This is a genomic window from Cyanobium sp. LEGE 06113, from assembly GCF_015207615.1.
This window is the reverse complement of record NZ_JADEWM010000002.1, coordinates 326705-378056: the sequence shown is the minus strand read 5'-3', so window position 1 is coordinate 378056 and position 51352 is coordinate 326705. Positions and strand designations below refer to the sequence as shown.

General features: G+C 68.8%; 57 protein-coding genes, 5 pseudogenes and 1 riboswitch (1 of these 63 only partly in view). Of the genes and pseudogenes, 31 read left to right on the top strand and 31 right to left on the bottom strand.

The window, feature by feature from the left end:
* Positions 1–468 precede the first annotated feature (468 nt).
* Positions 469–627 carry a hypothetical protein gene (locus tag IQ220_RS06030; RefSeq protein WP_186700906.1) on the bottom strand — a complete coding sequence of 53 codons (159 nt, stop codon included), beginning with the start codon at positions 625–627 and terminating at the stop codon, positions 469–471.
* A gap of 147 nt (positions 628–774) precedes the next feature.
* On the opposite strand from IQ220_RS06030, the gene IQ220_RS06025 reads away from it, so the two are divergent.
* From IQ220_RS06025 to IQ220_RS06015, 3 genes are all read left to right on the top strand, one after another.
* Entirely contained in the window at positions 775–2910 is a 2136-nt protein-coding gene (locus IQ220_RS06025; RefSeq protein WP_193913601.1) for a cation-translocating P-type ATPase, read from the top strand.
* Between the two features lie 396 nt (positions 2911–3306).
* Entirely contained in the window at positions 3307–3864 is a 558-nt protein-coding gene (locus IQ220_RS06020; RefSeq protein ID WP_193913599.1) for a hypothetical protein, read from the top strand.
* Positions 3865–3871: 7 nt separating this feature from the next.
* The gene (locus IQ220_RS06015; protein ID WP_193913597.1) at positions 3872–4801 is read left to right on the top strand and encodes a hypothetical protein; all 930 of its coding nucleotides are present in this window, start codon (positions 3872–3874) and stop codon (positions 4799–4801) included.
* A gap of 443 nt (positions 4802–5244) precedes the next feature.
* Here the strand turns inward: IQ220_RS06015 and IQ220_RS06010 are convergent, their stop codons facing one another.
* Positions 5245–5643 carry a rhodanese-like domain-containing protein gene (locus tag IQ220_RS06010; protein WP_228008889.1) on the bottom strand — a complete coding sequence of 133 codons (399 nt, stop codon included), beginning with the start codon at positions 5641–5643 and terminating at the stop codon, positions 5245–5247.
* A 523-nt stretch (positions 5644–6166) separates the two neighbouring features.
* On the opposite strand from IQ220_RS06010, the gene IQ220_RS06005 reads away from it, so the two are divergent.
* Both IQ220_RS06005 and IQ220_RS06000 read left to right on the top strand, forming a co-directional pair.
* Complete coding sequence (locus IQ220_RS06005) at positions 6167–6595, top strand: DUF3122 domain-containing protein (RefSeq protein WP_228008888.1); 429 nt, start codon at positions 6167–6169, stop codon at positions 6593–6595.
* 56 nt (positions 6596–6651) lie between these two features.
* A complete protein-coding gene (locus IQ220_RS06000; protein ID WP_193913592.1) occupies positions 6652–7188 on the top strand; it encodes an isoprenylcysteine carboxylmethyltransferase family protein in 537 nt (178 codons plus the stop codon).
* A gap of 68 nt (positions 7189–7256) precedes the next feature.
* On the opposite strand, the gene IQ220_RS05995 is transcribed toward IQ220_RS06000, so the two are convergent.
* Both IQ220_RS05995 and IQ220_RS16470 read right to left on the bottom strand, forming a co-directional pair.
* On the bottom strand, positions 7257–8321 hold the full coding sequence (locus IQ220_RS05995; protein ID WP_193913590.1) for an IS3 family transposase: 1065 nt from the start codon (positions 8319–8321) through the stop codon (positions 7257–7259).
* Positions 8278–8478 (bottom strand): annotated as a pseudogene (locus tag IQ220_RS16470) (transposase); the annotation flags it as partial. The pseudogene IQ220_RS16470 and the gene IQ220_RS05995, both read right to left, overlap by 44 nt.
* A gap of 170 nt (positions 8479–8648) precedes the next feature.
* Between IQ220_RS16470 and IQ220_RS05990 the strand changes: the two are divergent.
* Positions 8649–10057, top strand: a pseudogene (locus tag IQ220_RS05990) (cytochrome ubiquinol oxidase subunit I).
* Between the two features lie 2 nt (positions 10058–10059).
* Positions 10060–11061, top strand: a pseudogene (gene cydB, locus IQ220_RS05985) (cytochrome d ubiquinol oxidase subunit II).
* A 178-nt stretch (positions 11062–11239) separates the two neighbouring features.
* On the opposite strand, the gene pstS reads toward cydB, so the two are convergent.
* From pstS to IQ220_RS05960, 5 genes are read right to left on the bottom strand one after another with little or no spacing between them, the layout of a single operon-like run.
* Positions 11240–12235: a phosphate ABC transporter substrate-binding protein PstS gene (gene pstS / locus IQ220_RS05980; protein WP_193913588.1), complete on the bottom strand. Its 996-nt coding sequence runs from the start codon at positions 12233–12235 to the stop codon at positions 11240–11242.
* A gap of 58 nt (positions 12236–12293) precedes the next feature.
* Positions 12294–13091, bottom strand: coding sequence for an energy-coupling factor ABC transporter ATP-binding protein (locus IQ220_RS05975; protein ID WP_193913586.1), 798 nt, complete (start codon positions 13089–13091; stop codon positions 12294–12296).
* On the bottom strand, positions 13088–13894 hold the full coding sequence (gene cbiQ, locus IQ220_RS05970) for a cobalt ECF transporter T component CbiQ (RefSeq protein WP_193814420.1): 807 nt from the start codon (positions 13892–13894) through the stop codon (positions 13088–13090). The genes IQ220_RS05975 and cbiQ overlap by 4 nt, the downstream gene beginning before the upstream one ends.
* Positions 13878–14189, bottom strand: coding sequence for an energy-coupling factor ABC transporter substrate-binding protein (locus IQ220_RS05965; protein ID WP_186699868.1), 312 nt, complete (start codon positions 14187–14189; stop codon positions 13878–13880). Before IQ220_RS05965 ends, cbiQ begins: the two co-directional genes overlap by 17 nt.
* A gap of 4 nt (positions 14190–14193) precedes the next feature.
* Complete coding sequence (locus IQ220_RS05960; protein ID WP_193913584.1) at positions 14194–14913, bottom strand: energy-coupling factor ABC transporter permease; 720 nt, start codon at positions 14911–14913, stop codon at positions 14194–14196.
* 60 nt (positions 14914–14973) lie between these two features.
* Positions 14974–15123, bottom strand: a riboswitch (cobalamin riboswitch).
* Between the two features lie 107 nt (positions 15124–15230).
* Here IQ220_RS05960 and IQ220_RS05955 point away from each other — a divergent pair.
* Positions 15231–15482, top strand: coding sequence for a hypothetical protein (locus IQ220_RS05955; protein WP_186699864.1), 252 nt, complete (start codon positions 15231–15233; stop codon positions 15480–15482).
* A gap of 44 nt (positions 15483–15526) precedes the next feature.
* On the opposite strand, the gene IQ220_RS05950 is transcribed toward IQ220_RS05955, so the two are convergent.
* Complete coding sequence (locus IQ220_RS05950; protein WP_193913582.1) at positions 15527–16813, bottom strand: Y-family DNA polymerase; 1287 nt, start codon at positions 16811–16813, stop codon at positions 15527–15529.
* A 21-nt stretch (positions 16814–16834) separates the two neighbouring features.
* Complete coding sequence (locus IQ220_RS05945) at positions 16835–17218, bottom strand: LexA family protein (protein WP_370566345.1); 384 nt, start codon at positions 17216–17218, stop codon at positions 16835–16837.
* 118 nt (positions 17219–17336) lie between these two features.
* Between IQ220_RS05945 and IQ220_RS05940 the strand changes: the two genes are divergently transcribed.
* The 3 genes from IQ220_RS05940 to IQ220_RS05930 are packed head-to-tail and all read left to right on the top strand — an operon-like array spanning position 17337 to position 20653.
* Positions 17337–17978 (top strand): succinate dehydrogenase, encoded by a 642-nt coding sequence (locus IQ220_RS05940; protein ID WP_193913580.1) that lies wholly within the window; start codon positions 17337–17339, stop codon positions 17976–17978.
* Positions 17975–19891 carry a fumarate reductase/succinate dehydrogenase flavoprotein subunit gene (locus tag IQ220_RS05935; RefSeq protein ID WP_193913578.1) on the top strand — a complete coding sequence of 639 codons (1917 nt, stop codon included), beginning with the start codon at positions 17975–17977 and terminating at the stop codon, positions 19889–19891. The genes IQ220_RS05940 and IQ220_RS05935 overlap by 4 nt, the downstream gene beginning before the upstream one ends.
* A gap of 9 nt (positions 19892–19900) precedes the next feature.
* The gene (locus IQ220_RS05930; RefSeq protein WP_193913576.1) at positions 19901–20653 is read left to right on the top strand and encodes a succinate dehydrogenase/fumarate reductase iron-sulfur subunit; all 753 of its coding nucleotides are present in this window, start codon (positions 19901–19903) and stop codon (positions 20651–20653) included.
* On the opposite strand, the gene IQ220_RS05925 is transcribed toward IQ220_RS05930, so the two are convergent.
* From IQ220_RS05925 to IQ220_RS05900, 6 genes are all read right to left on the bottom strand, one after another.
* A complete protein-coding gene (locus IQ220_RS05925) occupies positions 20613–20963 on the bottom strand; it encodes a hypothetical protein (RefSeq protein WP_193913574.1) in 351 nt (116 codons plus the stop codon). The two genes, IQ220_RS05930 and IQ220_RS05925, sit on opposite strands and share 41 nt — an antisense overlap.
* A gap of 168 nt (positions 20964–21131) precedes the next feature.
* Positions 21132–21437: a DUF805 domain-containing protein gene (locus IQ220_RS05920; protein ID WP_193814427.1), complete on the bottom strand. Its 306-nt coding sequence runs from the start codon at positions 21435–21437 to the stop codon at positions 21132–21134.
* A 25-nt stretch (positions 21438–21462) separates the two neighbouring features.
* Positions 21463–22473 carry a type I glyceraldehyde-3-phosphate dehydrogenase gene (gap, locus tag IQ220_RS05915; protein ID WP_193913572.1) on the bottom strand — a complete coding sequence of 337 codons (1011 nt, stop codon included), beginning with the start codon at positions 22471–22473 and terminating at the stop codon, positions 21463–21465.
* A gap of 39 nt (positions 22474–22512) precedes the next feature.
* The gene (locus tag IQ220_RS05910; protein ID WP_193913564.1) at positions 22513–22743 is read right to left on the bottom strand and encodes a hypothetical protein; all 231 of its coding nucleotides are present in this window, start codon (positions 22741–22743) and stop codon (positions 22513–22515) included.
* A gap of 151 nt (positions 22744–22894) precedes the next feature.
* The gene (locus IQ220_RS05905) at positions 22895–23338 is read right to left on the bottom strand and encodes a hypothetical protein (RefSeq protein ID WP_193913562.1); all 444 of its coding nucleotides are present in this window, start codon (positions 23336–23338) and stop codon (positions 22895–22897) included.
* Between the two features lie 30 nt (positions 23339–23368).
* A complete protein-coding gene (locus IQ220_RS05900; protein WP_370566344.1) occupies positions 23369–23962 on the bottom strand; it encodes a pentapeptide repeat-containing protein in 594 nt (197 codons plus the stop codon).
* Positions 23963–24059: 97 nt separating this feature from the next.
* Between IQ220_RS05900 and IQ220_RS05895 the strand changes: the two genes are divergently transcribed.
* Positions 24060–24428 (top strand): YraN family protein, encoded by a 369-nt coding sequence (locus IQ220_RS05895; RefSeq protein WP_193913560.1) that lies wholly within the window; start codon positions 24060–24062, stop codon positions 24426–24428.
* Between the two features lie 27 nt (positions 24429–24455).
* On the opposite strand, the gene IQ220_RS05890 is transcribed toward IQ220_RS05895, so the two are convergent.
* On the bottom strand, positions 24456–24764 hold the full coding sequence (locus IQ220_RS05890) for a hypothetical protein (protein WP_193913558.1): 309 nt from the start codon (positions 24762–24764) through the stop codon (positions 24456–24458).
* Between the two features lie 81 nt (positions 24765–24845).
* On the opposite strand from IQ220_RS05890, the gene rsmA reads away from it, so the two are divergent.
* From rsmA to IQ220_RS05855, 7 genes are all read left to right on the top strand, one after another.
* Positions 24846–25655 carry a 16S rRNA (adenine(1518)-N(6)/adenine(1519)-N(6))-dimethyltransferase RsmA gene (rsmA, locus tag IQ220_RS05885; protein WP_193913556.1) on the top strand — a complete coding sequence of 270 codons (810 nt, stop codon included), beginning with the start codon at positions 24846–24848 and terminating at the stop codon, positions 25653–25655.
* Between the two features lie 27 nt (positions 25656–25682).
* Complete coding sequence (gene ispE / locus IQ220_RS05880) at positions 25683–26618, top strand: 4-(cytidine 5'-diphospho)-2-C-methyl-D-erythritol kinase (protein ID WP_193913554.1); 936 nt, start codon at positions 25683–25685, stop codon at positions 26616–26618.
* Complete coding sequence (locus IQ220_RS05875; protein WP_193913552.1) at positions 26615–26986, top strand: DUF3082 domain-containing protein; 372 nt, start codon at positions 26615–26617, stop codon at positions 26984–26986. The genes ispE and IQ220_RS05875 overlap by 4 nt, the downstream gene beginning before the upstream one ends.
* 170 nt (positions 26987–27156) lie before the next feature.
* The gene (locus IQ220_RS05870) at positions 27157–28140 is read left to right on the top strand and encodes a pyruvate dehydrogenase complex E1 component subunit beta (protein WP_193815463.1); all 984 of its coding nucleotides are present in this window, start codon (positions 27157–27159) and stop codon (positions 28138–28140) included.
* A 1-nt stretch (position 28141) separates the two neighbouring features.
* Positions 28142–29662: a protein translocase subunit SecD gene (secD, locus tag IQ220_RS05865; RefSeq protein WP_193913550.1), complete on the top strand. Its 1521-nt coding sequence runs from the start codon at positions 28142–28144 to the stop codon at positions 29660–29662.
* Between the two features lie 37 nt (positions 29663–29699).
* Positions 29700–30662: a protein translocase subunit SecF gene (secF, locus tag IQ220_RS05860; RefSeq protein WP_193913548.1), complete on the top strand. Its 963-nt coding sequence runs from the start codon at positions 29700–29702 to the stop codon at positions 30660–30662.
* 28 nt (positions 30663–30690) lie between these two features.
* Positions 30691–30876 carry a hypothetical protein gene (locus IQ220_RS05855; RefSeq protein ID WP_186699827.1) on the top strand — a complete coding sequence of 62 codons (186 nt, stop codon included), beginning with the start codon at positions 30691–30693 and terminating at the stop codon, positions 30874–30876.
* 7 nt (positions 30877–30883) lie between these two features.
* On the opposite strand, the gene IQ220_RS05850 is transcribed toward IQ220_RS05855, so the two are convergent.
* The 3 genes and pseudogenes from IQ220_RS05850 to psb28 form a co-directional block, all read right to left on the bottom strand.
* The gene (locus IQ220_RS05850) at positions 30884–31888 is read right to left on the bottom strand and encodes an AI-2E family transporter (protein WP_193913738.1); all 1005 of its coding nucleotides are present in this window, start codon (positions 31886–31888) and stop codon (positions 30884–30886) included.
* A gap of 59 nt (positions 31889–31947) precedes the next feature.
* A pseudogene (locus IQ220_RS05845) lies at positions 31948–33005 on the bottom strand (AI-2E family transporter).
* Positions 33006–33009: 4 nt separating this feature from the next.
* Positions 33010–33408, bottom strand: coding sequence for a photosystem II reaction center protein Psb28 (psb28, locus tag IQ220_RS05840; protein WP_193913546.1), 399 nt, complete (start codon positions 33406–33408; stop codon positions 33010–33012).
* A gap of 130 nt (positions 33409–33538) precedes the next feature.
* Between psb28 and IQ220_RS05835 the strand changes: the two genes are divergently transcribed.
* Both IQ220_RS05835 and IQ220_RS05830 read left to right on the top strand, forming a co-directional pair.
* Positions 33539–34261, top strand: a complete 723-nt coding sequence (locus IQ220_RS05835) for a GUN4 domain-containing protein (RefSeq protein ID WP_193913544.1) — start codon at positions 33539–33541, stop codon at positions 34259–34261.
* Between the two features lie 66 nt (positions 34262–34327).
* The gene (locus tag IQ220_RS05830) at positions 34328–34765 is read left to right on the top strand and encodes an ATP-binding protein (protein ID WP_193913542.1); all 438 of its coding nucleotides are present in this window, start codon (positions 34328–34330) and stop codon (positions 34763–34765) included.
* Here the strand turns inward: IQ220_RS05830 and IQ220_RS05825 are convergent.
* On the bottom strand, positions 34731–35069 hold the full coding sequence (locus IQ220_RS05825) for a DUF6439 family protein (protein ID WP_228008886.1): 339 nt from the start codon (positions 35067–35069) through the stop codon (positions 34731–34733). The two genes, IQ220_RS05830 and IQ220_RS05825, sit on opposite strands and share 35 nt — an antisense overlap.
* A 50-nt stretch (positions 35070–35119) precedes the next feature.
* Here IQ220_RS05825 and IQ220_RS05820 point away from each other — a divergent pair, with 50 nt between their 5' ends.
* From IQ220_RS05820 to IQ220_RS05805, 4 genes are all read left to right on the top strand, one after another.
* Positions 35120–35404, top strand: coding sequence for a hypothetical protein (locus IQ220_RS05820; protein ID WP_193815119.1), 285 nt, complete (start codon positions 35120–35122; stop codon positions 35402–35404).
* Between the two features lie 53 nt (positions 35405–35457).
* On the top strand, positions 35458–36243 hold the full coding sequence (locus IQ220_RS05815; protein WP_193913540.1) for an FkbM family methyltransferase: 786 nt from the start codon (positions 35458–35460) through the stop codon (positions 36241–36243).
* Positions 36198–36485 carry a tetratricopeptide repeat protein gene (locus IQ220_RS05810; RefSeq protein ID WP_193913538.1) on the top strand — a complete coding sequence of 96 codons (288 nt, stop codon included), beginning with the start codon at positions 36198–36200 and terminating at the stop codon, positions 36483–36485. The genes IQ220_RS05815 and IQ220_RS05810 overlap by 46 nt, the downstream gene beginning before the upstream one ends.
* Positions 36486–36560: 75 nt before the next feature.
* Positions 36561–36824: a hypothetical protein gene (locus IQ220_RS05805; protein WP_228008885.1), complete on the top strand. Its 264-nt coding sequence runs from the start codon at positions 36561–36563 to the stop codon at positions 36822–36824.
* Here IQ220_RS05805 and glnA read toward each other — a convergent pair.
* Positions 36812–38229, bottom strand: a pseudogene (gene glnA, locus IQ220_RS05800) (type I glutamate--ammonia ligase). The gene IQ220_RS05805 and the pseudogene glnA sit on opposite strands and share 13 nt — an antisense overlap.
* Before the next feature lie 208 nt (positions 38230–38437).
* On the opposite strand from glnA, the gene IQ220_RS05795 reads away from it, so the two are divergent.
* Positions 38438–38968, top strand: coding sequence for an allophycocyanin subunit beta (locus tag IQ220_RS05795; protein WP_193913536.1), 531 nt, complete (start codon positions 38438–38440; stop codon positions 38966–38968).
* Between the two features lie 100 nt (positions 38969–39068).
* Entirely contained in the window at positions 39069–40262 is a 1194-nt protein-coding gene (locus IQ220_RS05790) for an alanine--glyoxylate aminotransferase family protein (RefSeq protein ID WP_193913534.1), read from the top strand.
* Here the strand turns inward: IQ220_RS05790 and IQ220_RS05785 are convergent.
* Positions 40153–40737 (bottom strand): nucleoside deaminase, encoded by a 585-nt coding sequence (locus IQ220_RS05785; protein WP_228008884.1) that lies wholly within the window; start codon positions 40735–40737, stop codon positions 40153–40155. The genes IQ220_RS05790 and IQ220_RS05785 overlap by 110 nt on opposite strands.
* Before the next feature lie 77 nt (positions 40738–40814).
* On the opposite strand from IQ220_RS05785, the gene IQ220_RS05780 reads away from it, so the two are divergent.
* Positions 40815–42254, top strand: coding sequence for a pyridoxal-dependent decarboxylase (locus IQ220_RS05780; protein ID WP_228008883.1), 1440 nt, complete (start codon positions 40815–40817; stop codon positions 42252–42254).
* Complete coding sequence (locus IQ220_RS05775; protein WP_193913530.1) at positions 42251–42499, top strand: hypothetical protein; 249 nt, start codon at positions 42251–42253, stop codon at positions 42497–42499. Before IQ220_RS05780 ends, IQ220_RS05775 begins: the two co-directional genes overlap by 4 nt.
* On the opposite strand, the gene IQ220_RS05770 is transcribed toward IQ220_RS05775, so the two are convergent.
* From IQ220_RS05770 to IQ220_RS05755, 4 genes are read right to left on the bottom strand one after another with little or no spacing between them, the layout of a single operon-like run.
* Entirely contained in the window at positions 42435–43997 is a 1563-nt protein-coding gene (locus tag IQ220_RS05770; protein WP_193913528.1) for a GTP-binding protein, read from the bottom strand. The two genes, IQ220_RS05775 and IQ220_RS05770, sit on opposite strands and share 65 nt — an antisense overlap.
* A 3-nt stretch (positions 43998–44000) precedes the next feature.
* Positions 44001–46157, bottom strand: coding sequence for a transglycosylase domain-containing protein (locus tag IQ220_RS05765; RefSeq protein ID WP_193913526.1), 2157 nt, complete (start codon positions 46155–46157; stop codon positions 44001–44003).
* A complete protein-coding gene (lspA, locus tag IQ220_RS05760; protein WP_193913524.1) occupies positions 46150–46617 on the bottom strand; it encodes a signal peptidase II in 468 nt (155 codons plus the stop codon). Before lspA ends, IQ220_RS05765 begins: the two co-directional genes overlap by 8 nt.
* Entirely contained in the window at positions 46614–47189 is a 576-nt protein-coding gene (locus tag IQ220_RS05755) for a biotin transporter BioY (RefSeq protein WP_193814602.1), read from the bottom strand. The genes lspA and IQ220_RS05755 overlap by 4 nt, the downstream gene beginning before the upstream one ends.
* 101 nt (positions 47190–47290) lie before the next feature.
* Here IQ220_RS05755 and IQ220_RS05750 point away from each other — a divergent pair, with 101 nt between their 5' ends.
* Positions 47291–47593, top strand: coding sequence for an NAD(P)H dehydrogenase assembly family protein (locus tag IQ220_RS05750; RefSeq protein ID WP_186699801.1), 303 nt, complete (start codon positions 47291–47293; stop codon positions 47591–47593).
* A 30-nt stretch (positions 47594–47623) separates the two neighbouring features.
* On the opposite strand, the gene IQ220_RS05745 is transcribed toward IQ220_RS05750, so the two are convergent.
* The 3 genes from IQ220_RS05745 to IQ220_RS05735 are packed head-to-tail and all read right to left on the bottom strand — an operon-like array spanning position 47624 to position 51148.
* Positions 47624–48514, bottom strand: a complete 891-nt coding sequence (locus tag IQ220_RS05745) for a ferritin-like domain-containing protein (protein WP_186699799.1) — start codon at positions 48512–48514, stop codon at positions 47624–47626.
* 25 nt (positions 48515–48539) lie between these two features.
* On the bottom strand, positions 48540–49850 hold the full coding sequence (locus IQ220_RS05740) for a pitrilysin family protein (protein WP_193913522.1): 1311 nt from the start codon (positions 49848–49850) through the stop codon (positions 48540–48542).
* Positions 49847–51148, bottom strand: coding sequence for a pitrilysin family protein (locus IQ220_RS05735; RefSeq protein ID WP_193913520.1), 1302 nt, complete (start codon positions 51146–51148; stop codon positions 49847–49849). The genes IQ220_RS05740 and IQ220_RS05735 overlap by 4 nt, the downstream gene beginning before the upstream one ends.
* 22 nt (positions 51149–51170) lie before the next feature.
* On the opposite strand from IQ220_RS05735, the gene IQ220_RS05730 reads away from it, so the two are divergent.
* Positions 51171–51352: the start of a phycocyanobilin:ferredoxin oxidoreductase gene (locus IQ220_RS05730; protein ID WP_370566343.1), read on the top strand. It continues 577 nt past the right edge of the window; the window shows 182 of its 759 coding nt (coding positions 1–182); it begins with the start codon at positions 51171–51173; the stop codon falls past the right edge of the window.

Here is a 51352-nt window from a genome sequence, read left to right as displayed (position 1 = left end):
GCCCGTCAGGCCATCGCCATTGATGGAATCCCTTCTGGCGTGGGAGTGCTGCGGCTGAAGCCAACACGGCTCCGGGGGGTGGTGTGCCGCCCCAGTCCCTTTGCCCAGTCAGGGGCGGCATCCCGCTCACCGCCGCAAGACTGGTGCCATTGGAGGGCGCTATGCAGGAAATCCTTTTCATTGTTGAGGAAGCGGAGGATGGCTCCTACCGGGCCAGCGCAGCTGCCGCCGCGAATGATCCGCGACGCGGTCGTCTGACACTTCGATCCCGGCGAGGCGTCACCCTTGATGCGACTCCACGTTGATACCGGCCTGCCGCAGAATCGCCCCGAAGGTGTCTTCCGGCCTGACACCAGGAAGGCCAGATCCAGCAAGATGATCACCCCGATGCTGATCAAGACACCGCAAGGGACGCTCCCTTCTTGCGCGTCTCGTCTTGCTCGTCTCGCAGTCGTGGACCCTCAGCGCCTATCCCACGCCACCGGGGCCGAGCGAGCGCAGCATGGCCCAGAGGCTGCCGCCGGCTTCGGGGCGCTCCACGCCACGGTTCAGAAACCACATGGCGCCTGCCATGGCGTTGAGCCCCAGCACGGCCAGCCACACCGTCCATCCTTCCGGCAGCTTCATGGCCTTCACTTCTGGCAACGGCACCCATCATCTCCGCTGGGGCTGACATGCCCCCCTTGGCTGGTCCAGCTCCGCGATGCGCGGCTGCCATCCAGCCAGGCTGAAGTTCCACCAGGCTGGCTACGGACCCCAGCCCCGCCCGATCCGATGGTCAGCCCGCCTACCCCCTCCGGCCTGGGACCTGACGGCGAGGTGTGGTGGATCCCTGCCCTCGATTGCGCCACGGAGGAACTGGAGATTCGCCAGGCCCTCAGCGATGTGGCCGGCATTGCTGAGCTGCGCTTCCAGCTGGCCAGCCACAGCCTGCTGATCCGCGCCGATGCGGCCGCCCTGGCCCAGGCGGAGCTGCTCCTGCAGCGTCTCGGCTACCCGCCCCAGCGGCTGGAGGGCACTGCGGCATCCACGCCCCGGGTCGCTCCGGTGCCCTGGGCCAGGATGCTTCTGGCCCTGCTGCTCGCTGCCGCCGCCGAGGCCGTGAATGTGCTGGTGCCGGGCTCCGCGGCGCAGCAGGCCCTGGTGCTGGGGCTGTCGGCGAGCGCCATTGGCCTGGCAGGACTGGCGGTGTACCTCAAGGGACTGGCTGCCCTGCGCCAGGGGCGGCTCAACATCAACGCCCTGATGGCTGTGGCGGTGAGCGGGGCCTTCCTGATCGGTCACTGGCCGGAAGCCGGCATGGTGATGGCCCTCTACGCCCTGGCCGAGGCGCTGGAGGCCCAGGCGGCAGACCGGGCCCGCCAGGCCATCGGCAACCTGATGCAGCTGGCCCCCGAGCTGGCCACGGTGGAGTTACGGCCTGGGGAGTGGGCCCGCACCGAAGTGGGCCACGTGGTGGTGGGGCAACGGCTGCGGGTGGAGCCCGGCGAGCGGATTCCCCTCGACGGGGTGGTGCTCAGCGGCCGCAGCGCCGTCAACCAGGCCCCGGTGACCGGCGAGAGCCTGCCGGTGGACAAGGCCAGCGGTGATGCGGTGTTTGCCGGCACTCTGAACACCGACGGCGCCCTGGAGATCCGCTCCACCTGCACGGCGGCCACCAGCACCCTGGCCCGGATCATTCACGCGGTGGAGGAGGCCCAGGCCTCACGGGCGCCCATCCAGCGCTTTGTGGATCGCTTCGCGGCGCGCTACACGCCTGTGGTGTTTCTGCTGGCGCTCTTGGTGGCCCTGCTGAGCCCGGTGCTGCTGGGGCTCACACCGCTCGAGGCGGTGTACCGGGCCCTGGTGCTGCTGGTGATCGCCTGCCCCTGTGCCCTGGTGATCGCCACCCCGGTCACCCTGGTGAGTGGACTCACCGCCGCCGCCCGGCGCGGCATCGTGATCAAGGGCGGCCTCCACCTGGAGCAGGCCCGCAATCTGCGCCTGCTGGCCTTCGACAAGACCGGCACCCTCACCACCGGCCGCCCCAGGCTGGAGGCCTTCGAGGTGATCGACAGCCGCATCCCCGCCGGCCAGCTGCGCCGGTGGGCCGCCTCCCTCGCCTGCCGTTCGGACCACCCCATCTCCCGCGCCATCGCGGCGGGGCTGGATGCTGAGCGGCTGCCGGTGGAGGAGCTGAGCGCCAGCGGCGGCCGTGGTCTGAGCGGCCTGGTGGAGGGTCGGCCCCTGTGGCTCGCCAGCCACCGCTGGATTCAGGAGCTGGGTCTGGACACCCTGGAGCTCAGCGACAGGATCAGGCAGCAGCAGCAGCGGGCCCGCAGCGTCAGCCTGTTGGCCGACGCCCAGGGCGTGCTGGCTCTCTGCGGCTCGGCCGATCCGCTTCGCCCCAGCGCCGCCAGGGCCGTGGAGCGCCTGAAGCACCTCGGCCTCAAGCTGGTGATGCTCAGTGGCGACAACGCCCTCACGGCTGAGCTGGTCGGCCGGCAGGCTGGCATCGAGCGGGTTCACAGCGGCCTGCTGCCGGAGCAGAAGCTGGAGCTGGTGCTCGCTCTGCAACAGGAGGGACCCACCGGCATGGTGGGCGATGGCATCAATGACGCGCCCGCCCTGGCCGGGGCGACGGTGGGCTTTGCCATGGGCGCCGCCGGCAGTGACACCGCCATGGACACCGCCGATGTGGTGGTGATGGACGACGACCCGAACCGTCTGGCCGACACCATCCTTCTGTCGCGGCAGACCTGGCGGGTGCTCTGGCAGAACATCGGCCTTGCCCTCGGCATCAAGGCGGCCTTTCTGCTGCTCACCCTCACGGGCAGCGCCACCATGTGGCAGGCCGTTGTTGCCGACATGGGCACCAGCCTGCTGGTGATCGCCAACGGCCTGCGCCTGCTGCGTCAGCGCTGGGCCTGAGCCTTGGACGCTGGCCGAGGTGTGAACCTTCGATCCTGGAGCTCGCTGGCTTCATCAAAGCCGAACATCTCGAGCCAGGTCTCCGCTGCGCGCCGCAGGGTGAATCCCTGGGTGGTCATCAGCCGTTGGATCTGATCCTGAGCCCAGGAACCGCGGCCCAGAGCAGGAACCTGCCCTGTGAGCTCATCGCAGACAGCATGGTTGTGACCGATCCAGTCACTGGTCAGGGCGCAGATGGGACATCCCGATAGCCGGACGGTTGGCTTGCTCCCACCAGTCCATTGCTGCGCCAGTGTCATGGCCATGCTGATCTCGCGCTCGACGGGGAAAGAATGTGTTGAAAAAGGGGGTGGGGTTCTGCTCTCTTGGATCCCCTAACGGTTATCGTTCCCCGTCATGGATGAAGGCACCATGGAACCCAATCCGTCAACGGATCCATCCCTCTGCCTGCCGCCCGGTCTGGTCTCGGGATTTCGCCGCGCTGGATCGGTTCTGGCGGGTCTCGCCACCAGCGCCCTGGCCCTGGCCCTCCCGGCTGCGGCGAACGGCGGCACGCTCTACAGCCTCACCACCCGCTGCCTCGTCGGGGATGAGGAGCAGCCTTGCCGCATTGAGGCCATCGGTGGCCAGGGCGTCACGGTCTACCGCCACATCATTGACAGCACAGTCACCTCAATCCGTCTGATCGACTCCCCTGAGGGGGCACAGATCTGGGATCACACCGCCAAGGCCTGGACGGGTCTGAGCGCGCTGAGCATGGATTTCGGCAACAACGAACTCTGTTTCCAGTCCAAGGACGCCGCCTCGATCTGCACCCTGAATCCCAATTACTTCGCCAGCCTTCGTGCCCAGTTTCCAGACCTCCAACGCGATGTGATCAAGGCCACCTTTGATGCCGACGGACGCATCGCGGCCATTTGCTACACGAGGGAAGCCTGCGATCAGGGGTTCTGAGATCTCCATGAACACCTTGATCAGCACCACCTCCGCCAGCCTGGCCCTGATCGCCGCTCTCCAGCCTGGAGCCCTCTCCGCCGGCCTCAGCCCCCGCCCTGAGCCTCAGGCTGAGCTGCGCGCCCAGTCCCAACGCCTCCGACGTCCCGATGGCGATGGTCGCGACCGGCGCGGAAGTGGCGAGCGGAGTTCGCCGAATCGTCCAGCCGACCCCCCCCGTCGGCCTTCTCAAGGCCGCAGCAATGAGCGCGGCGGTGGGCCCAGCTCTGGCCGGGCCAGCGGGCGCAGCAGTGGCCGAGGCAACGACCTGGTGCTGCGACCACCGAGGGGTCTGGGCTCCGGCAGCCAGAGACCAGCCGGCGGCTGGGTCGACCGCAACCCCGGCTCCGGCAACTTCCGCTCGTCCCGCAACAACGCCGTTTCGCTGCCGGCCCGCACCGGCCGCTCTGTGGCCACGGGATCCTCCCGCTGGCGCCGGCCGATCTATTCGCGGCCGGTGATTGCCGGCAACACCGTCAACGTCTCGCGCTCCACCTGGGTGGGACCGTCCTGGTCCAGCCGGCGGCCCTGGTCTCATGGCTGGTATGGCAGCGGCTGGTCGGACAGCCGCCCCAGCTGGTGGTGGTGGAACGGCTCCTCGGTGATCTGGGGGATCAGCCAGGTGGCTTCGGCGGCGATCATCGCCAACGCCGTGAACAATGCCGTGAGCACCAACAGTGATTCGATCCCTGTTTCGAACAGTGCCTACCGGTTGCGCTTCGGTTCGGTGCAACCCATCGGCAGCAAGGGCGTGGAGTTCCTGTTTGATTACGACGGACGCATCTTCTCAGCCACGGCCGACTGCCAGCGAGGGGAACTCAATGGGGAGCGCCCCTATACCCCGGCTGAAGCCGAACTGCTCAATGCGGCCTGTGCCGTGGCTTTTGCGTCGTTCTGAACAAGCCCCAAACTCTCAGGATGTTCACCGATGAAACTTCTATCAAGTCTGATGGCTTGCTTCTTCCGCTTCTGTGGCGAACACTGATTCGCTCAACCAAGCGCGCTAAGCGTGATGCGCTCCTGCATGTAGGCGATGGCTTCCGCCTCCACTCGCTGCAGCGGAATGCCCTTGAGATCAGAGACAGGCCGAAACCCGGCAACTCTGAGCTACTCCATTGCAGGCTGAATCGAAACCTGCGTTCGCCCATGGCGGCTGGAACGGGATGACGGTGAAGGGATGAGACTGCTGGCCCTGAATGACAGCGAGCTGACGGGGGGTGGGCAGATTGAGGGCGCTGATCAGGAGGCGGCCGCTGCTGGTGATCATGACGCTCAAAGCTTTCAAAGCTGAGCCGCATGGGGTGCATCTTTGGCCATGGGATCTGGGCGACGGCGCAGCAGTCAGGCCTGAGCCACGCCAGCCTGAATCTCGCCAGAGGGATCCAATCGGGATATGGGCTCACCGGCTGACTGCCAGCCGGCAAAGCTGGGCGGGAATCCCCTGACCTGATCAAATCCCTGCAACTGGAGTGCCATCACTCCCATCGCTGATCGGTAGCCCGTCGAGCAATACAACACCACGGCTTGATCCGTGGGGATGAGGTCGAGGCGGTGCTCGAGATCCTTGAGAGGAATGTTGATGGCTCCTGGGATATGTCCTGCCTGGTATTCAGAGGGCTGGCGCACATCAACCAGCAAGGCCTCGTCACTTCCGATCAGGCGCTTTAAGGCTGGAACTGTGCGAACAGCGTAATAGTCTCCCGGCATGGAAACGAGATAACGATCAACGGCGCTCTCCAATGTGGGCTCAGGTGGCGTGGAAGCAGCATGGCAATCGGCTGAGCTCCCACGCCAAGCAGAACGCAGGCCATCAGGATCAGGCCAACAACCGCCGTTCCAAGTGATATCCAGATGCGCTGGTGCCAGATGGGACGGTCTTGATCATGATCGTCTTGAAACGGTTTCATTGCTCTTGCCTGGCTCGGCCACGCCGGCCCCTGGAGTTGCAGGGTGAAACTCCTGTGCACATTGCACTCGTGCATCGCCATCCGTGAGGGAGGCAGGGAGGTTGTCGTCATCGTCAGACATGAGAACGGGATGGGCTGGAGCCGCAGGAGGCGCTGATGGACCCGCACCAGCGGGGGCTCGACCTGGCACCCGATCCTCCTGTTAACACAGTAGCGTTGAACGACGTTATGTTGCGATAGGCGTTATGGGCATTCCTGTTGCCGTGGATCGAGGGGCTGGCCGCCCGGGTCACTGCTGCTCGCCTTGGCCCTTGCTGAGGTCAGTGGCTGCAGCTGTTCTGCTTGCTCTGGTGTTGATGCTGCTGCCACTCCAGGCCACGGCAGCGGACGATCCGCTGCGCTGGAGCCTCACCGACTCCTCGGGCCATCTCTGGGGCCTGACCCTGTTTGAGCAGCCCGATCCCGCCTACCCAGCCGGCTGGCGCCTGCGCCTGAACGCCCGCTCACCCGGGCAGGCGGTGGATCACCAGCGGCCGCTGCTGCTGAGCGATGCACTCGGCGGCGACTGGCTGCTGCCGAACCGCAGTGGGGAATTGGTGGCCCTCGGAGCGGCGGATCTCCCTGAGACCTCGGCCCAGTTCGACGCCGACGCCATGGAACCGAGGCCGAGTGAGGTGCTGCCGCTGCGGCTGCAGGTGCCGACCGATGACCGGGAGGGCGCCGTGAAGGTGATGCTGCCACCCGACGTGGTGCAGGTCCTGCATGGCCTGCCTCCGCACCGCTGACATCACTGGGCTGAAGCCATGAGCTCCCCCCCCCCCCTGTTTCAACCAACCTCACGATGCCGAGCCACCTCAACGAACGACTGCAGAAATGGGGCTTCTCCTGGGAAGGTCTGCGGAACAACCGCCATGGCGAGTGGTGGGTGCTGGCCCAGATGATCCTGATCTCCGCCCACTGGCTGCCACCAACGCCTGCCCCGGCGGCACTGGGGATTCACTGGCCGCTGGCGATGCGACTGATCGCTGGGTTCACGATCCTGACCGGCCTGTTCATCGGCGGCCAGGGAGCTCTGAACCTGGGGGACAGTCTCAGTCCGCTGCCCGAACCGATCGCCGGAGCGCCCCTGGTCACCGAAGGCGCCTACGCCCGCTGCCGCCATCCCCTGTATCAGTCGCTGCTGCTCTGTTCCCTGGGGGTGACGCTGGCTCTCGGCAGCCTGCTGCATCTGGGCCTGCTGCTGGCCTTGGCGACCGTGCTCAGCCTGAAGGCCCGTCGCGAAGAACAGCGGCTGTGCTCCATGCACGCCACCTATGCCGCCTTCATGGCATCCACCCCGGCGATCATTCCCTTTGTTCCAGGTCTCGACTGGCGCTAGCCCCTGCCTGCAGCAGCCTCCGGTAGGCCAGCAACAACGTGGGGTTCCCCCGATTCCGTGGACACTGATCAGGGGTTCACAGGAGTGAGTGTACGGGCAGTGATGAACTGCTGCTCGTAGTCGATCGGACTTAGGTAACCGATCGTTGAATGGCGCCGTTCCCGGTTGTAGTAGCCCTCGATCCAGAAGGCCAGATCCCGCTGCAGCTGCTGGGGTGAGATCAAGGTGTCTCGATTGTCATCGAGACCGAGCTCCAGTTTCATGGTGGAGAAGAAGCTCTCCACCACAGCGTTGTCCCAGCAGCAGCCCTTGGCGGACATGCTGCGGACGATCTTGCGCTCCCTCAGCAGGTCGCCGTAGTCGGTGGCCCGGTACTGGCTGCCCTGATCCGTGTGCAGCAGCAGCTGCTCCGGTTCCACCTGCCGGTGGCCGAGAGCCCGGTTGAGGGCCTCAACCACCAGGGCGGCATCCATTCGCTGATCGAGCGCCCAGCCGACCACCCGGCGGCTGAACAGATCGATCCAGACGGCGAGGTAGCGCCAGCCGGCGGTGGTGCGGATGTAGGTGATGTCGCCCGCCCAGCAGCGATTTGGAGCCGGGGGCTGAAAGTCCTGCTGGAGCAGGTTCTCCACCACCCCAACGGCTCCTCTGCTGGCCCTGGAGCAGGGCCTGAACGGCTTGCGGGTCCTGGCCCTCAGCTCGGCCCGCTGCATGAGCCGGGCAACGCGGTGGCGCCCGATCCGCCGGCCTGAGGCCCGCAGCTCCTGGTGGATCCGGGGCGAGCCGTAGAAGCCCCGGTGCTCGCCGAACACCGCCTTGATCTCAGCGGTGATCAAAGCGTTCTCGGCCGCCCGCTTTCCCGGCGCCTCCTGCCGCTGCCGCCAGGCGTAGAAGCCGCTGCGGGCCACACCCAGCTGCCGGCACAACCAGGCCACCGAGTGCTGAGCGGCCAGCTGATCGATCAGGCGAAACCTCTCGGCGGCAGCTGCTCTTTCGCAAAGTGCGCTGCCGCCAGCCTGAAAAATCCTTCTCTCTCCTGAGCTCTCGAACCTCCTTGCGGAGCCGGCTGAGTTCAGCGCGCTCCTCGCTGGTGAGGAGGCCCTGGTCGCGGGGACCGGCCTGGCCTCGATCAATGCGGGCCTGCCGCACCCAGCGGGCCAGGCTGCTGGAGGGAAGACCAAGCCGCTCAGCGACGGCATTGCAGGAGAGGCCCTCCTGCAGGCAGAGCTCCACGGCCTCCGCTTTCTGCTGCGCCGTGAACCGACGCCTGGTTCTGGTGGGGTTGGTCATCGATGGACAGTCTGGTGGTCATGACGTGACCCTTACCGACCTGTCCTCAAAACCGGGGGAACCCCAACGCGACACAGGCAAGGCCATGGCAAGATTATGAGCTTAGGATCATAGGCACATGCTGGCGGGGTTTCTTCGCCTGAGCAAGTTTCCGTCGTTTCCCCTCGCCGATGCTCGCCACCTTTGATGTCGTGACCCTGTCGCGACTGCAGTTCGCCCTGACGGCGATCTTTCACATGCTCTGGCCCGTGCTGTCCACCGGCATGGCCATCTTTCTGGTGGTGCTCGAAGCCATCTGGCTGCGCACCGGCAATCCCCTCTATTACCGCCAGGCCCGTTTCTGGGCCAAGCTCTACGTGCTCAATTTCGGCATCGGCGTGGCCTCCGGGCTGCCGATGGAGTTCCAGTTCGGCACCAACTGGGCACCGCTTTCGGAGTTTGCCGGCGATTTCTTCGGTGCGGTGCTCGGCTTTGAGGGGGCGATGGCCTTCATGCTTGAGGCCGGGTTCCTCGGGATCATGTTATTCGGCTGGCACAAGGTGCCGCCGGTGATCCACTTCCTCTCCACTGTGATGGTGGCCTTCGGTGCCAACCTCTCGGTGTTCTGGATCCTCAGCGCCAACTCCTGGCTGCAGACCCCCGCCGGTGGCACGTTTACGGATGGACACTTCCACGTGCAGAACTATTTCGCCGCCATCAACAACCCCTTCATGGTCAAGAGTGTGATCCACATGGCCCTGGCCACAGTTGAAACCTCGATGCTGGTGGTGGCGGCGATCAGTGCCTGGTCGCTGCTGCGCAGGAAGGCGCCGGAGTTCTTCCTGTTCTCCTTCAAGCTGGCGCTGGTGATTCTGCTGGTGGTGGCGCCGATGCAGATCCTGGCCGGCCATGAGAGCGCCGTGCAGGTGGCCGAGCATCAACCCACCAAGCTGGCGGCGATCGAAGCCCTCTGGGACGACCAGGCCGCCGGCAGCTCCCCCGCCTGGAGCGTGCTGGCCGCTCCCGATGAGGCCAGCGGCGGTAACCGCTGGAGCCTGGAAGTGCCGGGAGCCTTCAGTTGGATCCTGGAGACGCGACCACGGCTCAGCCAGCCCGTGCGCGGGCTCAACAGCTGGCCCGCCGACCAGCGCCCCCGCATGGTGGGCCTGCTCTTCTATGCCTTCCGGCTGATGGTGGCGATCGGCCTGGCGGCGGCAGCCTGATGGCCCTCAGTCTGCTGCTGTGGTGGCGCGGTGGGCTCAACGCCGGCAGCTTTGAGCGCTGGCGGTGGTTCAGCTGGGCCTGGATCCTCTCGGCTCCCGCCGGCTATCTGGCCATCGAAGCGGGCTGGGTGGTGCGCTGCGTCGGCCGTCAGCCCTGGACCGTCTACGGGCAGCTGCGCACCGCCGATGCCGCTTCCGTGCTGCCGGTGGGCGAGGTGATCACCAGCCTGAGCACCTTCGCGGTGCTCTACAGCGTGCTGCTGGTGCTTGCGCTCTATTTCGGCTCCCGGATCATCGCCAAGGGGCCGGATCTCACGCTGGAGCCGCCCCATGGCCCCGGGGCCGACGCGGCCAGCCTCCCCACCCCGAGCGCCTGAGCATGGACTTTCTCGATGTGTTCATGCCCACGGTCTGGTTCGTGATCCTGGCGCTGTTCCTGCTGCTCTATGTGATTCTCGATGGCTTTGATCTGGGGGTTGGCATCCTCTCGCTCACCTCCCCGGGAGAAGAGCAGCGCACGATCCTGATGACCAGCCTCGGAAATGTGTGGGACGCCAACGAAACCTGGCTGGTGCTGATGGGCGGCGCCCTGTTCGGTGCCTTTCCACTGGCCTACGGCACCATCCTCTAGGCGCTCTACGCACCCATCTATCTCATGATCCTGGGGTTGATCCTGCGGGCGGTGGCCTTCGAATTCCGTGAGAACGCCGTCAACAAACGCCCCTGGAACCTGATGTTCGGGATCGGCAGTGTGCTGGCCGCCGCCTCCCAGGGCGTCTGCCTGGGCACGGTGCTGTCCGGCATCCCCACCGATGCCGCCGGCCACTTCACGGGCTCCGTGTGGATCTGGGTGAACCCCAGCAGCCTGCTGGTGGCGCTCACGCTCATCCAGGGCTATGTGCTGATCGGCTCCACCTACCTGATCATCAAAACCAGTGGCGAGCTGCAACGGTTGCACGTGCGCACCGCTCGCCTGGCGGCTGCAACCACGCTGCTGGGGGCTCTGGCGATCACATTCACGGCTCCGTTCGCCTCGGAAACCCTGCGTCAGCGTCTGTTTGATCCGGCCTTCCTGCCGTTCTTCGTGGTGCTGCCACTGCTGGGCGTGGCCCTGATCGTGCAGCTGTTCCGCAGCCTGGATTTGCAGCAGGAGGTGTGGCCATTTGTTTATACCGTGCTGCTCTTCATCCTGAGCTTCGCGGGGCTGGGGGTGATGGTGTTTCCGGCGGTTATTCCTCCATCGGTCACGATCTTTCAAGCCTCAGCATCGGTAACATCGCAGGTGTTCATGCTCACCTTTATCGGTGTACTGATACCCATCATGCTCTTCTACAACATCTACAACTACATCGCCTTCCGCGGCAAGGTTTCCACTGAATGAGCATCACCCTTCCCCGAGAGGGAAGCTGGCTGGCCCCCTGCGGGCGCTCTGACCTCCGGTTGGTATCGCCACGCCGCCTTCCGGTACCCAGCTGGCTGATCAACAGCCCGACCACCTCTGAACCATGGTGGGTGCAACATTGTGGGTGCCGGAAAGCGTTGCGCTGATCCCGCCTGTGTCAGGGACTGATGCGACCCACCGCCCTCCTGGCCTGGTTGAGGATGTTGCCCTCCAGGGGTACATAGCCGAGGCTGGCAGCCTGGTTCTGAGCCGCCGGGCTGAGCAGGTGGTTCATCGCCGTGCGGATCGAGTTGGTTTTGGCGCCGTTACCGCGCTGGTAGGCCAGGATCCAGGTGAGAGTGGAGATGGGGTAGCTGTTGGCGCCGGCGGGGTTGGGATTCTCGCCGGCGAGGTTGCCATCCAGCTTGATGTTGTTCAGCGCCGCTGCGCCGCTGGCACGGGTGGGCATCACGAACCTGCCGGCCCTGTTCTGCAGTGCCGCTGATTTCAGCTTGCCCCTCACGAAGGCCTGGTTCACGTAGCCGATGCCGCCTGGGGTGTTGGTCAGCACGCCGGCGACGCCCTCATTGCCCTTGCCGCCCAGGCCCACAGGCCACTTCACCGCCTTGCCCTCTCCCACCTTGCTCTTCCATTCAGGCGAGAAGGCGCTCAGGGAATTGGTGAAGGCGAACGTGGTGCCGGAGCCGTCGGAGCGATGCACCACGGTGATCTTGCCGCGACCACACCTGAGCTGCTCCCAGCTGGTGATCCTGCCCAGGAAGATATCCACCAGCTGCTTCTGGGTGAGATTCAGCTTGGCGCAGTCGGCTTTGTTGAACGCCACAGCGATGGTGCCGCCCACGGCGGGGAACTGCACCACACCTCGCTTCACCTTGGCCGATTCTGCAGACCTGATCGGCTCATCGGTGGCGCCGAAATCCACACTGCCGGCCACGAACTGACGCACCCCGGCACCTGAGCCCACCGACTGATAGTTGACGCGAACCCTGTTGGCCACACCGGCGAAGGCTCGCTGGTAGAAGGGCGCCGGGAAACTGGCGCCGGCACCGCTGATCGTGGCCTGGGCCAGGGAGGGATGGATCACGGCGGTGACTGCCGTCAGACCGGCAGCCGTGGCGCCGATGGCGATGCAGGCTTGCTTGGCGAACGTCATGGGTTGGGAGTGGACGGGGAAGTCACTCCCTTGTTAGCCGCATGAAATGGTCAGATCCCTATCGCCTGATTAACGAATGGTCAAGGCTTGGTGGCACGCCCAGATTCAGGTCTTCGAGCTGATCGCGGCGGGCGAAGATATCGGCGGGTGTGCCCTCCAGCACCAGCCGCCCGCCCTCGATCACGAACAGCCAGTCGGCCCAGCTGTTCAGGAACTCCATGTCATGGCTGGCCACCAGGATGGTGGTGCCGCTGGCATGAATCCGCTGCAACTGCTGCAGCAACGCCCGGCCATGGCCCGGGCTCAGATAGGCGGTGGGCTCATCGAGCAGCAGCAGCTCGGGCTCGAGCACCATCACATCGGCCAGGGAGAGGCTTTTTTTCTGGCCCATGCTGAGCATGTGGGTGGGGCGCTCCAGCAAGGCCTCCAGCCCGAAGGTCTCCGCCGCCTGTTGCATCCGGCGGCGGATTTCAGCCTCCTCCAGGCCCAGATTCACCAGACCGAAGGAGAGGTCCTCCTCCACCGTGGTGGCCACCAGCTGATGTTCCGGGTTCTGAAACACCAGCCCCACCTGCTGGCGCAGGCGGCGCAGGGATCCGCGCGCGTAGCGGATTGGTGCCTCTCGCCAGCGGAGTTGGCCCTGCTGAGGGCGCAGCAGGCCATTGGCCAGCAGGAACAGGGTGGTTTTGCCGCAGCCGTTGTCGCCGATCAGGCCGCAGCGCCACCCCTCGGGCACGTCCAGGCTGAGGCCGCTGATGCACGCTTCGAGGGCGCAGGGGTAGCGGAAGCCCACCGCCTCGAAGCGCAGCAGGGTTGTTGCCGGCTTGCCGCCATCGGGGGGCTGCGCTGGAGTCATCGCCCCAGCCCCAAGGACAGGGCACCGAGCAGGGCACAGCCGGCGATGGCCTCTCGCTGATGGCGCGGCGAGCCCCGGTGTCGCTCTGCAGCCAGCACCCGCAGCTCGCCGTCAAACCCCCGGGCCGCCAGGCCCATGGCGAGGCCCCGGTAGCTCGCCAGGGAGCGATGCAATAACTGGGCCACCAGCACCCCCAGACTCTTCAGTCGCTGCCTCCAGCCGCGCCTCCCGGCCCTGGCCTGCTGCGCCACCCACAGCTCGCTGGCGATGCCCATCAGGGTGAAGATGAAGCCATAGGTGAGCACCAGCAGCTCCAGCAGCAGGGGCGGCAGTCGCAGGCGCCGCAGCACAGCGATCAGCTCACTGAAGGGCGTGGTGAGCAGCACGAACATCAGACAGCTGCTGGCGGCCAGCGAGCGGCTGATCAGCAGCGCGGCCTGCCCCACCCCCTGCTGGCTCACATACAGCATCCAGCCGCCGGCCAGGGGCCGGGCCAGCTGCTGCCACACGTCCCCGCGAGCGGTGGCGGTGAAGGCGTCGAGCGGCACCGCCTGCAGCAGCAGGGCCGGCAGGCTGGCGATGGCGAACCCCAGCGGCAACAGCAGCAGCGGCAGGTAGAGCCGCGCCGGGATCGCGGCGTACACCACGATCCAGAGCGCCAGCCAGAGGCTGATCAGGCCCTGGACCAGCGGAGGTGCCACCAGCCCCAGCAGCAGCAGCACCGCCGCAAAGGCCAGCTTCTGGCCCGGGGGCAACCAGCGCAGCCGGTTGCCGTAGGCCAGGGCGTCAATCCGGTGACTCATCGCCCCTGTTCAGAGCGCGTCCTTTGTAGAGCCCGATCACGTAGCCGATCACACCGGCGCCAAGGGCCGCCTGGCTGGCGAACAGCAGGCTTTCCACCTCGCCGCTGGGCAACGCCACCACGGCGTTGAACCAGGGCCTGTAGCTGGGCTGGATCTCGCTGATGGCGTCCATGCCCTGGCCGTCGGCACCGGAGAATTCGCCGCGCACGACCAGCACGGGCAGGGCGCTCAGGGCCACCACGGCGAGCACCAGCAGCCAGTTGCCCTGGGGGCGTTGCTTTCCAGAATCGGTCATGGGGTCAGCTCTCCTGGTGGAGCAGGCGGAGGGTCTTGAGCTCGGGCTGGCCATAGGACTGCAACCAGTTCCACACCAGCACGGTGAGCAGGCCTTCGGTGATCGCCAGGGGAATCTGGGTGATCGCGAAGATGCTGCCGAATTTCAGGAATGAGGCCATCACCCCACCGCTGGCGGCGGGGAAGGCGATCGCCAGCTGGCCAGCGGTGACCACGTAGGTGGCCAGGTCGGCGAGGGCGGCGGCGGCGAACACCGCCAGGCGCCTGTGGCCGCTGCTGCTGAAGAGCTGAAAGGCGCCCCAGGCCACGAATGGCCCCACGATCGCCATCGAGAAGATGTTGGCGCCCAGGGTGGTGAGCCCGCCGTGGGCCAGCAGCAGCGCCTGGAACAGCAGCACGATGCTGCCGATCACGGTCATCACCGTGGGGCCGAACAGAATCGCGCCCAGGCCGGTGCCGGTGGGGTGGGAGCAGCTGCCGGTGACGGAGGGAATCTTCAGGGCCGAGAGCACGAAGGTGAAGGCGCCGGCCAGGGCCAGCAGCAGCTTCAGCTCCGGGTGGCTGCGGCTGATGCGCGTCAGCGACCGCAGCCCCACCGCCAGGAAGGGCAGCGAGATCAGCCACCAGGCCACGGCCCACTGCAGCGGCAGGAAGCCCTCGGCGATGTGCATCGCCTGCGCCGGGGCAGGCGTTAATAGAACAAGGCAGAAACTGAGCGCAGCCATCAACGACAGGCTGGCCAGCTTTGCTGGCATGGTCTTCACTCTGTACCTCGCAGGTAAGACAGTTGAGTTGTGAAGAACGGCAGGTGTTCTGACTGATCAGGGTCCTGGGACCCTGAAACACAGTTGCGGGACAGCGGCCGATTTCAACGGCACTTTCCCTGTTGCCTCCGGCGGCTGAACCCCGCCGGAACCGTTCTGAATCTGAGCATACCCACGGCGGCTCAGCTCTTTCTCGCCCCGCTTCAGGTTTCGTGTCCGATTTCAGGGCGGCCGGCGTGCTCAGTAACCTGGGTGTGCTCCGTGTTCCCCCCGCGTCCATGGACTTTTTCGAAGTGCTCTGGCACGGCGAGGGCATCGGTGATGGCGGCGATCTGGAGGAGGCCCTGATGGCCTATGCCCTGGTGAAGCCCGACGACGGCGACTGGGCTGCCGCCTGCAGCGCCCCCGGCGCCGCTCCCTGCATCCGTCGCTACGCCTCCTTTGACGCCTTCCTCGACAACGCCGATGAGCTGGAGACGATTCCGGTCACGGCGGCGATGATCGAGGCCTGCCTGGCGCAGCTGCCCTGAGTTCCGCCCCACGACGAGCCCGGCCGCAGCGCTGATCCCGCCTTTCACTGCGCCAGCACCCGTGGGATCGCCTCCAGCCGCGTGGTGGCGGCCCGGGAGAGCCTGTCGCGCCGCATCGCCCAGGGCGGTTGCAGTCCGCAGGCGGCCCACTGCACGGTGCCGCGCCCGTAGCGGCGGTTGAGCCGGTCCACGGCGGCCATCAGGGCAGCGCGGCGCTGCTGCTGCTCCGGCGGCAGCGGTTGCAGCAGGTGGTGTTGCAGCAGCTCCTCGCCCTGCAGCTGCAGCAGCAGCACGCCGGCCTTCTGCAGCGGGTGCTGGGGACGGAACAGGGCCTCGGCCAGGGGCAGGGCCGCCGCCAGCAGCACGGCGGTGTCATGGCTGGGCAGCGCCAGGGTGAGGGTGGCGCTGTTGCTGTAGAAGCTGGTGCCGTTGAACGGGTTGCTGCGCACGAACACGCTCAGGGCCCCGGCCCGCTGCCGTTGGCGGCGCAGCTTCTCGGCCGCCCGCACCGTGTAGGTGGCCACCGCCTGGCGCAGCTCCGCGGCCGTGCGCACCGGCTGGCTGAAGCTGCGGCTCACGCAGGTTTCCTGCTTCGGCGCTGGCACCAGGGTGAGCGGCAGGCAGCGGTGGCCCCGCAGTTCCTGCTGCAGCCGCAGGCCCACCACGCCGCACTTCTGGCGCAGCTCACCGCTCGGCATGTCGCGCAGGGCGAGGGCATGGGCGACGCCCCGCAGCCGGCACCAGCGGGCCAGGCGCCGGCCGATGCCCCACACGTCTTCGATCGCCACCTGCTGCAGCCAGGCGGAGGGGTCGCTGCAGGCCCCCAGGTCGAACACATGGCCATGGGCCGGTTGCCCCTTGGCGAGGCGGTTGGCCAGCTTGGCCAGCACCTTGGTGGGGGCGAGGCCCACCGCCACCGGCAGCCCCAGCTCCCGCTGCACCGCCCGCCGCAGCTCCAGCCCCCAGGCGGTGAGATCGCTGCCCGGCGGCCGGGGCAGCAGGCCGAAGGCCTCGTCGATCGAGTAGATCTCCAGCTCTTCCACCCAGCGCTCCAGGGTGGCCATCAGCCGCTGGCTCATGTCGGCGTAGAGGGCGTAGTTGGAGCTGCGCACCACCACGCCGAGGCGCTCCAGCTGGCGCTGCACCTGGAAGTAGGGCTGGCCCATGGCGATGCCGAGCCGCCTGGCCTCGGCACTGCGCGACACGATGCAGCCGTCGTTGTTGGAGAGCACCACCAGCGGCCGGCCCAGCAGGGCGGGCTCCAGCACCGCCTCGCAGGAGGCATAGAAGTTGTTGCCATCGATCAGGGCGATGGCCGTGCTGGTCGGCATGGCCCCCTCAGCAGCGGCGGATCACATGGGTGGCCACCCCCCAGATGCGGGCGCGGGATGCGGGTGCAGCGGCAGGGCCGGGTAGGCGGGATGGGCCGCCTCCAGCCACTGCCGGGTTCCGCGGCCGGCCAGGCGTTTCACGGTGAAGCCGCCATCGAGCAGGGCCACCACCACCAGGCCCGCCCGCGGTTCGAGCTGCCGGTCCACCACCAGCAGGTCGCCGTGCCGGATGCCGGCATCGCGCATCGAGTCGCCGGCCACCCGCAGCAGCAGGGTGGCGCCGGGGTGGGGCACCAGCAGCCGCTGCAGGTTGAGGCCTGGCTGGGCGGTGGCCTGGCCTCTGGCCTGGGCGCTGGCGTGTGAGCTGGCCTGGCTGTTGGGGCGGCGCCTGGAGATGTCGGCCACGCCGTGGGGATCGTCAATCCACAGACTAGTACAAATGTACTGAGTGGATGCGGTGTCAGGGGCGCTGTTCTTCATACCATGGGCTCAACACCGCAGCCGATCAACGGTGGCCACGGGGATGGGCGCAACCACGCTGAGGCTGGGCACGGCGGGGGCGGGGCTGCTGCTGGTGCTGTTCCTGCTGGTGCATCTGGCCGGCGTGCTGCCGGCGGTGCTGGCCCCCGAGCGCTTTGAGGCCTATGCGGCCGGTCTGCATCGCGCCGCCTGGCTGCCCCTGGTGGAGCTGGCCCTGCTGGCTGCGGCGCTGCTGCATCTGGGCCTGGGGCTGGCCAAGGTGATCGCCAACCGCCGAGCCGGCAACAGCGCCAGCCTCAGCAGCCGTCGCGGCCAGCCGCTGGCGGCCCTGGCGGCCCGAAGCCAGGCGATCGGCGGCGTGGGGCTGCTGCTCTTTCTGGCGGTGCATCTGGGCCAGCTGCGCTGGCCGCGCCCTCCGCAGGGGGCCGAACGGGCTGTCCTGGAGGCGGTGCTGCGCCAGCCGGCCATGCTGGCCCTCTACCTCGCCGCCGCCGCCGCCGTGGGACTGCATCTGCTGCATGGCTCGGAGGCCGCCCACCGCAGCTTGGGCCTGCTCGATGCCGGCAACGGCCCCCGCATCCGCCTGGCGGGGCGCCTGCTGGCCCTGGTGGTGGCCATCGGCTTCGCGGCGGTATCCGTGGCGCTGGCCCTCGGCCTGGGGCTGCCTCTGCAGCCGGGGCCATGAGCGGACTGCCCGATGCCCAGCTGCCCGGTGGTCCGCTGCCGCAAGCCTGGCAGCACTGCAAGGAGGGGCTGCCCCTGGTGAGCCCGCAGCGCAAGCGGCAGCTGCGGCTGCTGGTGGTGGGCAGCGGCCTGGCCGGCGCCTCGGCGGCGGCCACCCTGGCCGAACAGGGCTACCAGGTGCGGCTGCTCAGCTTCCATGACAGCCCGCGCCGGGCCCATTCAGTGGCGGCCCAGGGGGGCATCAATGCCGCCCGTCCCCGGGCCGCCGATGGCGACAGCATCAGCCGCCTGTTCGCCGACACCGTGCGCGGCGGCGACTTCCGCGCCCGCGAGGCGGGCTGCTGGCGGCTGGCGGAGATCAGCAGCGGCATCATTGATCAGTGCGTGGCCCAGGGCGTGCCCTTCGCCCGGGAGTACGGCGGCAGCCTGGCCACCCGCAACTTCGGCGGGGCCCTGGTGAGCCGCACCTTCTACGCCCGCGGCCAGACGGGCCAGCAGCTGCTCTACGGCGCCTACCAGGCCCTCATGCGCCAGGTGGCCGCCGGCCGGGTGGAGCTGCTCTGCCGCCGCGATGTGCTGGAGATCATCACCGTGGAGGGGGTGGCCCGCGGCGTGGTGGCCCGCCATCTGATCAGCGGTGAGCTGGAGGTGCACACCGCCCAGGCCGTGCTGCTGGCCAGCGGCGGCTACAGCAACGTGTATTTCCTCTCCACCAACGCGCTCAAGTCCAACGCCAGCGCCATCTGGCGGGCACATCGCCAGGGGGCCCTGCTCGCCAACCCCTGCTTCACCCAGATCCACCCCACCTGCATCCCCAGCGGCGACGCCTACCAGAGCAAGCTCACCCTGATGAGCGAGAGCCTGCGCAATGACGGCCGCGTGTGGCTGCCGCTCCAGCCGGCCGATCCGCGCCCGCCGGCCGAGATTCCCGAGCAGGAGCGCGACTACTTCCTGGAGCGTCTCTATCCCGCCTACGGCAACATGGTGCCCCGCGATCTGGCCTCCCGGCGGGCCCGGGAGCTGTGCCAGGCCGGCCATGGCGTGGGGCCCGGCGGCCGCTCGGTGTACCTCGATCTGCGCGATGCGATCAGCAGCCAGGGCGCCAGCACGATCGAGAGCCGCTACGGCAATCTGCTGCAGATGTATGAGCGGATCACTGGCGAGGATCCCTACACCACGCCGCTGCGCATCTACCCGGCGCCCCACTACACGATGGGCGGCCTGTGGGTGGACTACCGGCTGATGAGTTCGATTCCGGGGCTGTTCGTGCTGGGTGAGGCCAACTTCTCCGAGCACGGCGCCAACCGGCTCGGGGCCAGCGCCCTGATGCAGGGCCTGGCCGATGGCTACTTCATCGCGCCGCTCACGGTGACGGCCTGGCTGGCGGGCCATGCCACCCCTGCCATCGCGGCAGACCACCCGGCCTGCCGCGAGGCCCGCGCCCGGGCCGCTGGCCGCATCGCCGCCTTGCTGCAGGTGGCGGGCCCACGGCCCGTGGATGCCTTCCACCGGGAGCTGGGGGCGGTGATGATCGAGCGCTGCGGCATCAGCCGCGACGCCGCCGGCCTCAGGGCCGGGCTGGCGGAGGTGGCGGCGCTGGAGCAGCGCTTCCACGCCGAGGTGCGGCTGCCGGGCACGGCGGCGGGGCCCAATCCGGAGCTGGAGAAGGCGCTGCGGCTGGAGGATTTCTTCGGCCTGGCCCAGTTGATGCTGCGTGATGCCCTGGCCCGCGAGGAGTCGTGCGGGGCCCACTTCCGCGAGGAGCACCAGACCGCCGACGGCGAGGCCAGGCGGGATGACAGCCGCTTCGCCCACATCGCCGCCTGGGAGCACCGGGGCGGCGCCGACCCCGTTCGCCATGCTGAACCCCTGCCCTTCACCAGCCTCGAGCCCAGTGCCCGCAGCTACCGCTGAGCCCCACCCATGAGCAGTCGCACCCTCTGCCTGCATCTGCGCATCTGGCGCCAGGAATCAGCCCAGGCTCCTGGCGGTTTCTGCGACTACACCCTGGAGTCGGTGTCGGCCGATCTGTCGCTGCTGGAGGCGCTGGATCAGCTCAATGAGCAGCTGATCACAGCGGGCGAGCGGCCGGTGTCGATGGAGCACGACTGCCGCGAGGGCATCTGCGGCAGCTGCGGCTTCCTGGTGAACGGCCAGGCCCATGGCCCCCGCGCCGCCACCAGCGTCTGCCAGCTCTACCTGCGCCAGTTCAGCAGTGGTGAGCGGCTCACCCTCGAGCCCTGGCGTGCGGCGGCCTTCCCACTGCTGCAGGACCTGGCCGTGGATCGCTCCGCCCTCGACCGCCTGATCGCCGCCGGTGGCTACTGCTCGGTGAACACCGGCCAGGCGGCGGATGGCAACGCCATGCTGGTGGGGGCCGAACAGGCCCGATCCGCCTTCGACACCGCCACCTGCATCGGCTGTGGCGCCTGCGTGGCCAGCTGCCGCAATGCCTCCGCCAGCCTGTTCGTGGCCGCCAAGCTGGCGCACCTGGGCCAGCTGCCCCAGGGCCAGCCGGAGCGCGCCCAGCGGGCGCGGGCGATGCAGCAGCAGATGGATCAGGAGGGTTTCGGCAGCTGCAGCAGCCATCTGGAATGCGAGGCCGTGTGCCCCCAGGAGATCTCCGCCGACTGGATCAGCTGGATGCACCGCGAGGCGCGCCGAAGCGCCGGATGAAGGCAGCCAGGGCCATCGGCCCGCAGCGCCGCTGCCAGCCGACCTCACCGGGATACTGCCGCCAGCAGGAGAGGTGCACCCCGCTGGGACGCAGGCAGAGGAGGTAGCGGTAACCCGCCTGACGGCAGGCGGGATGGGCCTCCGCGGCAGCGATTGCCGGCAGGGGAGCAAAGATCTCGGCCAGTTCCGCCGCGCTGGCCGCCGGCTGGCCCGTGGCCTGCAGCGGCGCCGCCAGCAGGCCGGCGATCCGCTGGGGGAAGCCATCCCCGGCCAGCCACCAGTGGTGCTGGGCGGCACTGCGCAGATCCACCAGGGAGATCAGCGCTCCGCCGGACCCTCGGGGGTAAGAACCGGGGGCAGACGGAAGGGCGCTGGGCGGAGCAGCAGGTGAAGGGGCTGTCGGTGCGACGGCCTGGCGAAGGGGCACGGCGGAGCAGAAGCGATCTCCTGTTCAGTGCCCCGGGCGTCTCAACCGGGTTCAGAGCGCCACGGAGGGCTGGCAGAACAGCACGATCAGCCAGATGGCCCCCACGATGGGGATCAGGCTGAGCAACAGCCAGGGCCAGGGCTTGCCGATGTCCCGCAGGCGCCGCACACAGATCGGAATCCCCGGCACCAGGCTGGCGATGGCATAGACCCAGTAGAGCTTCTCGGAGACAACCTGGAGGACGATGCCCACAATCAGGTTGGCCAGCACAAACCACCAGTAGTCACCCCGATTGGAGCGACCGCTGTAGTCGAAGGAGCGACTCCAGGCTGAGGTGAAAGCTTCGATCAGGCGCATGGTGACAGCGGAACGCCGCCACTACTTACACGGAACAGTCCACAGTGGCCATGTGCTGCATCAGATCGATGCACTTGCAGCTGTAGCCCCACTCGTTGTCGTACCAGGCCACCAGCTTCACGAAGGTGTCGGTGAGGGCGATGCCGGCGCCGGCATCAAACACCGAGGTGCAGCTCTCACCGAGGAAGTCCGTGGACACCACGGCGTCTTCCGTGTAGCCGAGGATGCCGGCCATCGGCCCTTCGCTGGCGGCCTTCATCGCCGCCTTGATCTGGTCGTAGCTGGCCGGACGGGCCAGGTTCACGGTGAGGTCCACCACCGACACATCGGGGGTGGGCACGCGGAAGGCCATGCCCGTGAGCTTGCCATTGAGCGCCGGGATCACCCGGCCCACGGCCTTGGCCGCACCGGTGGAGCTGGGGATGATGTTCTGACCCGCGCCACGGCCACCGCGCCAGTCCTTGGCCGAGGGGCCGTCCACGGTCTTCTGGGTGGCGGTGGTGGCATGCACGGTGGTCATCAGCCCGCTCTCGATGCCGAAGCTGTCGTGCAGCACCTTGGCCATCGGTGCCAGGCAGTTGGTGGTGCAGCTGGCGTTGGACACGATCGCCTCGCCGGCGTAGCTGCTGTGGTTCACGCCCATCACGAACATCGGCGTGGCGTCCTTGGAGGGGGCGCTCATCACCACGCGCTGGGCGCCGGCCTCCAGGTGGGCCCGGGCGCTGGCCTCGGTGAGGAAGAAGCCGGTGCTCTCGAGCACGTAGTCGGCCCCGATCTCGCCCCAGCGCAGCTTGGCGGGATCCCGCTCGGAGCTCACCCGGATCGCCTGGCCATTCACGATCAGTTTGTCCCCCTCGACACTCACCTCGCCGGCAAAGCGGCCATGGGTGGAGTCGTGGCGGAGCATGTAAACCAGGTAGTCGAGGTCGATCAGATCGTTGATGCCCACCACTTCCACGCTGCCGAGACTCACGGCGCGGCGGAAGGCCAGGCGTCCGATGCGGCCGAAGCCGTTGATGCCGATGCGGAGGGTCATGGGTGACGGCGCAGCAGAAGGGAGCTCAGGATTCTGAGCCTACGGACTGAGCGGGCCGGGGCTGAACACCGCGCTCGGGCAGAGGCTGCTGCGGCCATCGGCGAAGGCCATGCCGATGCGCACGTTGCGATGGGCAGTGGCGCCGTCAGCTGGCTCGGTGAGCACGCCCATCAGCTGTTCGCTGTAGCGCTGCCGCTGCGTCGCGGTGATCAGGCCATCGCGTTCGAGGGCGCAGAGGGTGCGCATCGCCCCGTTGCCCTTGCCGAACATCAGCATGAACGACTCCTTCTGCGTGGCTCCGGTGCCTCGGGGGGCGCCTGGGCAGCGGCTGGAGTGCCAGCGAGCACAGCGATCGCCACGGCCATGAGCCTCACCAAGGCGGGAGCATCTGCTCTGGCAGGGGCCTGGAGGCGCTTGTGAATCAAGGCAGGGCTTCGTCGTCTTCCAGCAGCAGTTGCTGGAAGGCCGTGTAGAGCTCCTGATGTTCGCCGATCAGCCGGGGGTCGGGGCGGCCCAGACCCTTGCCGTTGCTGCTGCCGTTGCCTTTGCCGGGGCGCGACGGACCCCGATTCGGCGCCGCCATGGCCGTTGAGCCAGGCGATGCCGCTGGTGCCGGCTGACGCTTCAGGCGTGCGGCCTCCAGCGTCCGCAGCCGATCCAGCAGGTGCGGCGGCACGGTGCCATCGGCGCTGGCCTGCATCAGCTCAGCGAAGAGCGTCTCCGGATTGGTCTCCGTTTCCAGCTTGTGGCGGGGCTGGTCGGCCCTGGGTCTGCGGGCCGCGGGGGGCTCGGGGGCGGGCAGGGGCTTGGGCAGCGAACGGCCCAGCTGACGCAGGCGCTCCAGGCTTTGGGCGTCGAAACTCATGGCAGAGGTGAGGCGGATCGGGGTCGGCGCTCAGCCGCAGTTGAGGCTGTCGCGGGTGTCGCGCCCGGTGATCGGATTGGTGCCCCGGGCCGCCGCGCAGAGCACCTTGAGGGCATCACCGCGCAGGGGCACATTGGTGAAGTCGGCGCCGTCAATGATCACGTCCGTGAACTTGGCGTTGAAGGCGAAGGCATCCTCCAGCACGGCGTTGGTGAGATCGGTGCCGTTGAACACCGCTGAATCGAGGGTGGCCTCGCGCAGGTTGGTGTTGCTCATGTCGGCATCCTGCAATTTGGCGCCGTAGAGGCTCGCCCCCTGCAGATCGGAGCCCGAGAGGTCGGCGTCGCGCAGGTTGGTGAGGTTGAAGGTGCCGCCGCGCAGGTCCTGGCCGTGATAGTCGGCACCGATCAACACCTGCTTGGCCACATCCACGGCGGCGAAGGCCGATGCCGGACTCCACAGGATCAGAGCCAGCACCAGGCTGAGCCACACCCCGCCACGCCGGGGCCACCAGCCGGCCCGGCCGGGTGCGACGGCAGAGAGCGGGCTCTCAGGAGTGGGGGGCACGGCCATCGGGCTGATGCGGCCGCTGGCCGCTGGATCGGACAGCTCATGCTGATGCACGGCATCGGCTCCTGTGGCACCGGCTTGGCCAGCGGCTGTGGCAATGCTGCCGGGCAGGATCGGGCGCCGGCGGCCGGCGCCCCCAGCGGAGAGGGGAATGGCGGCGCGATCGACCCTGCAGCGGCGGGGAGACTGGGCCGAACAGCGGGCCCTGCGCCTGCTGGGCTCCCGTGGCTGGACCCTGCACTCGCGGCAGTGGCGCTGCCGCTGGGGCGAGCTCGACCTGGTGCTCAGCAAGCCGCAGCGGCTGCTGCTGGTGGAGGTGAAGGCCCGCTCCCGCTGCGGCCCCGACGGCTGGGGCCAGGCGTCCCTGGGGCCCCGCAAGCGGCTCAGGCTGCAGCGGGCCTGGAGCTGCTGGCTGGAGGCCCACCCCGCCTGGGCCGACTGCCCCGTGGAACTGGTCTATGCCCTGGTGGCGCTGCCCCCCTCGCGCCGGGCGGTGCGCTGGATTCACGTGAGCTTCTGAACGGGCGCCGCAGGCCAGGCCCCCTGTTCAGGGTGTGGCCTCCTGGGCGCCATCGCCGCTCGGCGAGGGGGCCGCGCGGTCGAACCACACGGTGCAGCGATAGCGGATGTTGCCGATTCCCACCTCAATCTCCTCACAGCGCTCCCGGGTCTCGGTGGCTCCGGCCGGCATCTGTTCGCGGGCCCGCTGCAGCGCATTCTCCCGGTTCCAGATCGACGAGGCGGTGGCACTGCCGGCCAGGGCTGGCGCGGCCCCTGCCAGAGCGGTGGCCACCGCAGCGGCCAGGGCAGCGGCCAGGGCGCAGACCGGAGCCAGGGGGGGAGAAGTGTGAGCCATGGCGCCAGCAGAAGGGCTACACCCTTACTAGCGGCGCTGGCGCCGGCGGACAGGCAGGCTGAGGTCCGTGCCCGCCCCACCATGACCTTCGCCGCCCATCGCGCCCGCAAGCGCTTCGGCCAGCACTGGCTGATGGACGGGGCCGTGCTGGATCGGATCGTGGCGGCCGCCGAGCTGGAGGCGGGGGAGGTGGTGCTGGAAATCGGTCCTGGCCGGGGCGCCCTCAGCGAGCGCCTGCTGGCCAGCCCGGCCGCCCGGGTGGCCGCCATCGAGCTCGACCGCGACCTGGTGGCCGGCCTGCAGCAGCGCTTCGGCGCCGATCAGCGCTTCCAGCTTCTGGAAGGCGATGCCCTGGCCGTGCCCCTGCCCGAGGCCCACAAGGTGGTGGCCAACATCCCCTACAACATCACCGGTCCACTGCTGGAGCGGCTCGTGGGCCGGCTCGATCAGCCCGTGACCCCGCCCTACCGGCGGCTGGTGCTGCTGCTGCAGCAGGAGGTGGGCGAGCGGATCCGCTGCCGGCCGGGCAGCTCCGCCTATTCCGCCCTCAGCGTGCGCATGCAGCTGCTGGGCGAGTGCCGCAGCGTCTGCGCCGTGCCCCCCCGTTGCTTCCAGCCCCCGCCGAAGGTGCATTCGGAGGTGATCGTGATTGATCCCCACCCTCCGCAGCAGCGGCCGGAGCCCGCCCTGGCCCGGGCCACCGAACAGCTGCTGCGCCGCTGCTTCGCCGCCCGCCGCAAGATGCTACGCAACAGCCTGGCGGGCCTGGCCGCGCCGCCGCAGCTGGATGCCGTGGCCGAGAGCGCCGGTGTGAGCCTGCAGCAGCGGCCCCAGGAGCTCGCGCCGGCGGCCTGGCTGGCCCTGGCGGCGGGCTTGAATCGGCCCAGTTGAATTGGGTGCCGTTGCCCGGGCGCAGCCATGGCTGAACTGATCGTGTGGTCCCCGGCCAAGATCAACCTGCATCTGGAGGTGCTCGGCCTGCGCGGCGACGGCTTCCACGAGCTGGCCATGGTGATGCAGACCATCGCGCTGCTCGACCGGCTGCGGCTCAGGCCCAGCGCCGATGGCCGGATCCAGCTGAGCTGCGACAACCCCAGCCTGCCCACGGACGGCGCCAACCTGATCGTGAGGGCGGCGGAGCTGCTCAAGGCCCGGGCTGGACTGCCCGAGCTCGGCGCTCACCTGCACCTCGACAAGCGCATCCCCGTGGGAGCCGGCCTGGCGGGGGGCTCCAGCAATGGTGCCGCCGCCCTGGTGGGGTTGAACCATCTCTGGGGGCTGGGCTACAGCGAGGCCGAGCTGGCGCTGATGGCGGCCGAGCTGGGCTCCGACATGCCCTTCTGCATCGGCGGCGGCACCCAGCTCTGCTTCGGGCGGGGGGAGCGGCTCGAAGCCCAGCCGGCGCCCCGGGGTGGCGGTTGGGCCGTGCTGCTGCTCAAGCATCCGGCCGCCAGCGTCAGCACCCCCTGGGCCTACCGGCAGAGCCGCCAGCAGCGGCAGGCGAGCTACCTGGAGGGCGAAGCGGCCTTCGAGCAGCGGCGCCAGGTGCTGCGGCAGGGGCCATTGCTGCGGGCGCTGCAGGGTCTGGAGGCGCTGCCGCCCCTGCGCAACGATCTGCAGGCGGTGGTGGAACCTGCCGAAGCCACGGTGCGCCAGGGGCTGGCCCTGCTTCGCCGCGCCGACGCGGCCCTGGCCGTGGCGATGAGCGGCTCCGGGCCCAGCCTGTTCGCCCTGTTCGCCGATCTGGAGGCGGCCCGCCGCAGCCAGGCCAGCCTTGCCTCCGATCTCGCCGCCGCTGGATTCGACAGCTGGACCTGCCCCCTGCGGCCGCAAGGTGTCAGCCTGGAGGCGTGACTGAGCTCCCTTCCCCATCCAACGACGGCCCCGCCGGTGCCGCCTCAGAGGCCCCCAGCGAGAGACCCCGGAAGGGGCCCCTCAGTTTTTTATCGGGATCCCTGACCGCAGGGATGCTGGGCTGGCTCACCCTGGGCCTGAGCCAGCGCGTGGTGCTGTACTACGGCGCCCACCCGCCCCACTACGACTCCGCCTTCGCCCAGAGCATCGCCACGGCGCTCAAGACGCTGATCATCGGCATGAGCTTCCTGGCCACCTTCACCTTCGGCTTCATCGCCATGGGTCTGGGCCTGGTGTTCGTGCGCAGCCTGACGCCTGGATCCCCATCCGCTCACAGCGGCGACACCGAAGCGGAGGAGGCCACCTAGCCTGCCGTCATGACACTGCACGATCTGGGCCTGCTGGTCACCCTGCTGCTGCCGGGCATGTTGCTTTCGGTGCTGATCCTCAGCACCTTTGCCGCTGGCGGCTGAGCGCTTCAGGCCGAGATGCGCCTGAGGCTGAGATAGGTTGGCGCCCAGTCGGTGCTTGCCAACGCGTGGCCGAAACGCTGCTGTTCAACGCTCTCCGCGAAGCCATCGACGAGGAGATGGCCCGCGATCCCTATGTCTGCGTGATGGGGGAGGACGTGGGCCAGTACGGCGGCTCCTACAAGGTGACCAAGGACCTCTACGAGAAGTACGGCGAGCTGCGGGTGCTGGACACCCCGATCGCCGAGAACAGCTTCACCGGCATGGCCGTGGGGGCTGCCATGACCGGCCTGCGGCCGATCGTGGAGGGCATGAACATGGGCTTCCTGCTGCTGGCCTTCAACCAGATCTCCAACAACATGGGGATGCTGCGTTACACCAGCGGCGGCAACTACACGATTCCGGCCGTGGTGCGCGGACCCGGCGGCGTCGGCCGCCAGCTCGGGGCTGAGCACAGCCAGCGCCTCGAGGCCTACTTCCATGCCGTGCCGGGCATCAAGATCGTGGCGGTGAGTACGCCCACCAATGCCAAGGGGCTGATGAAGGCGGCGATCCGTGACAACAACCCAGTGCTCTTCTTTGAGCACGTGCTGCTCTACAACCTCAGCGAAGACATTCCCGAAGGCGATTACATCTGCGCCCTCGACCAGGCCGAGGTGGTGCGCGAGGGCAGCGATGTGACGATCCTCACCTATTCGCGCATGCGACAGCACTGTCTCAAGGCCGTGCAACAGCTCGAGGCTGAGGGGATCGATGTGGAGCTGATCGACCTGGTCAGCCTCAAGCCCTTCGACATGGCCACCATCGCCCGTTCGATCCGCAAGACCCACAAGGTGATCGTGGTGGAGGAGTGCATGAAAACCGGCGGCATCGGCGCCGAGCTGCTGGCCCTGATCACCGAGCACTGCTTCGACGACCTCGACGCCCGGCCGCTGCGGCTCTCCTCCCAGGACATCCCCACCCCGTACAACGGCGGGCTCGAAAACCTCACGATCATCCAGCCCCATCAGATCGTCAAAGCCGCCCAGGACCTCACCAGCGGGTCGCTCTGAGATGGCACGACAACAGGGGTGGTTCGCCCTGATCCTGGCCCTGGCGATCGCCGCCTCGGCCCTGCTCTTCACCTTCCCGCTGCAGCTGGGCCTCGACCTGCGCGGCGGTAGCCAGCTGACCCTGCAGGTGATGCCCGCCGGCGCGATCACGTCGGTGGATCAGGAACAGCTCGAAGCGGTGAAGGAGGTGCTGGAGCGCCGCATCAACGGCCTCGGCGTGGCCGAGTCCACCCTGCAGACCGTGGGCAACGACCAGCTGGTGCTGCAACTCCCCGGTGAGCAGGACCCCAGCCGGGCCGCCAAGGTGCTGGGCTCCACCGCCCTGCTGGAATTCCGCGCCCAGCGGGCCGGCACCGAACAGGAGATGCAGGGGCTGCTGAGCCTCAAGCGCCAGGCCGAGGCCGTGCTGAACCTTGAGCGCCAGCGTCGCAGCGCCCTCAACAACCCCGCTGCGGCCGGCGCTGATAACGAGGCCGCCCAGCCCCCCGCCGGTTTTCCTGAAGACCAGCTGGCCCAGGCCCTGCGCCAGCTCGACATCGCCGTGCCCGCTGGCGCCAGCGAGATCGACCAGCTGGAGCTGCTGCTCGACGCGGTGAACACCCAGATCGTGGCGCTCTACGAGCCCGCCGCCTTCACGGGCAAGGAGCTGGTCACGGCCGGACGCCAGCAGCAGCAGAGCGGCAGTGGCTGGGAGGTGACGCTCAGCTTCACCCAGACCGGTGGTGAACAGTTCGCCAACCTGACCCGCGACATCGCCGGCACGGGGCGCCTGCTCGGCATCGTGCTGGATGGCCGTTCGATCAGTGAGGCCAGCGTGGGGCCCGAGTTCCAGGCCGCCGGCATCGCCGGCGGGGCCGCCAGCATCACCGGCAACTTCACGGCCGAAGAGGCGCGGGATCTGGAGGTGCAGCTGCGCGGCGGCTCGCTGCCCCTGCCGATTCGGGTCGTGGAGGTGCGTACCGTCGGCCCCTCGCTCGGCGCCGACAACATCCGCTCCAGCCTGGTGGCCGCCCTGCTGGGCCTGGCCCTGGTGGCGGTGTTCATGGTGCTGGTGTACCGGTTGGCCGGAGTGGTGGCCGTGCTGGCCCTGAGCCTCTACGCCCTGTTCAACCTGGCGCTCTATGCCCTGATCCCCGTGACGCTCACCCTGCCGGGCATCGCCGGCTTCATCCTCTCCCTCGGGATGGCGGTGGACGCCAACGTGCTGATCTTTGAGCGGATCAAGGATGAGCTGCGCTCGGGCAACACCTTGATCCGCTCGATCGAAACCGGCTTCAGCCTCGCCTTTTCCTCGATCCTGGATGGCCAGCTCACCACCCTGATCAGCTGCGTGGCCCTGTTTGCCCTGGGCACGGGCTTCGTCAAGGGCTTCGCCGTCACCCTGGGCATCGGCGTGCTGCTCAGCCTGTTCAGTGCCTTCACCTGCACCCGTACGCTGCTGCGGCTGCTGATGAGCTATCCGGCCCTGCGCCGGCCCAGCTACTTCCTGCCGCGGATCCAGCTGCCCGCGGCCACCTCCTGATCTCCCTGCCCCGCCCCGTGTTGTTCCCTTGGCGCCGATGACTCTTCTGAGCAGCCTGCTGGGTGTGCGGGTCAACCGCCGCCGCCGCCAGTTCTGGGCCATCTCCGCCGTGGCCCTGGCGCTGAGCCTGCTCGGTCTCGGACTCTCCTGGAGGGCCCCCAGCATCGGCGCGCCCTTGCGCCTCGGCCTGGATTTCACTGGTGGCACCCAGATCCAGATTGCCCGCCTCTGTGGAGAGCGCTGCGCTGAGCTCGGCAGCGACGCGGTGGAAGCGCGGCTGGAAAGCCTCACCCTGCCCGTTGAAGACGACGGGGCTCGGCCCCCCAGCCTGGGGGGCTCCTCCGTGCAGCTTCTCGACGGCGGAGAGCAGGTGCTGCTGCGCCTGCCCAGCCTCAGTGCCGCCCAGGGCCAGGCCGTGGTGGATGGTCTGCAGTCCCTGCTGGGCCCCACCGATCCAGCCGGTCTCGCCGTGGAGACGATCGGCCCCACCCTCGGCGCCCGACTGCTGCGGGCCAGCCTGATCTCCCTGGCCGTGAGCTTCGTGGGCATCTCCGCCTACATCACCTTCCGCTACGACCGCCTGTTTGCCCTGCTGGCCCTGCTCTGTCTGGGCCATGACGTGCTGATCACCTGCGGGGTGTTCGCCTGGCTGGGGTTGCTGGGCGGGGTGGAGGTGAACAGCCTGTTTGCCGTGGCCCTGCTCACCATTGCCGGCTATTCGGTGAATGACACCGTGGTGATCTTCGATCGCATCCGCGAAAAACGGGGTCAGCTCAAGGAGTTGCCCCTGGCCGATCAGGCCGATGCCGCCGTGTCCGCCACCCTCACCCGCTCCATTTACACCACCTTCACCACCCTGTTGCCGTTGCTGGCCCTGATTCTCTTCGGTGGCAGCACCCTGTTCTGGTTCGCCGTGGCCCTCAGCGTGGGCGTGCTGGTGGGCGCCTGGTCGAGCGTGGCGGTGGCGCCCACCCTGCTCCCCGTGCTGGCGAAGTCCTGAGAGCCATCCACCCCATGAGCTCCCTGCCTTGAAGCGCCCGATTCCGGCCCTGCCGATCCTGCTGGGCCTGCTTGCCCTGGTGGATCTGCGCTTCGATCTGCGCCTTCTGGCCGACCACTTCACCTTCACCACCCTCTGGAACACCGTGGTGCATCACGCCCTGGCGGTGCTGGTGCTGCTGCTGCTTCCAGACCTCTGGCGCCGTTACCGCTGAGCTGGGCTCAGCTGGTCCAGCGGTCCATCACCCGCTGCACCACCACGGTGCTGAAGAGCACCTGGAGCACCACCACCAGCGGCAGGGCCAGCAGCACCCCCGGCAGGCCCAGCAGGGTGCCCAGGCTGAGCTGAGCCATCAGGGCCACGGTGGGCAGCAGATTCACCGTGCGGCTGAGCAGGATCGGGGTGAGCAGGAAGGCCTCGCCGTTCTGCAGCACCAGGCGCAGCACCAGCACCTGCAGCACCTTGGTGGGCGACACCAGCAGCGCCACAGCCAGAGGCAGCAGGGTGGCGGCGGTGGGGCCGATCGTGGGCACGAAGGTGAGCAGGCCGCACACCAGGGAGCTGAGCAGGGCCAGGGGCACCTGCAGCAGGCTCAGGCCGGCCCAGGTGAGCAGAAACACCGTCACCGCTGAGAGGGTCATGCCCGCCAGCCAGCCCCCCAGGGCCTCGCGGCACTCCTCGAGCAGCTGCACCATCTGCGGGCGCCACTTGGCCGGAGTGATCGCCACCACCAGCTGTCGGTGGTGCCGGGGGTCGAGGGCCAGCAGAATCGCCAGCAGCACCATCAGCAGCAGCTGCACCGTGCTGTTGGCGGCTCCCCCTGCCACGCCGAGCAGCTGGGCGCCCACCGGCTGCAGGCCCTCCCAGCTGTTGAGCCGCTCCAGGGTCTGGTCGAGCCTGGGCAGCCAGGTCACCCGGGCGATCAGCTCGGCCAGCCGAGCCCCCACCTCCGGGATCAGTTGGCCCAGCTGGCTGATCTGGCCCAGCAGCTCCGGCAGCAGCTGCTGGGTGAGCCAGGCGCCCAGCACCAGCAGGATGGCGATCACCAGGGCCAGGGCCTGGGTGCGCTGCAGGCGCAGCCGCCGCATCAGCAGCGTGGTGGGCACATCCAGCGACACCGCCAGCACCACGGCGCCGAACAGCACCAGCAACACCCAGCGCAGGGCCCAGGTGAGCATGGCCAGCAGCACCAGCACCAGCACGCCCAGCACAGTGCGGGCATCCAGGCCCGTGCTGGGCCGGCGGCGCGGGCTCCTGGGCGGTTGGGCAGGAGGCACGTCTGCCATCAGCTGGCCAGGGGCGGCCGCTTCCAGCGGTCCAGCACATCGTGGATCAGCACCTCCTTCACCACCACCTGGAGGCACACCGCCAGGGGCAGGGCCAGCAGCAGCCCGAGCGGGCCGAACACCACGGTGAACAGCAGCTGGGCCGTGAGGGTGAGGCCGGGCAGCAGATTCAGCTGGTGCTGCATCACCGAAGGGGTGATCAGATAGCTCTCCAGGTTCTGCACCGCCACATAGAGCAGCAGCACGGCCAGGGCCTTGATGGGGCTGTCCAGCAGCGCCACCGACATCGGGAACACGGTGCTGAGCGTGGGGCCGATGTTGGGAATGATGTTCAGCAGCCCCGCCAGCACCGCATTGGCGGCCACCAGCTTCACCCCCAGCAGGCTCAGGCCGATCGCCGCCAGCACCCCCACGCACAGGGAGCTGATCAGCACGCCCACCATCCAGCCGCTGAGGGCATCGCCGCAGCTCACCAGCACCTTGCGAAACCGCCGCCGGTAGAAGGAGGGCACCAGCAGCACGGCGATCTCCCGATAGGCCAGGGGCTGCAGGGTGATCATCAGGCCACCGCCACCACGAACAGCAGCTGCAGCAGGCCCGTGCCCAGGCCGCCGGCCAGGCCCAGCAGCTGCAGGGCTCCACCCCTGAGGTTGCTGGGTTCACCGCCGCTGAACAGACCCTCGCGCAACCAGTCCAGGCCGCCATCACTGCGGCCGTAGAGCATCTGGCTGGCCCGGGAGATCAGGTCGCGGGTGAGATTGAGCAGGGTGGTGGCCGCTGCGGGCAGCTTTGACACCAGTTCCCCGAACTGCTCGACGAAGGGCGGGATCACGGCCGTGGCCAGCACCGCCAGCACCACCGACACCAGGCCGAGGCTGAGCACCACGGCGAGGGGACGGCCGCATCCCAGCCGCTGCCGCATCCAGCCGATCAGGGTGCAGAGGGCCATGGCCACCACCACGGCCGCGAACAGGGTGAGCAGGCTCTGGCGGAGGGTCCAGAGCAGGGTCAGGGCTGCCACCAGGGCCAGCAGGCCGAGCCATTGGCCGAACCGCAAGGTCTCAGTCCTCGCTGGGGGCATCGCTGGCGACTTCGCCCTGGTCAGCGGCGGGCTCAGCGCCGCCCCCGCCCGAGAAGCCCAGCTCGTGGCTGTCCGCATAGCGCTGGGCAAAGCGCATGAACCGCTCGAAATCGGTGGTGGTCTTCCAGGTGTAGGTGGCCTCGAGGGCGCTGGCCTTGCCGTTCACGAAGCGCGCCTTGACCTCCCGGGTCACCATCTCCCCCTCCTCATCCACCAGGAACATGCCGGTGATGTCTCCCATGGTTTCCGGGGCCAGGGCCTGGGGCTCCTCGAACACGAACATCGCCTGGCCGGTGCGCCCGTCCCGGGAGCGCGTCAGCCGAATGTCGGGCACGACCGGTTCATCCACACCACGGAAGAACTGAATGGCTGCACCCATGGGGAAGAGGCAAAGGTCAATCCTAGGCAGTGGCCCTGGAATGGCCCCACCATGCGCTCAACCTGTCTCCTGGCCTCGCTGCCGCCTGACATAGTGGAACCAGCGGGCCCTGCTCAGACACGCTCAATCCATGCTCTCCGGCGCACCGGTTTCCGCCAACGTCAGCCCTGAGGATCTGCTCCAGCGCTTCCAGGCGGCCACGGCCCGGCAGCGCCGCGCCCTGCTGGGCCCCGTCCAGCAGCGGGTCGCAGAACTGCGGCCGCTGCTGGCCGATCACCTGGCCGGCCTGGATGCCACAGGCGACGACTGGGCTGCCGGCGCCCTGATTCAGCTGCTGCTGGAGACCCCCAGCGCCGAGGCCCAGGCCTTTCTGGACCTCCATCCCCAGGGCTGGCTGGCCACGTCCAGTGCCAAAGGCATCGACTACGCCCCCTTGCAGCTGCAGCTGGCCCGGATGGCCTTTGAGGAGGCCGATCGCCTCACCAGTGCCATCCTGCGGGAGCTGGCCGGCGCCGCCGCGGTGACCCGTGGCTACGTGTATTACAGCGAGGTGCCTGCCATGCCGGCTCCAGACCTCGAAGCGCTCGATCGTCTCTGGGTCTGCTACTCACGCGGGCGCTTCGGTTTCTCGGTGCAGGGCCGACTGCTGCAGGCTTGCCAGGGGCGGTGGGAGCAGCTCTGGCCCCGTCTGGGCTGGAAGCAGGACGGGCGTTGGACCCGCTATCCAGGCTCCTTCGCCTGGTCCATCGACGCTCCTGAGGGCCACATGCCCCTGGTGAACCAGTTGCGGGGGGTGCGCCTGATGGATGCGCTGCTGAACCAGCCGGCCCTGCAACAACGCATCAACCGATGACGCCCCAGGCCTGTGGCACCACCCCCTGCCATCTAGGGTCAAACCAAGGCCAAGAACCTGCGGTTGATGGCGCTTCGCTGGTCTGATTTCATCACTCCCTCCACGCTGCAGCTGGCGCCTCTGGTGGAGTTGCTGCTGGAACCTGTGCGCTGCCTCCAGCTGCAGGCCGAGCTGCAGCTGGGGCTGCAGGAGGCTCTGGTGAACGCCGTGCGCCATGGCAATGGCTGTGATCCGGCCAAGTGTCTGCGCATTCGCCGGATCGAGACACCCCGCTGGGTGGTGTGGCAGGTGCAGGACGAGGGCCCTGGGGTGCCTGAATCGGCTCGCTGCTGTCAGCTGCCCCTCGCCCTGGACTCCTGCGATGGCCGGGGCCTGTTCCTGATTCACCACTGTTTTGACGACGTGCGCTGGAGTCCGCGCGGCAACCGCTTGCAGCTGGCCGTGAGGCGCGAGCGGCTACGGCCGGCGCTCAGCGCCCGTGGCTGGGGCAGCCTGGGTCGCTGATCTCGGCCCTCAACCAGAGCAGGGCGTGCTCCACCAGGGCGAGGGCCTCCTGCCTGGCCGGCGTGCTCTGACGGCTGCCGGGATTATCGCAGCTGGTGAGCTGCACCAGGGCGGCGGCCAGCTGTTCGGCGCCGCGGCGGCAACGCTGGGTCTTGAGGGCGTGCCAGTCGCGGTCACCGATCGTGAGCGAGCGATGCAGGCAGCGGGCCTGATCGGCGGCCCCGTCGGGCCAGCCAGCGCCTGCAGTGGTCGACGAAACCCCAGAGGGCCGTGTTGAAGCCGTGTCCACTGGACGAAACTGCATCGGCTGAACCATCCTGACGCTTCTGCCGCGCACCTGGGCTGGAACCACCGATGCGGACTCCGCCTCACCGTCTGCGCCGCCGCGGCGTCCATGGGCCTCGGCGACCCGTGGCCCTGCTGCACCATCTCGATGGCCTGCTGACCCTGGCGGCCATGGCGGCGCGGGTCAGCGGCGTTCGGCAGCGCCGCCAGCGGCAGCGGCTGGCCCTGGCCCAGCGCCTGCTTGATCCGCTGCCGGGGGAGCTGGCCTCGCCCCAGCGCATGGAGGTGTGGTTCTGGCGCCTGTGGCGCTGGGGCACCCCCGGCTTGCTGCTGGCCTGGTGGTTGAAGAGCTAAAAGGCTGTGCCTCAGTGCTAGTTTCTGCGCCGCAGACAGAGCGGCGGCTTGGGATGGGACTGTTCGATTCCCGGGATCGATTTCTGCAGTTCTGTGAGCCCTTTCAGCAGCTCACCAATTCCCAGAGCCTGCAGGATCTGTTTGCCCTCTATTGCCAGGGTCCCAAGCCAGGCTATTTCCTCGAATTCGGCCTCGCTAACGGCAGTCGCCTCTCCAACACCCTGCTGCTTGAGATCATGGGCTGGAAGGGTCTGGGAGGAGAGCCCAATCCCCTGTTGCGGCGCGATGCTGAGGCCCGGCGTTCGATTCCGGTGGTGGCTGAGGCCCTCTATTCCCGCAGCGGCGACACGCTGAGCTTTGCCTGCAACGGCCTCTACGGCGGCCTGGACGCCACGGGCGAGCGCCGGGTGATGGAGCCCCGTTCCGGTTTCACCGACACGATCGAAGTTCCCACGATCACCTTGGGAGACCTGCTGGATCGGCATAACGCCCCCAAAGTGATCGACTATTTCTCCCTGGATGTGGAGGGGGCCGAGCTGATGGTGCTCAGCCATCTCCCCCTGGATCGCTATCGCTTCCGTTGCTTCACGATCGAGCACAACTTCTCGCCGGAGCGGAAAAAGATCCTGCGGCTGATGCAGCAACAGGGATTCCGCCGGGTGTTCAAGCAGCTCAGTGGTCACGACGACTGGTACGTGAACACGGCGTCCCGTTTCCGCGGCTGGCCCACGCGGTTGCTGAGGCGCTCGATGACGAGCGCGGCCGTCTGCACCTGGCCCGCATTCAGGCGGGCGTGCTGCACGATCCGGAGCAGGCGATCGCCAGGCTCTACGCCGTGATCTTCTCGAAGGCCAGGCCCCACCCCCGCGGCTTCCTGGAGTTGGCCGCCCTGCTGGAGTCCCAGGGTCGCCCTCTGGAGGCAGCGGGCGTTCTCGAACGTGGCCACCGGCTTCACCCCGCCAATGCCCGGCTGGCCGGTCGCCTCTCGGCGGTCAGGGCCAACGGGGAAACCATGCCGAGAGATCCCGCCCCTGCCCTGGCCCCCGGCTCAGGCCAGGGCTCAGCCAGACACGAACTGTGAAGGAAAACCGGCGTTGGTATTGATGGCTACAGACCTGGGCGAGACTCGATGTATTGAAACGCCCCAAGAGATGTCATGGCTGCCCGTCCCCTGCCGATCCCGCTGCCACTGAGCACGCCTGGCGGGCCCCGACCCGATCCCACCTTCCTGGCCTGGGCCCAGCAGCACAGCCGCGAACGGCGTCGCCATGACGCCGAGCTGGCCCAGATCAGCCGCCATCCCGAGCTCAACCCCACCGCTGATGCGGCGCATCAGCTCAGGGCCTGGGCCACCCGCCACGCCCATCAGAAGCATCTGCACGACAGCGCCCTGGCCCAGATCCGCCCTCACGCGTCGTAGTACATCACGAACTCGTGGGGATGGGGCCGCTGGCGCAGCTGCTGCACCTCCTCGTATTTGAGATCGATCCAGTTGCTGAGGAAGTCGGCGCTGAACACGCCACCCTCCATCAGGTAGTGCTTGTCGGCATCGAGGGCTTCGAGCGCCCCATTCAGGGAGGCCGGCACCGTGGAGATCCGCGCCAGCTCCTCAGCGCTGAGCTCGAACAGGTCCAGGTCGGTGCCGTCGCCGGGGTCGATCTGGTTCTTGATACCGTCGATGCCGGCCATCAACATCGCCGCAAAGCCCAGGTAGGGATTGGAGAGGGCATCGCCGGAGCGGAACTCCAGGCGCTTGGCCCTGGGGCTCGGGCCGGTCAGCGGAATCCGCACGGCTGCTGAGCGGTTGCCCTGGGAATAGACCAGGTTCACCGGTGCCTCGAAACCGGGCACCAGACGCTTGTAGCTGTTGGTGGTGGGATTGGTGAAGGCGAGGAAACTGGGGGCGTGCTTCAGCAGGCCACCGATGTACCAGCGGGCCGTCTGGGAGAGGTTGGCGTAGGTGCCTTCACCGAAGAACAGGGGATCGCCTCCCTTCCAGAGGCTCTGGTGCACATGCATGCCGCTGCCGTTGTCGGCGAACACCGGTTTGGGCATGAAGGTGGCTGTCTTGCCGTATTTCTTGGCAACGTTGCGCACCACGTACTTGTAGATCATCACGTTGTCCGCGGCACGGATCAACTCGGCGAACTTCATGCCGAGCTCGTGCTGCGCCGTGGCCACCTCATGGTGCTGTTTCTCGATCGGCACCCCCAGACTGGCCATGGTGAGCAGCATTTCGCTGCGCATGTCCTGCATCGTGTCGTTGGGACCAACCGGGAAGTAACCCTCTTTCAGGGCGATTTTGTAGGCCAGGTTGCCCCCTTCCTCCTGACGGCCACTGTTCCAGGGAGCCTCGATCGAATCGACGCTGTAGAAGCTGCTGCCGTTGCCGGAGTTGAAGCGCACATCGTCGAACACGAAGAACTCCGGCTCGGGCCCGAAGTAGGCCATGTCGCGATGCCGGTGGAGCCCAGATACTCGAGCGCCTTCTGGGCCAGGGCGCGCGGGCAGCGCCCGTAGGGCTCACCGCTGCGCGGCTCCTGGATCGAGCAGATCAGGCTGAGGGTCTTGTGGCTGTAGAAGGGGTCGATCCAGGCCGTGGCCGGGTCAGGCACCATCGCCATGTCCGACTCATTGATGGCCTTCCAGCCGCGGATGGATGAGCCGTCGAATGCCACCCCACTGGTGAAGGCGTCCTCGTCGATCAGATCCCTGTGGACTGTGAGGTGTTGCCACTTGCCATGCAGGTCAACGAACTTGAGGTCGATCAACTCAATGCCGTCGTCCTGGATCTGACGCAGGACGTCCTGAGCGGTTTTGGCCATGGAGCAATGCAGGGGTGGTGCCGGCCCTTGGCGGCGTGGCCGGAAGGTAGGGAGCCCGCCAACCGTCAACCTGTAGCGCTTGCTACCGAAGTTCCAGGCCTGCTTGCGTAACTGTTTCTCTCAGATCGGCCAGATCGCGCCCTGCGCCTGGGTTCTGGCCAGTCATGAGTGCTAGCTTCCGCCGCAGGTGCGTCGAACTTTTCGAACCATGCGCGATGCCATCACCGGTCTGATCGGCCGCTACGACCAGCTGGGCCGCTACCTCGACCGGGATGCGATCGATCGCATCAATGCCTACTTCGCCGAATCGGCCCTGCGGCTGCGGGCCGTGGAGCTGATCAACCGCGAGGCCGCCGCCATCGTGCGCGAGGCCTCCCAGCGGCTCTGGCTCGATGACCCCGAGCTGATCCTGCCCGGTGGCAACGCCTACACCACCCGCCGCCTCTCGGCCTGCCTGCGGGACATGGACTATTTCCTGCGCTACGCCAGCTATGCCCTGGTGGCCGCTGATGCCTCGATCCTCAACGAGCGGGTGCTCAACGGCCTCGACGACACCTACAAGAGCCTCGGGGTGCCTACCGGCCCCACGGTGCGCAGCATTGCGCTGATGGGCGATGTGGTGTGCGAGCTGCTGGCCGCCGAAGCCAACGCTGACCCCTCGGCCCTGGCCGCCGTGGTGCGCCCGCCCTTCGAGCACCTCTGCCGTGGGCTGGGTGCCAGCAACGTGCGCGCCCGCTGAATCCTCCCGACATCCTCCTGACGGTTGGCCTGCGGTGGTGCTTCGTAGGCTGACTGTCAGGATCTGAGTCCGAACGTTCCCCTTTTCCTCCCCCGGCCCCTTGTCTGCGCTGCCCTCCGTCAACAACTCCCATCGCCGTGCGCTCGGGCCCATTGCCACGCCCGATCGTCTGTTGCTTGGCCCAGGGCCCTCCAATGCCCACCCCACGGTGCTGCAGGCCCTGGCCCGTACGCCGATCGGCCACCTCGATCCGCTGTACGTGGAGCTGATGGGTGAGGTGCAGGAGCTGCTGCGCTACGCCTGGCAGACCGACAACCGGCTCACCATCCCCATGAGCGGCACGGGCAGCGCCGCGATGGAGGCCACCCTGGCCAACACCCTCGAGCCGGGTGACAAGGTGCTGGTGGCCGTGAAGGGCTACTTCGGCCTGCGGCTGGTGGACATGGCCAGTCGCTACCGCGCCGAGGTGGTGACCATCGAGCGGCCCTGGGGTGAGGCCTTCACCTACGAGGAGATCGAGGCGGCCGTGAAGCTGCACAGGCCGGCGGTGCTGGCCATGGTGCATGCCGAGACCTCCACGGGCATCTGCCAGCCGATGGATGGCATCGGCGACCTCTGCCGTTCCCACGACTGCCTGCTGCTGCTGGACACGGTCACTTCGCTTGGTGCCGTGCCCGTGTACCTCGATGACTGGAAGGTGGATCTGGCCTACAGCTGCAGCCAGAAGGGTCTCAGCTGCCCTCCCGGGCTGGGTCCGTTCACAATGGGGCCCCGGGCTGAAGCCAAGATGGCAGCCCGCCAGGGCAAGGTGCCCAACTGGTATCTCGATGTCACCCTGCTGAACCGCTACTGGGGCAGCGACCGGGTGTATCACCACACCGCTCCGGTGAACATGAACTTCGGCATGCGGGAGGCCCTGCGGCTGCTGGCCGAGGAGGGGCTGGAGCAGGCCTGGGCCCGCCACCGCCGCAACGCCGAGCGGCTCTGGGCCGGCCTGGAAGATCTGGGCCTCTCCCTGCATGCCCCTGAGCACCTGCGTCTGCCCACCCTCACCACGGTGCGCATCCCCGAGGGCGTGGATGGCAAGGCCTTCTGCCTGCACCTGCTCAACGCCCATGGCATCGAGGTCGGTGGTGGTCTCGGTGCCCTGGCCGGCAAGGTGTGGCGGATCGGGCTGATGGGCTTCAACAGTCAGCCGGAAAACGTGGATCGCCTGCTGGAGCTGTTCCGCACCGAACTGCCAGCCTTCCATCCTGGTGCGGCATCTGATCGGCCGGCTGCCGTCGCTGTCTGAACCAGCGCCGCAGCTGGCGGCCGGCAGCTTCGGCCTCCACGCCGGCCACCACGCGCATGTGGTGGTGGGCGCTCGGATGGCGCACCAGATCCAGGGCTCCTCCCACCCCACCGCGCTTGGGGTCCGGGGCGGCGTACACCAGGGTGCCGAGGCGGGCCTGCACCAGGGCTCCGGCACACATGGGGCAGGGCTCGAGGGTCACCAGCAGGGTGCACTGGTTCATTCGCCAATCGCCCAGCAGGCGGCTGGCCTGGGCAATCGCCACCAGCTCCGCATGGCCGAGGGGATCCTGGCGGTGGTGGCGGCGGTTGCCCCCCCAGCCGATGCAACGGCCGCCGGCATCGAGCACCACCGCCGCCACCGGAATTTCGCCGCTGGCCCCGAGGCGGCCGGCGCAGCGCAGCAGGCGCTCCATCCAGAAGCTGTAGTGCACCCGCATGTCGCCGGGGGCGTCGTGGCTGGCGCTGCTGGCCATTGCTGCTCCCGCAGGCCCTGGTTGCTTGTGGCTCCGCGAGCCTGCAGGTGAGAATGGCACGATCCGATCGTCCGCCGTTGGCTAGCGCGCCACCAGCCCCGAGGGCGATTCCGCCCCTGCCCTTCGCCAGCCCGCACCAGCTCGATCAGCGCCTGCAGGAGTTTCTGGAGCAGGCCTCGCAGCAGTTGTGCGCCTGGCTGGCCAGTGCGTCCAGCCGAGGGCCCCTGCCGGCGCTGAGCGTGCTGCCCGGCGTCGAACCCGAGCAGGGCGGTCTGGCGAACGCGCGGCTGCTGGCCGATCTTCAGCTGGTGATGGACGGCGCCTACAACCCTGCCCACCCCGGCGCCCTGGCCCACCTCGATCCGCCGCCCCTGCCCGCCTCGATCGCGGCCGACCTGATCTGCGCCGGCCTCAACAACAACCTGCTGGCCGAGGAGCTCTCCCCCAGCCTGTCTCGCCTGGAGCGCCACCTGGCCTCCTGGCTCGCCGAGCAGCTGGGCCTCGGCCCCGGCAGTGGTGGCGTGGCGGCCAGCGGCGGCACCCTGGCCAACCTGATGGCCCTGGTCACCGCGCGCCAGCAGGCTGGCCTCGGCTGCCGCGCTGATGCTGTGGTGGTGGCCAGTGCCGATGGCCATGTGTCCCTCAACAAGGCGCTCACCGTGATGGGCCTGCCGCCGGCGGCCCTGTGGGCCGTGCCCACGGCCGCCGACGGCGGCATGGACCCCGCCGCCCTCGATCACACCCTGCAGCACCTGGCGGCCCAGGGGATCCCGGTGATCGCCGTGGTGGCCACCGCCGGCACCACCGTGCGCGGCAGCGTCGATCCCCTGGCCCGCAGTGCGGCGCTCTGCCGCCGCCACGGCCACTGGCTGCACGTGGATGGGGCGATCGGAGCCGTGTTCGGCCTCAGCCCCCGCCATCGGCACCGGGTGGAGGGGCTGGCGCTGGCGGATTCCGTCACGATCAACCCCCAGAAGCTGCTCGGCATCACCAAGACCTCCTCCCTTTTGCTGCTGCGCCGGCCCGAGGCCCTTGAGCAGGCCTTCGGCACCGGCCTGCCCTACATGGAGCCGAGCTGGGGCGGCGGCCACGGCGGCGAGTGCGGCCTGCAGGGCACCCGCCCCGCCGACGTGCTCAAGCTCTGGCTGGGCCTGCGGCAACTGGGCCTCGACGGCATCGAGGCGGTTCTGGACGGCGCGATCCAGCGCCGCCGGCAGCTGGTGGAACTGCTGGGCAGCCTTCCCGCCCTGGAGCTGCTGCAGGGGAGGTTTCACCTGCTGGCCTTCACGCTGCGCGGCGCTGAGGCCAGCGCGGCCGAGACCTGGAGCCTCACCACGCGGCACCGGCTGCTGGAGCAGCAGCTGATGCTGTCGCGGCCCCTGCACGGCGGTCGCCATCACCTCAAGGCCGTGCTGGGCAACCCCCACACCACTGGGGCTGAGCTGCAGCGGCTCAGGGCCGTGGTGGCCGCCTCCCTGCCGGCCTGTTCGGGCCACCTGTCGCGGACCAGCCGATGACCCCTGACCCCAGTCCGCGCTCCAAGTGGGTGGCGATCATCACCGGGGCGATCTCGATCCTGGTGGCCGTGCTCTACCTGGGCCTGATCCTGGTGCTCGACAGCCGGGGCCCCTTGCAGCCGCCCCCGCCGGAGGCCCTGGGGTTAGGCAGCGTCGGCGCTTCGAGGCCGGCCGCCAGCCTCACGCCCCGGGTCTGGGGGGCAACTGCCGCTCCTGCTGCCGCAGGGGTTCCACCACACGCCTGAAGGCCTCGGCCAGGAAGCGGCGCAGGTCGCCGTCGCGACGGCCCAGGTCGTAGTGGCGCTGCACCACCTCCTGCATGCCGCCGTCGCCCCAGTCCTGGTCCCGCTCGAAGTAGGTGATGAAACTCTGGCCGGCCACCCGCGTCAGCCAGGCCGCACTCACCGCCTGGATCGCCCGGCTCACCACCAGGGCCGGCAGCGACAGGCTCAGGGCCGCACTCACCAGGCTCACGCCCCCCTTCACCAGCCCCAGGCCCGCCAGGGTGCGGCCCACCGACAGGGCCAGCTCCTGGGCGTTCTGGCGGCTGAGGTTCACCCCGTAGACCTTGGCGATCTCCACCACCATCTGGGCATTCACGGCCGCCGCGCCGAGCAGATCGACTCCCGGCAGGGGCGTCACCGCCAGCACCGCGGCACCGATCCAGCTGTAACGCTCCACCACGGCGTCGGCATCAGCCCGCCGCTGTTCTGCCAGCAGCTGGCGACTGGCCTCGCCCAGCTGCCGGCACTGCAGCAGCAGGTTGTCGGCAATCAGCTCCTCCCCCTCGGCGTGGAGCAAGGCGGCGAGCCGCCGCAACAGGGCCGCCACCTCCGGGGCGGGCTGCAGCGGCCGTCCCCCTGGCATCGGCACGCTCTGGGGAGCAGCGCTGGCCGGCAGCACATCCTCTGGCGCGAGCAGGGCGCTGCAGCGGCGGCGCAGCAGGGCCAGCAGGCGCTGCTCCTCCTGCTCGCCGCGCAAATCGCACTTGTTGAGCACCAGCAACAGGCGCTTGCCCAGGCCGGCCAGGGTTTCCAGCACCTGGAACTCCGTGGCCCGCAGGTCGCCATCCACCAGCAGCAGCAGCAGATCGGCGCGGCTGGCCTGGGTCCGGGCCAGCCGCTCGCGTTGCTGGCCGGCATCCCCCGCTTCGAGGATCCCGGGGGTGTCCACGAGCCACACGGCCCGCCGCAGGCCCTTCAGGCGCAGCCGGTAACGGCTGCTGCGCTCGGTGACCCCCATCGGCGCCCCCACCTCCCCCACCAGCTGCCGCAACAGGGCCCGGATCAGGGAGGTCTTGCCGCAGGAGCCGCTGCCGAACACCACGATCACCAGGTCTCCCCGCTCCAGCTCAGCGGCCATGCGCTGTTGACGCTCCTGGAGGGCCTGGCGCTCCACCGCGTCGCGCACACGCTCGAGGGTCTGATCGATTGCTTCCAGCTGGCGGGCTGCGGCTTCGCGGCGGTTGCCCGGCGGCTCAGCAGGGGGGCGGGCGCCGGCGGCCTGACCGGGCCCGCGAGCCCCGCCCCGGCCCAGCCCCCTCAGCCAGGGCCAGGCCAGCTGCGCCAGCAGCAGGGCCAGCGCCAGCAGCAGCAGGGCCACCACCGGCCCCACCAGGCCGTAGGGCAGCACGGCACTCAGCTGCCACACCAGCTGGTTGATGGCCTGCAGCACCACCCCCACCACCACCAGCGCCAGCAGCAGCAGGCCGGCGGCGATCCAGAGGCGGGTGCGCTGTTTCACCGTTCAGGAGGTGGCGCGCAGGATCTCGGCCCACAGCCCGGCAGCCAGGGCACTGGAGCCCCGGGTGGGACTGTTGTCGTCGTTGCCCAGCCACACGCCCACCACCCAGTGGCGCTCGGGAGCGATCCCGATGAACACCAGATCGCGGTTCTCGTTGCTGGTGCCCGTTTTGCCGCCTTCTAGGCCCCCGAGCCGCGCTGCCCGCCCGGTGCCGCTGGTCACCACGGCCCGCAGCAGCTGCTGCATGGAGCGCGCTGTCTTCTCGCTCACCACCCGCCGGCCTGGAGCGGTGCTGGCCGCGCTCTCGGCCGCCTCGCGGCGGCAACTGGCGGGATCCTTGCCCCGGCAGGTCTCGGCGTCCACGAGCCGCTTGATCGTGCTGGGGGCGTGCCAGGTGCCGTCATTGGCCACGGCGCCATAGGCGGAGGTGAGCTCCAGCAGGGTCACTTCGCTCTGGCCCAGGGCCAGGCCCGGGATGGGGCTGAGGGGGCTGGTGACGCCCAGATCCCGGGCCTGCTGCACGACGGCTTCGAGGCCCACCTTCTGGGCGGTGCGCAGGGCGGCGGTGTTGCTGCTGCGGGCGAAGGCGCTCAGCAGGCTGAGCTTGCCGCTGCAGTCGCTGCTGAAGGTCTGGCCACGCCAGCGCAGGGGCCCGCAGTTCACCCCATCGCCGGGTCCGGCGCCCCGCTCCAGAGCCGCCAGGTAGGGGAACAGCTTGAAGGTGCTGCCCTGGGAGCGCTGGGCCATCGAGGCCCGGTTGTACTGGCTCTGCTGGTAGTCGCGGCCGCCGGCGATCGCCACGATGCCACCGTTGCGCACATCGAGCACCACCACGGCACCCTCGCTCACATTGAGGCCACGACTGCTGTTCAGCCGCTGCCGCAGCACCCGCTCCACCTGCTCCTGGACGCCTGGATCGAGGTGGGTCTCGATCAGAAAATTGCCCTCGGCCGCCACGGCCGGACCCACCAGGCCCTGCAGGTCGCGGCGCACCTGATCGGTGTAGAAGGGCGCACCGCGCCGCTCGGCGGCCCGCTTGCAGGCCTCGGGCGCCACCTGCACCGGGCTGCGGCGGGCGGAGCGGCCGGCATCCGCACCGAGGCGGCCGGAGTCCACCATTTTGCGCAGCACCGCGTTGCGGGATTCCAGGGCGGCCTGGGGCGCCACACAGGGGTCATAGCCATTCGGCGAGGGCAACAGGCCCACCAGCAGGGCCGCTTCCTGCAGCTCCAGCTCGGCGGCGGGCTTGCCGAAGAAGTGCCGCGAGGCATCCTCAAAGCCCCAGCCCACGCCCAGATACACCCGGTTGAGGTAGCTGAGCAGCAGGTCGTGCTTGCTGAACAGGGCCTCCAGCTGCAGCGCCACCAGCAGCTCCCGCCACTTGCGCCCCAGGGTCTCCCCCTGGCCCACCTGGTCGGGATAGAGGCTGCGGGCCAGCTGCTGGGTCAGGGTGCTGCCCCCCTCCAGCACCCGGCCGCCGGCGAGGTTCGTCACCAGGGCCCGGGCCGTGCCCACCGGGTCCACGCCGGGGTGCCACCAGAAGCGAGCGTCCTCACTGGCGAGCAGGGCGTCCATGAGCACCGGCGGGTAGTCGCCCAGCTTGGCCAGCTCGCGGTGCTCCAGGCCCTGCACCGAGTTGATCGGCTTGCCCTGCCGGTCGTAGAGGGCCAGGGGCCCCCTCACCGTGGCCAGGCTGCCGCGGATCGGCCCCTGGGCCACGGACAGCGCCAGCAGTGCCAGGCCGCCGCTGGCCACTGCCGCCAGGCCGAGGGCCAGGCCCCGCAGCAGGCGCTGGGAGCGGGGTTGGGGGCGGCGCTGGAAGTCCAGCTCGGGCAGGCCTGGTTGGTGGGTGGGGCCGAACCGCACCGTGTCGCCATCGCGCAGCAGCAGGTGCTGGATGCGGCGGTTGCGCCACCACAAGCCGTTGGTGGAGCCGTTGTCGGAGAGCAGCCAGGCGCCGCCGCGCTGCTCCAGCAAGGCGTGCTGACGGCTCACCGCCGTGTGCTCAATCGGAATCTGGCCGTCGGCATCGCGGCCGATCCGGTAGGCCCCGCTCTGGATCGTCACCGTCCGGCTGGGCAGGCCAGGCACATGGATCTCCACCTGGCACTGGCCGGGTTGGCGCCAGCGGCGCCAGCGCCGGCGCAGGGTTTCAAGCACGCCGCGACCCCCTGTCGCCCAGCAGATCGATGGCCAGGCAGAGCACGGCCAGGTTGATGGCGATGTCAGCCAGGTTGAACACCGGAAAATTGATCGGCACCAGGGCGAGGAAGTCCACCACGGCCCCCAGCCGCCAGCGGTCGATGCCGTTGCCGACGGCGCCGCCCAGCAGAAAGCCGAGGGCCAGGCTGCGGGACAGTCGCATCGTCCCCTGGCGGGCGATCGCCACCACCAGGCCTGCTGCCACCGCCAGGCTGATCACGCCGAGGGCCTGGGTGGCGCCGCTGAACAGGCTGAAGGCCGCCCCCGTGTTCCAGGTGAGCAGCAGCTCCAGCAGCCCGGGCAGGAACGGGCGGGGCAGGCCGGGCTGCAGGGCCTGCTGGGCCCAGGCCTTGCTGGTCTGGTCGGCCAGCACCACCGCGGCCGCCAGCAGGTAGCTGATCCTCTGCAGGCGGCTCATGAGGGCACCAGCAGCAACTTGCGCAGGGCCACCGCCGCGGTGGCCACGGCACAGCACAGCAGCAGCTGGCTCAGCAGCGGCCCCACCGAGAAGCTCATCAGCAGCGGCAGCACGCCGCCGGGCCAGCGCCCGGCCAACGCACCGATCAGCAGGTTGAGGGCACCGCACACCTGAATCACTCCCACTCCCACCGCGCTGGCCAGGGTGAGGTTGAGCAGGTCGCCCATGCCGCGCTGCCGGGCCAGCCGGCCCGTGAGCCAGGCGGCGGGCACGAAGCCGGCCAGGTAGCCGAAGCCCGGATCCAGCAGATAGGCGCTGCCACCGCCGCCCTGAAACACCGGCAGCTGGAACAGCCCCAGGGTGAGGTAGGCCAGGGCGGCCAGCAGGCCGCTGCGGGGGCCGCAGACCACCGCCGTGAGCAGCAGGGCCGGCACCTGCAGCGTGATCGGCAGGGCCGTGAGGGCCCACTGCCCCTGGCCCACCGGAAGGGGCACGGCCGCCTGGATCAGGCCCCCCACCAGGATCAGCAACAGGCCTGCAACCGCTCCACTCCAGTTCGCCAGGGCCCGCAAATCGTCCAGGAATGGTGTGGCCCCAGTCTGCCGCGCCGTGGACACGCTGCCAGGGCACCATGATGACCAGGCCCGTCTGGGCGCACTGCCGGCGCCGCACCATGACCAGCACCCCCCAGCCAGAGCAGCAGCCGAGCCAGGAGCCCCAGTCAAGCCTGGAACCGGTTGAGCCGGCCTGGGCGATCGGCGCTGCAGTGTGCCTGCAGCACACTCCCCGCTATCTCAAGACTGCGGACCCCATGCCGATGCTGCGCCCCCCCGACCTGGTGGATCTGAATGAGGTGGGCACCGTGGTGGGCCAGCGCTCGATGGGGCAGCTGGCGGTGCGCTTCCGGCGCGGCACATTTCTGATCGCGGCCGCAGCTCTCGTGGCTGCCCCTGATGGCCAGCCCGCGAGCCCCTGAGTCCTGGCGTTTGGCCTGAGCGGCCCTGCTTCAGCCAGCCTTGCTGGCGCTGGGCCGCAGATTCTGCAGGCCGCTCAGGAACATCGGCACGAAGCGATCGAAGAACTGCTCCGGTTCCTGCTCCCAGACGCGCTTGGCCGCCAGGAAGCGGGACTTCTGCAGGTCAGGAGCCAGCAGGGTCTGGGGCAGGCGCTCCAGCAGGTAGGCGGGCCGTTGCCAGGCAGGGATGGTGCCGGCGATCTCCACCAGGTTGGAGAGGCGCCGCAGTTCGGCACCTGCGGTGATGTCCATGCCGGCGGCGTAGGCGGCGTGCTCAATCAGGGAATAGCGGTGCTTGGCCTCATCCACCCTGGCCCGATCGGCGGGGCTGCGGCTGGCAATGGCGTTGAGCCAGCGGTTGCCCCAGCGCACGTGGCCGGCTTCTTCCGGCAGGATTTTCTCCAGGGTTTCCCGGATCCTGGTGTTCTCCTCGCTGGCCGGGGCGCTCTTCAGGGCGTGAATGTGGGCCGAGAAGGTCTGGCAGCCGCGCTTTTCCGTGGCATTGATGGAGGCCAGGGCAGCCACGACGCCCTCGTCCTTGCGCCCGTCCGATGCGGAGCTGTCCAGCAGCCGGTTCAGTTCATCGATGTAGGAGGACGTGGGTGGATTGCCGATCGGCACATCCATCTCGAAGAGCAGGTCGGTGAGCCAGGCCGCGTGGCGGGCCTCATCGTTGACGTGGTGGGAGAGATCGCGCACCAGTTCGGCCGGCTCACCGTCAAGCAGCTCGATCAGGCTGGTGAGCTCCAGGCAGGAGCGCTGTTCGTTGAAGCGGTAGCCATTCAGAAACAGCACCTGAAGTTCGCGCTTCTGCACCACCTGAGCCATCACGTCCCGGGCGCTGAGATTGTTCGAGAGCTTCCGGGGATAGGTGACAGGCATTGCTGGCCAGAATCGTGGGATGACGTTAACGACTCCCTGAAGTCGCCGGCGGCAGCGCTGCCCTGCTGCTCCAGGAGCTCCACACGGCCTCGGCCGCCGCCACCGCCGTTGCCGCACCACACAGGCTGAGGCTGGGCTCAGCCAGATGGCGCCGCGCGGCAGCCAGCAGGTCATCGGCGCTGAGCTGCTCTGCCGCCAGCAGGGAGCGGGCGACGTAGCCGTCGCCCAGGCCATGGCCCATCACCAGCGCCTGACGATCGGCGATCTGGCCGCAGGTCTGGCGGCCCATGGCGTCCTGCCCCCGGAACTTGGCCCTGGCCAGGCTGAGTTCCGCGGTGCTGAGGGGCGTTTCCAGCTGGCGCTGCCACTCCTCCAGCAACGCGGCCATCGCTTCCCCAGCCCGCTCAGTGGAGCTGGAGCAGTGCCACACGAAGGGGCTCGGGCCGCAGCGGGCCGGCAGGTGCACGCCCACGTCGTAGGCCAGGCCCCGTTCCTCCCGCATCACCACAAAAAGTCGACTCGACATGCCGAGGCCGAAGTGGGCCTGCAGCAGGCGCAGGGCCAGGGCGTCCGGGTGGCCCAGAGGCACTGTCGCCGCCCCGAGCATCACCACCACCTGCTCGGTGTCCTGGCACAGCAGCACGGGATCCACTCCGGTCCCCGCCGCCGTCGTCGGCTGGGGCACGGGCAGGGCTGTCTGCCACGGTGTCAGGCCCAGCTGGCGGTTGAGCTGGCCCTGCAGATCGGCCGCCGCCGGCAGGTCGCCGCAGACGGCCAGCAGGGCTCCCTGGCGGCCGAGGTCGTCCACCAGGGGGGCCAGGGCGGCGGCCGTGAGTTGCTCGAGCTCGGCTTCCACCCCGAGCGGATCGTGGCCGTAGGGGCCGCTGGCGTAGAGGAGCTCCCGCAGCCCGTCATGGGCGAGCTGGAAGGGGTCCTCCCTCTGGCGTTGCAGGCTCTGCAGGTTGAGTTGCCGTTCCAGCTGAACCTGCTCCGGGGCAAGGCCGGGCTCGCGTGCCATCGCCAGCAGCAGCGGCAGCAGTTCCGAGGCATCGTCACTGGCGCACTTGAGGCTGATCACCAGGGCGTCCTCATGGGCCTCACAGCGCAGGGCGGCGCCGCGGCCCTCCACCAGGTCGGCGAGCTGTTCAGCTGTGAGAGCTCCGCAGCCACGGGTCATCACCCCAGCCAGGAGCTGCATGGCGCCCCGGCCGCCAACGGGATCGCGGCTGCTGCCTCCCCGGATCCAGAGCCGGGCTGCCACCAGACCCACGCCCGGTCGTTGCTGCAGCAGCAGCGGAAGGCCGCCAGCGAGCGACAGGCAGGTCCAGCTGCTCATGCGGGCACCGCCTCAAGCACACAGGCCAGGGCGGGATCGAGCAGGGGCACCAGCTGTCGCTGCAGGGCGTCCGCGGTCCAATCGTGCAGATGCTCCAGAGGCAGCCCCAGCTCCTGAGGCCGCCCCCAGAGCAGGTTGTTGCCGATGGTGCCGGCCACCCCAGCGGGTGACTCCAGCGAAAAGCGGTAGCCGTTGGCCACCAGGTGCAGGGCCCGCTGCCACTCCGGCTCGCCGATCGCCTCCTGCTGCAGCTGCAGCCAGGCTGCGTCGATGGCCTGACGCACCGCGCCGAGATCCTCGGGTTCGCAGATGGCCTCCAGCAGGGCGAAGCTGCCGCACTCCATCACGTGCAGATCGAGGTCGATGCTCTCCACCAGCTGCAGCTCCTCCCGAAGCAGGGCCACGAGCCGGCTGCGGCGGCCTTCCGCCAGCAGGGTGGTGAGCAGATCCGCTCCCATCACGGCGGCGAGGTCGCTGGCGGGAGGCAGGGCCCAGAGCATCAGCAGCCGGGCGGCTTCCAGCCGGGGCAGGGCCAGCCGGTGCGTGCCCGGCACCACGCCCATGGGCGAGCGGCGCGGCGGCTCATCCCGCCGGGGCAGGCCGGCCAGGGGGCTGGCGCCGATGCGGCTCTCCAGTGCTGGTGCGAGGCTCTCCAGGGCGCCGGCCACAGCGAGCACGCAGCGCTCAGCGCCGTACAGGCGCTTCTGGAAGGACGCCATGGCGGCAGGCGTGTGGGCCAGCAGGGCCTGGCGTTCCCCCAGGATCGGCGCGCCGTAGGCGTGGCTGCCGCAACCCAGCCGCAGCAGCCGCTGCAGGGCCACATCGTCCGGCTGGTCCTCGCTCTGGGCCAGCTCCTCGAGCACCACCTGGCGCTCCATCTGAAAGGGCTCGTCCACCAGGGCGGGCTCGAGCACCAGATCCAGCAGCAGATCCAGGGCCTCAAGGGCGGCCTCCGGGGGGATCAGCACGTGGTAGTGCACATCGTCGAAGCCCGTGGCCGCATTGCTGCTGCCGCCCAGGGCCTCGATCCGCCCATCGAATTCGCCTGGCCCCAGCCGCGCACTGCCCTTGAACACCATGTGCTCCAGGAAGTGGGCCAGACCGCTCTCGCCCGACTCCTCGAACACGCTGCCGGCCCGGCACCAGAAGTCGAGGCACACCAGGGGACTGTCAGCCAGGGGCAGCAGCACACTGCGGGCGCGGTTCGGCAGGGTGTGGATGTGCGGTGACGCCAGGCCTGGCAGCAGAACGGGGGTGGAAGCCAGGGGCAAGGCGAAGGGACGTGGCAGGATCTGCATTCTGCTGACTGGGGACACGGCTGTGAGCACCGTCGACGCCGGATCTGCCCGCAGCGGCGCCCAGTCCGGGGGCATTCATCCCCTGGTGGATGCCCTGGCCGGGCGCATCCGCGCCAGCTGGGGCCGCATGCCTGAACTGGCCCCCCTGGCGATCGACCCCGACCTCGAGGCCATCAGCGGCAGCCTCGATGGGGAGAAACTGTT

What these genes read in the sequence shown, in the direction of transcription:
- IQ220_RS06030 (WP_186700906.1), bottom strand. Translation starts at nt 627, where the DNA reads ATGAAGCTGCCGGAAGGATGGACGGTGTGGCTGGCCGTGCTGGGGCTC.
- IQ220_RS06025 (WP_193913601.1), top strand. Translation starts at nt 775, where the DNA reads ATGGTCAGCCCGCCTACCCCCTCCGGCCTGGGACCTGACGGCGAGGTG.
- IQ220_RS06020 (WP_193913599.1), top strand. Translation starts at nt 3,307, where the DNA reads ATGGATGAAGGCACCATGGAACCCAATCCGTCAACGGATCCATCCCTC.
- IQ220_RS06015 (WP_193913597.1), top strand. Translation starts at nt 3,872, where the DNA reads ATGAACACCTTGATCAGCACCACCTCCGCCAGCCTGGCCCTGATCGCC.
- IQ220_RS06005 (WP_228008888.1), top strand. Translation starts at nt 6,167, where the DNA reads ATGCTGCTGCCACTCCAGGCCACGGCAGCGGACGATCCGCTGCGCTGG.
- IQ220_RS06000 (WP_193913592.1), top strand. Translation starts at nt 6,652, where the DNA reads ATGCCGAGCCACCTCAACGAACGACTGCAGAAATGGGGCTTCTCCTGG.
- pstS (WP_193913588.1), bottom strand. Translation starts at nt 12,235, where the DNA reads ATGACGTTCGCCAAGCAAGCCTGCATCGCCATCGGCGCCACGGCTGCC.
- IQ220_RS05975 (WP_193913586.1), bottom strand. Translation starts at nt 13,091, where the DNA reads ATGACTCCAGCGCAGCCCCCCGATGGCGGCAAGCCGGCAACAACCCTG.
- cbiQ (WP_193814420.1), bottom strand. Translation starts at nt 13,894, where the DNA reads ATGAGTCACCGGATTGACGCCCTGGCCTACGGCAACCGGCTGCGCTGG.
- IQ220_RS05965 (WP_186699868.1), bottom strand. Translation starts at nt 14,189, where the DNA reads ATGACCGATTCTGGAAAGCAACGCCCCCAGGGCAACTGGCTGCTGGTG.
- IQ220_RS05960 (WP_193913584.1), bottom strand. Translation starts at nt 14,913, where the DNA reads ATGGCTGCGCTCAGTTTCTGCCTTGTTCTATTAACGCCTGCCCCGGCG.
- IQ220_RS05955 (WP_186699864.1), top strand. Translation starts at nt 15,231, where the DNA reads ATGGACTTTTTCGAAGTGCTCTGGCACGGCGAGGGCATCGGTGATGGC.
- IQ220_RS05950 (WP_193913582.1), bottom strand. Translation starts at nt 16,813, where the DNA reads ATGCCGACCAGCACGGCCATCGCCCTGATCGATGGCAACAACTTCTAT.
- IQ220_RS05940 (WP_193913580.1), top strand. Translation starts at nt 17,337, where the DNA reads ATGGGCGCAACCACGCTGAGGCTGGGCACGGCGGGGGCGGGGCTGCTG.
- IQ220_RS05935 (WP_193913578.1), top strand. Translation starts at nt 17,975, where the DNA reads ATGAGCGGACTGCCCGATGCCCAGCTGCCCGGTGGTCCGCTGCCGCAA.
- IQ220_RS05930 (WP_193913576.1), top strand. Translation starts at nt 19,901, where the DNA reads ATGAGCAGTCGCACCCTCTGCCTGCATCTGCGCATCTGGCGCCAGGAA.
- IQ220_RS05920 (WP_193814427.1), bottom strand. Translation starts at nt 21,437, where the DNA reads ATGCGCCTGATCGAAGCTTTCACCTCAGCCTGGAGTCGCTCCTTCGAC.
- gap (WP_193913572.1), bottom strand. Translation starts at nt 22,473, where the DNA reads ATGACCCTCCGCATCGGCATCAACGGCTTCGGCCGCATCGGACGCCTG.
- IQ220_RS05910 (WP_193913564.1), bottom strand. Translation starts at nt 22,743, where the DNA reads ATGTTCGGCAAGGGCAACGGGGCGATGCGCACCCTCTGCGCCCTCGAA.
- IQ220_RS05905 (WP_193913562.1), bottom strand. Translation starts at nt 23,338, where the DNA reads ATGAGTTTCGACGCCCAAAGCCTGGAGCGCCTGCGTCAGCTGGGCCGT.
- IQ220_RS05895 (WP_193913560.1), top strand. Translation starts at nt 24,060, where the DNA reads ATGGCGGCGCGATCGACCCTGCAGCGGCGGGGAGACTGGGCCGAACAG.
- IQ220_RS05890 (WP_193913558.1), bottom strand. Translation starts at nt 24,764, where the DNA reads ATGGCTCACACTTCTCCCCCCCTGGCTCCGGTCTGCGCCCTGGCCGCT.
- rsmA (WP_193913556.1), top strand. Translation starts at nt 24,846, where the DNA reads ATGACCTTCGCCGCCCATCGCGCCCGCAAGCGCTTCGGCCAGCACTGG.
- ispE (WP_193913554.1), top strand. Translation starts at nt 25,683, where the DNA reads ATGGCTGAACTGATCGTGTGGTCCCCGGCCAAGATCAACCTGCATCTG.
- secD (WP_193913550.1), top strand. Translation starts at nt 28,142, where the DNA reads ATGGCACGACAACAGGGGTGGTTCGCCCTGATCCTGGCCCTGGCGATC.
- secF (WP_193913548.1), top strand. Translation starts at nt 29,700, where the DNA reads ATGACTCTTCTGAGCAGCCTGCTGGGTGTGCGGGTCAACCGCCGCCGC.
- psb28 (WP_193913546.1), bottom strand. Translation starts at nt 33,408, where the DNA reads ATGGGTGCAGCCATTCAGTTCTTCCGTGGTGTGGATGAACCGGTCGTG.
- IQ220_RS05835 (WP_193913544.1), top strand. Translation starts at nt 33,539, where the DNA reads ATGCTCTCCGGCGCACCGGTTTCCGCCAACGTCAGCCCTGAGGATCTG.
- IQ220_RS05830 (WP_193913542.1), top strand. Translation starts at nt 34,328, where the DNA reads ATGGCGCTTCGCTGGTCTGATTTCATCACTCCCTCCACGCTGCAGCTG.
- IQ220_RS05825 (WP_228008886.1), bottom strand. Translation starts at nt 35,069, where the DNA reads ATGCAGTTTCGTCCAGTGGACACGGCTTCAACACGGCCCTCTGGGGTT.
- IQ220_RS05820 (WP_193815119.1), top strand. Translation starts at nt 35,120, where the DNA reads ATGCGGACTCCGCCTCACCGTCTGCGCCGCCGCGGCGTCCATGGGCCT.
- IQ220_RS05815 (WP_193913540.1), top strand. Translation starts at nt 35,458, where the DNA reads ATGGGACTGTTCGATTCCCGGGATCGATTTCTGCAGTTCTGTGAGCCC.
- IQ220_RS05805 (WP_228008885.1), top strand. Translation starts at nt 36,561, where the DNA reads ATGGCTGCCCGTCCCCTGCCGATCCCGCTGCCACTGAGCACGCCTGGC.
- IQ220_RS05795 (WP_193913536.1), top strand. Translation starts at nt 38,438, where the DNA reads ATGCGCGATGCCATCACCGGTCTGATCGGCCGCTACGACCAGCTGGGC.
- IQ220_RS05785 (WP_228008884.1), bottom strand. Translation starts at nt 40,737, where the DNA reads ATGGCCAGCAGCGCCAGCCACGACGCCCCCGGCGACATGCGGGTGCAC.
- IQ220_RS05775 (WP_193913530.1), top strand. Translation starts at nt 42,251, where the DNA reads ATGACCCCTGACCCCAGTCCGCGCTCCAAGTGGGTGGCGATCATCACC.
- lspA (WP_193913524.1), bottom strand. Translation starts at nt 46,617, where the DNA reads ATGAGCCGCCTGCAGAGGATCAGCTACCTGCTGGCGGCCGCGGTGGTG.
- IQ220_RS05750 (WP_186699801.1), top strand. Translation starts at nt 47,291, where the DNA reads ATGACCAGCACCCCCCAGCCAGAGCAGCAGCCGAGCCAGGAGCCCCAG.
- IQ220_RS05745 (WP_186699799.1), bottom strand. Translation starts at nt 48,514, where the DNA reads ATGCCTGTCACCTATCCCCGGAAGCTCTCGAACAATCTCAGCGCCCGG.
- IQ220_RS05740 (WP_193913522.1), bottom strand. Translation starts at nt 49,850, where the DNA reads ATGAGCAGCTGGACCTGCCTGTCGCTCGCTGGCGGCCTTCCGCTGCTG.
- IQ220_RS05735 (WP_193913520.1), bottom strand. Translation starts at nt 51,148, where the DNA reads ATGCAGATCCTGCCACGTCCCTTCGCCTTGCCCCTGGCTTCCACCCCC.